Here is a 57,671-nt window from a genome sequence, read left to right on the forward strand (position 1 = left end):
TCGACCGCTAGTTCGTCGCAGCGTTCGTTTTCGGGGTGGCCGCTGTGGCCGGCGACGCGGGTATATTTCACCTGGTGGGTCAGCAGCAATTCGTCGAGGCGGCGCCAGAGCTCTTCGTTCTTGACCGGCTTCCACGCTTTGCCTTCTTTGCGCCGCCAGCCGTTTTGCTTCCACTTCGGCATCCACTCGGTCATCCCTTTGCCGACGTAGACGCTGTCGGTGAAGAGTTCGACGCGGCAAGGACGCGTGAGGGTTCCCAGTCCTTCAATCACCGCTTGCAGTTCCATGCGGTTGTTGGTTGATTCGGACTCGCCGCCGGAGCCTTCCATTTCTTTGCCGCTGGCCAGATGACGCAGGATGAAGGCCCAGCCGCCGGGGCCGGGGTTTCCGCTGCATGCGCCATCGGTGTAAAGAGCGACTTCAGGTTCGAACGGCATGGGGCAATCGCCAAGTGAGAGGGTGAATCGAAACGGCGGACGCTGGTTCGTCCGTAAGCTACGTCAAGCTGCGCTGAGAAGGCGCCGCGGCGTCGGTCGGACTTCCATTCGAGGAACCTGGACCGCCTAAACGCGGAAACTCGCCGCTCGACTTGCTCAGATCGTTAAGCTTACTGCGAAACGTCGATTGCGAAAGGTCGGGACCTTCGTCGGCGATCCACGGAATTCGAATCGTGAAGGTGCTGCCGGAGCCGAGCTGGCTTTCGAGATCGACCGAACCGTCGAGCAATTTGCAGATTTCCATCACGATCGAGAGGCCCAGCCCGGTGCCGGAGAACTCGCGGGTCAGCGAATCGTTGCGCGGCGAAACGGCGCCTTGGCGGAATTTTTCAAAAATTACTTCGCGATCTTCTTCGGCGATCCCGACCCCGGTGTCCTGCACCGAGAGCTTCATCATGTCCTCTTCTCGCGAAACTCGGACGATGATGCGTCCCCCTTCCGGCGTGAACTTGATCGCGTTCGACAGCAGGTTGGTCAAAATCTGCTGCAGCTTCGTTTGATCCTGGAACATCGGCTCGCCCCCATCCTGCACGTCGCATTCGAGGTCGAGATTCTTTTCTTCGATGAGCGAACGAACCATGTCGCAGTTGGCTCGGACGACGGCGGCGACCGAGAACTCGCTCGGGCGAACTTCCATCCGGCCGCTTTCGATCTTCGCCAGGTCGAGAATGTCGTTGATCATGTCGAGGAGCAAACGTCCCGACTTTTGGATGTTCTGGACGTACCGCTTTTGTTTGTCGTTGAGGCTGTCGATGCCGCTCAGCACGTCGGAGAAGCCGAGGATGCTGTTAAGCGGGGTCCGCAGTTCATGGCTCATGTTCGCCAGGAAGTCGCTTTTGACGCGGTTCATTTCGTACAGCTGCACGTTGACGCGGGCCAACTCGTCGACCTTGTTGTCGAGGTCGTCATTGGCGAGATGCAACTGGTTTTGCGCATCGATCAAGTGGCGCAGCATCTTGTTGAACGATGAGGCGAGATCTTCAAACTCGTCGTTGGTGCGGATGTCGGCGCGGACCGACGTATTGCCGTTGGTCACCTCTTCGCTCACTTCGCGCAGATGGTTGAGCGGTTTGACGATCACGTATTTGACGATCAAGTACAACGCCGCCATCGAGAGGGCGACGGTGATAATGCCGGTCGCGACCAGGAAGGCGAAGTTCTTATTGAGAGCCAGCTGCGTGACGTCGTCCGGCTTGGTGATCTTCACCACGGTGAACGGCAAGCGATCTTCGGTCGCCGGTTGGCCGGCCGGAAAGGCCGCCGCGACGTCGTTGTTGTGGCAAAGGGTGCACGAATACTTCCAGTAGATCGGCTGGTAGTAGACGTAAGTCTTGCTGGAATCGTTGTACGACGAACGAGAGACCGGCGAATACTCGACCAGGTTCTTGTCGTCGGTCTGCGGTTTGAACTTCACCCACTCTTCGTCGACCACTTTGGTCTCGAGTTCCGGAGTCGCCAGGAAGCGTTCCAGAATCTCTTTGTCGCGCGTCTCTTGCTCGTACTGCAACTCGGCGAGGACCTGGTATTCCTCTTCGTTGGCCGGTAGCGAGATCCGCTCTTCCTTGTTCAAGGTGCGAGCCAGCTTTTGCGCTTCCGGATCACGGACCAGGATCTCCCAGTCGTAGTTGATGTATTCCAGATTGAGCCCGGTCTCGGCGACGTAAGCGTCATAGCCCGGTTGCGACGTCTTCTCGTTGTTCTGCCAGTGAATCTTCAGCAGCACCGCATCGACCAACAGACGGCCGGTCGCTTCGTTCTTTTCGTGCACCAGCTGTTCGGTCGACTGACCGTACCAGGTGAAGCTCCCCATGATGAGCAGCAGCAAGCAGGTCCCGAACAGGAAGCGGCACTTGCGCTCCAAGTTCGTTTCGCCGAGAACGCGTTTTAGCGAGCGGTAGGACATGCAGTGCGGAAAAAGAGACGAAAACTTAGGGGACTCGTAAGCATTCTAGAGGTTTGACCCGGATGGAGCCAGACAGATTCATTCCCCCGAAAGTACTGGTTTGCCCCGTTTTACATCATATCAACTGGGTCAACGTCGATCGTCCAGATCACATCGTCGGGCGTTCTTGTCTTGGCGGCGACCAGCTTTACGGCCTCACGCAGCTTCTCGCCGTCGTGCGCTTTGATCAATAGATGGAAGCGATATTGCCCCCGCAGCTTCTCGATCGGCGCCGCGGCCGGTCCTTGCAGATAGATTTCCAGCGACAGCTCCTCGGCGACTTTGACGATCTGCTTGGCGAACTCTTCAAGCATCGCTTCCGGCGCCGACGCGACTTCGGCGCGTGCGACGAGCCGGACCATTTTGGCGAACGGGCTGAAGTGGAACTTCTCGCGAAACGGCAGCTCGCGCTCGGCGAACAGCGCGTAATCGTGCCGCGTCGCCGCTTCGATCGCGGGGTGATCGGGGCTGAGGGTTTGCACGAGCACTTGCCCTCCTTTGTGGCCGCGACCGGTACGTCCGGCGACTTGGGTGATCAGCTGGAAGGTTCGCTCCCCTGCCCTGACGTCAGGAAAGTGGAGCGCCGTATCGGCGTTGATCACCCCGACCAGCGTGACGTTCGGGAAGTCGAGCCCTTTGGCGATCATCTGCGTGCCGACCAGGATCTTCGCGTCGCCGCGGCGGAACCGATCGAGCGCCGCTTCGTGCGAGCCTGGCTTCTTCATCGTGTCGCTGTCCATCCGCAGACACTCGACGCCGGGGAACCGCGCGCGGACTTCCGCTTCCAGCTTCTGCGTCCCGTAGCCAAAAAAGTGGATGCCGGAGTAGTCGCACGCTGGACAGCTTTTCGGGGCCGGGCGGCGATAGTCGCAGTAATGGCAAATCGCCATGTTGTCGGCCAGGTGATGCGTCAGCGGAATCTCGCACTCGGGGCAGACCACTTTCTCGCCGCACGCGGGGCACTGAATGTGGGTCGCATAGCCGCGGCGATTGAGCAGCAGAATCATCTGCCCATCTTCTTCGACGTTCCGCTTCATCGCCAGGTAGAGCTGACGACTGATTGCGCCGCGGCCTTGGCTTTTGCGATCGACTCGCAGGTCGATCGTTTTCACGTCAGGAAGCGGATAGTTGTTGACGCGGCGGGGCATCGAGACGAGCGTGATCGCGCCGGTTTGCGTTTGTCGCCAACTTTCGAGCGACGGGGTCGCCGAGCCGAGAATTAGCGGCGCGTGTTCGTGAGCCGCTCGCCACGCGGCGACGTCGCGAGCATGATAGCGGGGTGCGGTATCTTGCTTGAACGACGAGTCATGTTCTTCGTCGAGGATGATCATCCCGAGCCGCGGCGTTGGAGCGAAGATAGCGCTGCGAGCGCCGACCACCACCGGAATGTGCCCGCTGGCGATCCGCTTCCACTGCCAATGCCGCTCGACGTCGTTCATGTGACTATGCAGCAGCGCGATCTGGCTGAAACGAGCGCGAAAGCGGTGCTTCGTCTGCGGCGTCAGGCTGATTTCGGGAACCAGCACGATCGCCTGTTTGCCGGCGGCGACGACTCGCTGAATCGCTTGCAGGTAGACTTCAGTCTTGCCGCTGCCGGTCACGCCATGCAGCAGGACCGATTGGTGACGCTCCTCTTCGACCGAGTGAAGGATCGTGCGGAGCGCTTCGGTTTGATCGGCGTTCAGCTCTTTGGGAGGTTCCGTCTCGGCCGGCTCGTCGTCGAAATGGGCGAAGCTGATGCGGCGGACTTCGACGTGGATCAGTTTCTTTTTGCGCAGCGCCATGATCGGCGCCTGCGTGCAGCCGGCCGCTTCGGCCAGTTCCGGCGGCGTCAGCGGGCGACTTGCGCCGGCGAGAATGGAAAGCGCCGTTTGTTGTTTGCCGGGAAGCTTGAGCGTGGCGAGCTGCATCGCCGTTTCGCGAGGAACCGACAGCAGCGTCACTTCGCGCGTCCCGGCGTTGCCGCGAACCGCGGCCGGCACCACGGCGTCCAGCACTTGTCCCCACGGGCAAAGATAGTAGTCGGCCATCCACTGCGTCAGGCCGAGCATCGTGCGACTGAGAAGCGTGACGTCGTCGACCACTTCGTGTACTGACTTCAGCTTGCCCGGCACAACCTGCTTGGCGGCGACGTCGACGCAGTAGCCCTGCACCAGACGATCGCCGCGGCCAAAGGGAACGCGCATACGACGACCGGCGATCGCTTCGGGAACCAGGTTTTCCGGCACCAGATAGTCGAACGGTTGCTGCGGCCCGGTCGAGAAGACGATCTTCGCGACAACATGCGAGGCGAGATCATCAACTTCCCAGGGCGCCGGCGCGGTATTGAATAAGTCTTGTTGCTTCACGAGCTTATGTCGGCGCTTGGATGGCCTGCGCGGCAGGTGGGAGTTACATTGAATTGTAACGACTTTGGCGAAGCGTCGGCGGCGATCAGGAAAAAGCGAAAGAGTTCCATGCGACTGGGTATCTTCGGCGGCTCGTTTTCTCCGGTCCATTTCGGTCATTTGCTACTTGCCGAATATGCCCGCGAACAACTGTCGCTCAACGAAGTTTGGTTCGTTCCGGCCGCGACTCCCCCCCACAAGCTCGATCAGGCGTTGGCGAGCGACGCTGATCGTGTCGCGATGCTGCAAATGGCGATCGCCGGCAACGAGGCGTTCACCGTCTGTCCGCTCGAACTAGAACGGGGCGGAGTCAGCTATACGGTCGACACGCTGAAGCAGATCAAAGAGCTGCTCCCGGACGCCGAACTGTTTCTGCTGATCGGCGGGGACTCGCTCGCCGAGTTTCCGACTTGGCGCAACCCGGCCGAAATCTGTCAGCTGGCGGCGCCAGCGGTGATGCGACGTCCTGGCTCGCCGGAACCAGACTGGAGCGTTCTGGCGCCCTATTGCTCGGCCGAGCGGTTGGCTTCGTTTGCCGGAAATCTGGTCGATGTGCCGGGGATTGGGCTCAGCAGCACCGAAATTCGCCGTCGCTGCGCTGCTGGCGAGACGATCCGCTATCAGACGCCTCGCGCTGTGGAGATGTATATCGAGACCAAACGGCTGTTCGGTCATCCTGGCGTGCGCTAAACCGGTGATTCCGGCGAGCCCCGGGTGGCACTGCTGGCTTGTCCAGCAGTGGGAAGTTGGTAACCCGGCCCACACTGCTGGACAAGCCAGCAGTGCCACCCAGCTATGCGGCCTTGCGCGAACGGTTGGTCAGCGTTTCTAGCGACTTGGGAAGCGGGATCGTAGCAAGGGCTTCATCGCTCGCGACGGCGTCCAGCACTTGCATCAGCTGCTCGTGCGAATCAAGCGAAAGGTCGACGAAGATCCATTTTTGCCCGGCAATTTCGCACCCGCCGCTGGCGTCGCCACCCAGCCATTCGCGGCGAACTCGGTAACCGAGTTTCTCAGCCGTGGTGATAGCTTGTTCCAGCAGATCGAGCGTGTGCATGCGCAGAATCCATTGCGATATTGGGGAATCTGTATCAGGGGCACGGATTGTAGCGGGATCGATTTGAGTCACGAAGAGCAAAACGTCGATAGCCATTGGTAGCGGTAAATCTCCATTTCGCAGGACTTTAAGCGACGCCGACAGGGAAGCTTCGGCGGTTTTGCGAAGCCCGGCAGGGTGGAAAGTTTCTAGAAGGAAAGGCAGGACGCGCGTGTCATTTCGGACGTCACCGGTCACAGAGTCCCCAAACCAGCCGTCGCTCGAAGAGCAGATCGAAACGCTCAAAAAGCGACTGGCCGAAGCCCAGAAGTTCACCGCTCTCGGCGAACTGATGAGCTCGACCACGCACGAATTCAACAATGTCCTGACCTCGATCATCAACTACGCCCAGATGGGACTTCGCCATCAGGACGAAGCGACCCGCAACCGCTGCTTTGAGAAAATCATGGCCGCCGGGAACCGCGCGGCGAAGATTACCACCGGCGTGCTCGGCATGGCCCGCAACCGCAGCGATCGCCGCGAACCGACCGACCTGGCGCCGCTGGTCCAGGACGCGGTGATGCTGCTCGAACGCGAAATGCAGAAGTATCGAGTTGAACTGGACGTCCAGATCGAGACGACGGCCCCTGCTCTGGCGATCGGCAACCAGATCCAGCAAGTGCTGCTGAACCTGATGATCAATGCGCGTCAGGCGATGCCCAAAGGGGGCCGCCTGGTGATTCGTCTGTCGCAGGACGAAGATGGCGCGGTGAGCCTAATGGTCCGTGATAGCGGCACCGGGATCCCGGCCGATCAGTTACCGAAGATCTTCGATCCTTTCTTCTCGACGAAATCGGGCCCCGATGAAAGCGGCAAGGGGGGAACCGGGCTTGGCCTGGCGACCTGCCGCGACATCATCGAAGCGCACCAGGGGAAGATCCGCGTGCAGAGCACCGTCGGCGTCGGCACCGCGTTTACGATACGGCTACCCGCTGCGAACCCAATTGTCCCGCCGGCGGTCATTAAGCCAGCGGTCGGCGTCGCTCCGACGACCGCGACGCAGTAGTGCGGAGAAATACGAGGCGTCCCCGTTTGGACGTTTTCGTTACGATTCACGCAGAATAGACGAATGTCGTGCAGAACGACTTGCGTTCCTGTCGCTGCTAGTCATAATGACCAACATGATCGTGACCAACAGCTACTTTTGGCAGTTCTTTACCTACTTTACCGGTGGGCCTGGAGGAACTGCGTAGCTGCACAATCGCTAATACGAGTCCCTTGCAGGCCCTGAACTTCCCGAGAAGTTCAGGGCCTTTTTCGTTTACCTACAGCAAACTACAGCGTTTTTTAAAACATCGGAGCACCCAGGCAATGATCGTGGTAATGCGGCGTGGAGCCGAAAAGGCGGAAATCGAACACATGGCCAAACGAGTAGAGAGTCTAGGTCTGAAAGCGCACGTCATCGTCGGCGCCGAGCGGACGGTGATTGCGGCGATCGGCGACAAACGAGAAGAGATGAAAGAGTCGCTCGAGAGCGGCCCCGGCGTCGCCGCGGTGATGCCGATCTTGGCGCCGTACAAGGTCGCCAGCCGTGAAGTGAAGCCGGAACCGACGCAGGTCGTCGTTCGCGACTTGAAAGTGGGCGCCGGTTCTTTGGGAGTGATCGCCGGACCTTGTTCGGTCGAAAGCGAAGAGCAACTGATCACGACCGCCCGAGCGGTGAAGAAAGCTGGCGCCACGGCGCTTCGCGGCGGCGCGTTCAAGCCGCGCACCAGCCCCTACGCGTTCCAGGGGATGAAGGAGGAAGGGCTGAAACTGCTGGCCGCCGCTCGCGAAGAAACCGGCCTGGCGATCGTGACCGAAGTGATGTCGCCGGAAGATGTCGAACTGGTCGCCAAGTACGCCGACGTGCTGCAAATCGGGGCTCGCAACATGCAGAACTACCGCTTGCTGGAAGCGTGCGGACGCGTTGATCGAGCGGTGCTGCTGAAACGTGGACCGGCCGCGACGATCGACGAATTGCTGCTCGCCGCCGAATACGTTCTGAACGAAGGAAACCAGAACGTGATGCTGTGCGAGCGAGGGATTCGCACCTTCGAGTCGCATACCCGCTTCACCTTGCCGCTGGCGACCGTGCCGTACTTGCACCAGAAAACCCACTTGCCGGTCGTGATCGATCCGAGTCACGGCACCGGGCACGCTTACCTGGTTGAAGATATGTGTGCGGCGAGCGTCGCCGTGGGCGCCGACGGCTTGATCATCGAGGTCCACCCGAAGCCGGAAGAAGCGATGAGCGACGGCTACCAATCGCTCAACCTGGAGCAATTCGCCCACACGATGGCCAAGTGCCGCAAAGTGGCCGATGCGCTGGGGATTGAGATGTAAGACCCAATCACTAGTTAAGCGTCACACGAAAACTTTTGGTTCGTTGGTGCCATGCTCTTGCGGCGTCTTCGCCGGATGAGCATGTCTTTGTCCTGTTCGATACGCATTGAAGACATGCTTATCCCGCGAAGACGCGGCAAAAGCATGGCACCAGAAAGTTGTCATGTAACAAATCGCTGCGTACGTTGGAGAGAACTACAGCGTGCGCAGCTTAGCGAGCAGTTGAGCGAGTTCGACCTGTTTGGCCTGCGGCAAGCGGACCAACAGGTTCTTGCTCGGCGCGTCGTAGATCATCGCGAACTGGGGATCGTCGGGAAGCGCGAGATCTTTCTTCAAGCGATTGATGAGCGCTGCGGCTTGGGTTGGACCATCGGCCAAGTCGCTGATCGGATAGAACTCGACGTCGCCATGTTGGGCGATGTCCGACTTCATGGCGATCTGCATGGTGCGATCGTCGATGATGCGGAAGTCCATGTCGAGCGGACTGAGCAGCGTGTGAAGCGCATCACGCAGCGGAACGTCGATGGCGAGCATCGTCGCTTTCGTGTCGGGGTTCCAACCTTCGCGAAGGAGCGATTCCCAGTCGATCAAGATGATCGCGCCGGTCGAGCCTTCGAGTTGTTCGACAATCTCCAGCAGTTCGGCGGGCTCGGCGAAGCTGAGCTGCACCTTCTTGTCGAGCAGCGCCGCCGCTTGTTCGCTGCGCGGTTCTAGCTTGAACAGCTTTTCTTCGTAACGGCTGCGCGGAGCCAGACTGCGAGCGACACGCAGCTTTTCGACTAGTACGAGCGACTGGAAGACGGCCTCGGAATCGGCGGCGAGCTGCAGTTCTTTCTTCCCGGTCCGGCAGGTGTTGGTTCCGCCGGCGCCTTGCCACGAGGTCGGTTCGACGAGGTGGGTCACCGTGTAGGCCAGTTCGGCGACCGCTGGGTCGTCGCTCGCCAGGTCGTCGACCTGGAAGCGAACGGTCGGCGGCTTCATCCCGGCTTGTTGCAACGGGACGATGCGGACCTGATCGCCACGGACGTCGACCGACATGCGGAGCGGTTCGACGGCGCCGCGGAGCAGTCGTTCGGTGTTGGTCCCTTTTTGGTTGACGTTGATCTTCTTGTCGCCAGCGATGTCGGCCGACTGCAGCGCGAGCGGATCGACCGAGATCGGAATCGTGCTCCAGCGGGTCAAGTTGCGCAAGTGATCCATCAACGAGATGTCACGGAACCGGGCGTTGATGTACGGATCATTCAAGCGAGCGCTGACGTCAACGGCGCGCGGGGCCGGCTTCTGGACGACCGCTTCTAGCGCCGGCATCGTCGCCGGATCGGGAAGCGGCGCTTCCGGTTCGGCCGATTCGGCGAGCGATTGCGAAGCCGGGGCTTCAAACATCGATTCGTCGAACAGCGGGAACGCTTCGCCGAGCACGCCGGTGAGCGGATCGTTGGCGAACTTCATCCGCTGATCGTCGGTCGTCTCCGGGGCTTCGCCGGCAGCAACGTTTTCGGCCGCTGGTTTGCTTGACGGCTTGGCGCCTTCGGGCATGTCAAACAGGAACGGATTCTCGCCCGGCTTGGTCTCATCCAACGGGAGTTCGGCCGGCGGCTTTTCGGCGACCTCTTCCGGCATCGGCTTCATCTCGGCGGCCGGCGCTTCCGGTTCGTTGGCGGCGGCGACTTCGGCGGCCGGATTGATCGGGGGAGTCGTCTCGACGATTTTCTCTGCGGGAGCGGCCGGTTCCGCGGCCGGAGTTTCCTCGGCGACTTCCGCTGGCGTCGCGTCCGGCGGCGTCACTTGGGCGACCGGCTGATCGTCGACCAGGATCGCGCGGATTACCATTGCCAACAGCAAACCGCCAACCACCACCCCGCCGCCGATCATCGCGACCAGACGATAGGTGGCGAACTTCGTCGACGTAGCGACGGCCGGAGCATCGCTGGCGATCGGTTCGACCGGTGATGTTGAAGCAGCCGCAGCAGCCGGTTCCGGTGTCGCCGGCGTTTCAGTCGGCGGGACTTCGCCTGAGAGCATCGCGGCGGCGTCGGCAAACAGCTCTTCCGAACTTTCCGCGACGGATGGCGCCGCAGCGGCCGCTGGTTTGGGAGCTGGCGGAGCCGGCATCTTGGCGGCGGTCTTGCTGGCCGAGCGGGTCTTCGTTTCGGATGGGTTCACCGTTTCCGACGAAGACTTCGTCGGCGGCAATTGAACCGTCTTGGCGGTCGCCGCTTCCGACGAGGTGAGATCGGTGGTCGCACTGGGGGCGACGATCTGCACCATGCTGCCGCACTTCGGGCAAGGTAGAATCTGTCCGATCAACTCCGCGTGTTTTACACGGAGAGGCGCCCGGCAGGTCGTACATCGGATCGAGAAAGGTTCCACGTCGCTATGCTTTGGATCAAAGTCCGGCAGAGTTATTTTTTCAGTTGAAAAGGCGCAGGCAACTCGTATTTCTTCTTCGCGGCCTGGGCTCTGGTAGTAATCAATATAACCTTGTCGCCGTCCGGATTCTCCGGATCTGGGGCAATTACGTAAACAAGTTTTTGGTCCGCTTCGTTCGGCGCGGTCACCGTGGTGACCGGATTCGCCTTCATCAGGAGGGCGATCAGGACCTCTTCGGCTGGCTGGTCCATCATGTTGAACTGCCGGATTTGCTGGTTCTGGGTGATCCCATCTAACTGCAAGTCGCCGCCCAGCAATTTGACCGGGGCGCCCAGTTCATCCCCAAAATCCCGCATCGCAAAGTCGAGCGAATTCTGCGGAAACGCCAGGCTGATCTTCTTTTTCAGCTTCCCTTCGACCGACTGGTCATTTGCGCCGCCACCGCCGCCAGCCACGGCTGTCGGGCCCGCGGCGCCGCTGCCGCTGGTCGAGGCCGAAATGGTCAATTCGGCCGCCGCCAACAGGTTCGGTGCGGCGTACGACGGCAACGCGATGTTGATGACCGCCTGTTTGCCGTCAGCACCGGTGCGGGCGAACTTGTGGGCGAACTCCAGCATCGTCGGGAACTTGCCTCCCAGCGATTGCCAATAGGGAGTGGGACCGAGCTGGGCGATGGTGTTGGCGACCAGCTTCGAGCCTCCCAGGATCCTCGCTCGCAGCGATTCGGCCAGGCCAAACGGTTCCGCCGCCAGCGAGCCGATAAAGCGTCCTTCGGTGTAGCAGTTGGTCGCGTCGAGTTGGCAGCTGACGAGACCGGCTTGGATCATGTCTCCCAGGAACCAGCCAACCGGTTCTTTCAAACCAGCGAGCGCTCCCGAACTGAGGGGCGACTGGGGCGACTGCAAGTACCGCGCGTCGAACAGCAGATTCAGCGTTCGCTCATCGTCGGACGAGCGGCGGAGTTGTTCCATTTCGAGCGGCAACGTCGGAGCGGCGCCGCCGGTTGCGGCGATCGCAGCGATGTCGCTGTCGGCGCCCATCGCAAAGCCGCGTCCGCTTTCGGTCGGCAGCGGATAGAACGACCAGGCGCCAAGCTTGAAGTATTGCGAAGGAGCCTGGCCGACCGACTGAGCGCCTCCCCACTTCGACATCAGGTTGGTCGGCCCTTTCAGGCGAACGACGATCGTCGGCTGCGCGGCAGGCGTGGTTGGCCCATAGCCGAAGGTCGCCGTTTCGACTTCGCTCCAGCTGAACCCGCTGGTCGTTTCCCAACCTTTCCAGGCGGCGTTGAATTGCGGACCGAGCGCCTCGAGCGCTTTGCGGCCTGCTTCGCTGCCGGTCAAATCATCGACGCGGAGGGTCAACACGCTCTTCACGCCGCTCGGCAAACCTTCCAGCGTGATCGCTGCGCCTTGTGTGGGGGAGGCCCAGAGCGTTTGCTGATCGTCGGCGATCAGCTGCACCGGCATCTCGCCGCCGGTTTGCGGCGTTGGCGGAGGATTCGTGTTGCCACCGCCGCCGGGAATTGTCGGCGGATTGCTCGGATCGACCGTGACCGGCGTCGGATCGTTATCGGCGACGTCGCCGTTCTCGCCGGGCATGTTTTGCAACACCCAGATCCCGGCGCCACCCATTCCGATCGCCAGAATCGCGAGCACGACCAACTGCGTGATTCGTTTGACTTGCTTCTTTTTGCGGGCTCGCTCGGCCAGGCTCGTCGCGCGGCTTTCCCCTTGAATGGCGCCGGGGACAGCAGCGGCTGCGACCGGGGCCCCAACCGGAGTCGCGACGGGAGCGGCGACCGGTGCTGCGACCGGCGTCGCCACAGGCGTCGCCATCGGCGGAGCGCCGTAGCCGGGCATCATCGGGGGAGCGCCAGGCATCGGCATTCCGGGCGCACCGGGCATCGGCATGCCGGGAGCCCCAGGAAATGGAGCGGCGGTAGGGGGCGAGAAATGTTGCGGCATCCCCTGCGGCGGCGTTGCGCTGGGCGGAGGCGTCACTTGCGGCAGCGACTGCATGTAGGCGCCAAGCGTCGCCGGGGCGGTCACGACCGGAGGATTCAGCTGCGACGGATCGACCAGCGCCCCCAGGGCGTTCGCCACGTCACCGGCCGTTTGATAACGGACCGTCGGGCTCTTCGCCATCATGTAGGCGAGCGTTTGAAACATTTGCGGCGGGATCTGCGGCGCTTGAGCGACCGGCTCCGCGGCATGTCGGCTGAACTTCTGATTCAAGTCGCCGCCGGCGAACGGCGGATTGCCGGTGAGCAGATCGAACAGGATGCAGCCGAGCGAGTAGACGTCGCTCAAGCGAGTCGGCGGCGTGCCGGGCGTTGCAAGCTCCGGCGCCGAGTAATCGGCGCGGCGCAGCGTAGCTTCGTCTGCTTTGCTCCAATCGGCGGCTTGCGGCAAATCGAGCGGGTTGTTCATCACCTTCAAATTGCCGTTGGCTTCCAGCCACAGGGCGTCAGGCGTCAGGTTCCCCTGGATGATGCCCATGCTATGGAGCCGATCGATCGCCAAGGTCGCTTGGCGAACCAGACGCGCACAGTCGGCGGCCGGAACCGGTTGTCCCGGACCGGGACGACTTTCCTGTAGCGGATTGCCGGTCGGCTCTTCGGTCGCCAGGAAGAAGTTGTTGCCGCCGATTTCGAACAATTCAAAGCAGCGCCACAGATGCGGGTGAGGCGTGGCGCAGCGGCTGCGGATCTGTTGTTGCACGACTGCCCAGAGCGGGGCGTCGGCGATCGTCATCTTCGGAACTTTATGGAGCAGAACGGGATGTCCCGATTCGATATGCTCGGCATGATAGGCGCCGGCGAGCGGTCCCGAATCGACCCGATCGATCAGGCGGTACGCGCCGAGTTGGAACGGTCCTGACTTGCCGCCGAGCAAGACGCGGGCCTGGTACGGAGTAATCGCCGACTCGCCGATCAGCCACTTTGCGAGCTTTTTGGAGTCAGCGTCTCCGCCGGCGTGCTGCTTGAAACTTTCGTGGAGTTGCTGGCAGCGCTCCTTGGGAAGCAGGTTGCTTTTCAGCAACAATTTCCAGAAGTCGTGGGTGTTAACGACGGCCATGCGCTCGGAAGTTTTTCGAGGTGGGAAGCTTGGGTTGGAAACAGGGCGTCAGCCGCAGTTAAGTCTCTGTAATTCTTTAGCTTACATTCTTTTGACGTATCTCGGCAAAGAGAATGCAAAAATAGGACGCAACTGCGTTCTTCGCTCCCTCAGGGTTATATACGCAACTGGTTGTAGCAATTATTCACCCCTCCGCCTATTTCGAGGGGGTTAAGTTGCGTTAACTTCCCAGCTTTTTCAAGATCTGGCCCGCCTCTTCGATCTGGGGGCGAGCGACGTCGAGATGGGTCACCGCGCGAACTCCTTGGCCGCTGATCGCCATCATGGCGACGCCGGCCTCCTTGAGTTGAGAGACGAACTGGGCCGCGGTGCCGATTTTCGGATCGACCTGGAAAATCACAATGTTGGTGTCGACCGTCTCCGGCGTCAGCGACAGATGGGCCGATTCGCGAATCGCCGCGGCCAGAACCTGGGCGTGCTCGTGATCGTAGACCAGACGTTCGCGATGGTGCTGAAGTCCATAGAGGGCCCCCGCCGCGATGACGCCGGCTTGTCGCATGCCGCCGCCGAATAGCTTGCGATGGCGACGCGCTTCTCGCATCATGTCGGCCGGACCTGCGAGACACGAACCGACCGGAGCTCCGAGTCCCTTGCTAAAGCAGACGCTGACTGTGTCAAAGTGCTGGCTCCAATCGGCCAGTGAGATGCCGGTCGCCGCGACGGCATTGAAGAGCCTCGCCCCATCCAAGTGAGTGATCAGCCCGGCGTCGTGCGCCCAGCGGCAGATTTTCTCGACGTTTTCGTACGGCTGAATCTTGCCGGCGCCACGATTGTGCGTGTTTTCGAGACAAACCAGGCGCGTTCGGACCATGTGGTCGTTTTCGGGACGGATCAGTCCGTTGTTCAGCTGCTCCGGTTTGAGAACGCCATATTCCCCTTCGATCGTGCGCGTCGCGATGCCGCTCAGCTGGGCGAAGGCCGCTTGCTCATAGTTGTACACATGGCAACCGACTTCGCAGATGAACTCGTCCCCAGGCTTGCAGTGGATCCGGATTGCGATCTGGTTGGTCATGCTGCCGGACGGCATGTAAACGGCCGCTTCTTTTCCCAACAGCTCGGCGGTCATCCGCTCCAGACGGTCGACGGTCGGATCGATGTCGATCACGGCGTCTCCCACTTCGGCGTTGGCCATCGCGGTGCGCATAGTCGGGGTCGGTTGCGTGACGGTATCGCTGCGGAGGTCGATCATGGCGGCGCCTTCTGGGCGGAAGTGAGGCGAAAAAGGGAAGTTCCGTCCTTCAATTATCCGCTTTCTGCGCCAACAGCCAAGCCGACGGGGGATTGGGGGCTATCGGAGTCATTCGCCAAGCGGCCCCAATCGAGTAGGATGAACGGTTTCCCCGCAGCCTTCCGCTAGCCGCAGAGAGTCCTTTGGACGACGCTTACGACTTATTGGCCGCCGCCGCGTTCGGCATCGAGAAGGTCGCTGCGCGCCAGATCGAACAACTGGGCTATGAACCGAAGATCATCGGCTCGGGAAAAATCTTGTTCCGCGGCACAATGGCCGACGTCGCGAAGACCAATCTTTGGCTCCGGACCGCCGATCGCGTCTTGATCCGTTTGGGAGCGTTCAAGGCGGATGACTTTGGACTCTTGTTCGACGGCGTGCGGGCGCTACCGTGGGAAAAGTTCATCCCGGCCGACGGCTGCTTTCCGGTCAACGGACGTTCGCTGAAGTCGCAACTTTCGAGCGTCCCTGCTTGCCAGAAGATCGTGAAGAAGGCGATCGTCGAACGACTCTTGGCCGAGCATGGCGTCAGCGAGCTTCCCGAAACCGGTCCCCGAATCACGGTCGAAGTGGCGCTGCTGGAAGACGAAGCGACGCTCACCATCGACACGACCGGCGCCAGTTTGCACAAGCGCGGCTATCGCAAGTTGGTCGGTCCGGCGCCGCTGAAAGAGACGCTCGCCGCCGCGCTGATCGACCTGAGCTACTGGAAGCCGGGGCGTCCGCTAATCGATCCGTTCTGCGGCAGCGGCACGATTCCGATCGAAGCGGCGCTGATCGCGCGAAACTTCGCCCCCGGTTTGACGCGCGAGTTCGACTTTGAAAGTTGGCCCCTCACCTCGCCCGAGATGATGTCGGACCTGCGAGCCGACGCTCGTAAGGCGAAGCTCAAAAAGCTCGATCGGCCGCTCCTGGGATTTGATACCGACGCTGACGTCTTGAAACTGGCTCGCCAACATGCCAACACCGCCGGCGTGGCGCACGATGTGATTTTCGAGCAACGCGACTTCCGCGATCTGCGCAGCGATGACGAATATGGCTGCGTCATCACCAATCCGCCCTATGGCGAGCGGATCGGCGAACGCCGCGAACTGATCGAGCTTTATAGGTCGTTCCCGCATGTGCTGCGGCATTTGCCGACATGGTCGCACTATGTGCTGACCGCCGAGTCGCAGTTTGAACGCTTGATCGGACAGAGCGCCGATCGCCGCCGGAAGATTTACAACGGCCGGATCGAGTGCCAGCTTTATCAGTTCTTCGGGCCGCGTCCGCCGAAAACTGAACAGGCTCCGGCGGAGGCCGAAGTTGAAACGGTCGACGTCGACGATACGCCGCAGGAAGTGAAGATCGAAGCGGCGCCGATGCCGGCCTTTGGCGGGCTAACGGCGAAAGCGGACGAACAGGCCGAACTGTTCACCAATCGCTTGGTCAAGCTTCAGCGTCACTTGCGCCGCTGGCCGAAGCGCGGGATCTATTGCTATCGCTTGTATGAACGTGACATTCCGGAGATCCCGCTCGTCGTCGATCGCTATCACGATTACTTGCATCTGAGCGAATACGAACGCCCTCACGATCGGACGCCGGCGCAACATGCGGAGTGGCTCGATCGGATGGCCGACGTCGCGGCCGATGCGCTGGAGATCCCGCGCGAGAATGTCTTCGGCAAGACCCGCGTCGTCCAGCGCGGCGATCAACAGCATGAGCGGCAAGATGACCGCCGCGTGACGATCGACGCCGAAGAAGGTGGATTGAAGTTCGAGGTCAATCTTTCGGACTACGTCGATACCGGGTTGTTCCTCGATCACCGCGTCGCGCGCGGCATGGTGCGGGATGAGGCGAAGGGAAAGCATTTTCTCAATCTCTTCTGCTACACCGGCGCCTTTTCGGTTTACGCCGCCGATGGCGGAGCGGCCAGCACTACGTCGGTCGACCTTTCGCCCACCTACCTGGCGTGGGCTGATCGCAACTTGCGGCGAAATGGGTTCCGTGGTCCCGAGCATCGATTGCTGCAGGGGGACGTGATGGAATGGTTGCGGGCTCCGGTCGAAGAGACGTACGACTTGGCGGTGATCGACGTGCCGACCTTCTCCAACAGCAAGCGAACCGAGACGGTCTGGGACGTCCAGCAGGACTATGTCGAGGCGCTCGAGCTGCTGATCGACCGGATGGCGCCGGAGGGGGTGATCTACTTTTCGACCAACTTCCGCCGGTTCAAATTCGACGAATCGCTTTTCGAGGGGGTCTCGATTCGGGAGATCTCGAAACGGACCGTCCCCGAAGATTTCCGGAATAAACGAATCCATCGCTGTTGGCGGATGGTCGTTCGCCCCTAGTTTGGGCGGGGGCTACCCTTTCGTGATCGACCTCCAGCGAACAAAATGGGACTCTTCCCTGTCCTGTGGACCGACTTCCCACCTTTGTAACGCCGCTTGAAAGCCCGATGGCCGAAATCGCTTTGAACATCGCTCGTATCGACGCCCGGCAGGACGACGTCGCCGCACGTCTGGCCGAACTTCGCGAAAAGCTGAGCCCCCGCGGAAACGTGGTGAGCGAAGCAGGCCGCCGCCGAACGATCGAAACGTTTGGCGAGCCCCTCTCGCCGCAGCAAGTGGTCGAGCGAATCTGTCACGAAGTGCAGACCGAAGGCCTGGCCGCCGTCCTCCGTTACAGCGAAAAGCTGGACGGCAAGAAGCTGACGGCCGAAACGATTCGCGTTCCGCAGGCCGAGCTGGAAGCGGCGCATGCCGCCGCGGCGCCCGAGTTTCTGGAAACGATCCGCAAGATCCGTGAGAACATCTGGGAGTTCCAAACGGCGATCCTGCACAAAGACGTGCAAGTTGATCGGCCCGACGGCATCTTCCTCCGCCAGCGTTACTTGCCGCTGCAGCGAGCCGGGCTTTGCGTTCCTGGCGGCGCGGCCGCGTATCCTTCGACCGTGCTGATGACCGCCGTACCGGCTTTGGCGGCTGGCGTCAAAGAACTGGTCGTCGTCGCTCCGCCGACTCCGTTTGGTTCGTACAACGCGGACCTGCTGGCGACCTGTCATGAACTGGGCGTAACCGAAGTCTATCGAATGGGGGGCGCTCAAGCGGTCGCCGCAATGGCTTACGGCGTCGAAGGGATTCCGCAGGTCGACAAGATTGTCGGTCCCGGCAACTTGTTCGTCGCACTGGCGAAGAAGCATGTCTATGGCGAAGTCGATATCGACTCGATCGCTGGGCCGAGCGAAGTGGTGGTGATCGCCGACGAGACGACTCGCGCTGACTACACCGCCGCCGACTTGCTCGCGCAAGCCGAACACGCACCGGGCGCCAGTATCTTGATCACCTGGAGTCCTGAGACGCTGGAAGCGACTTACGCCGAGCTGAATCGTCAGGTCGCATTGCTCGAACGTTGCGATCTGACGGTGCAGAGCCTGGAAGCGTTCGGCTGTTTGATCTTGGCCGAAAGCGAAGAGCAGGCCTGCCAACTGGCCAATGAGATCGCGCCGGAGCATCTGCACATCGCCACCGACAGTGCGGAGTCGCTGCTCGACAAGATTCCCAGCGCCGGGGCGACCTTCCTGGGGAATTACGCTCCGGTGGCGCTCGGCGACTATGCTGCGGGACCTTCGCACGTGTTGCCGACGGGCGGAACGGCTCGCTGGGCGAGCGGACTTTCGGCCAACGATTTTCTCCGCTCCAGCAGCGTGATTCATTACACCGAGGCGGGCATTCGCGCGATTGCCCCGCACGTGCAGCGAATGGCGGACAAAGAAGGGCTGACCGCCCACCGCCGCAGCGTTGATATTCGCGTTTCCTAATTCTCCTACCTTCGAGTCTGCGCTATGTCTTTCGTGCGACCTGAGATCGACGCGATGGCCGGCTATGTGCCGGGCGAACAGCCGCAAGCCGGCAAGTTCATCAAGCTGAACACCAACGAAAATCCGTATCCGCCGTCGGCCGCGGTCAATCGCGCGATCAAAGAACGTCTCGATCAGGGACTCGAACGTTATCCCGATCCGATGGCGACCTCGTTTCGGATGCGTGCCGCCGAAGTGCTCGGCGTTGAGCCTGACTGGATCCTCTGCGGTAACGGCAGCGACGATATTCTGACGATCGTGACTCGCGCTTTCGTCGGTACCGGCCAATGGCTGCGTCTGCCGACCCCCAGCTACGTCTTGTACAAGACGCTGGCCGAGATCCAAGGCGCCGATAGCGAAGAGATCGCATTCAACGACGATTGGTCGTTGCCTGAAGCTTTTTCGACCGGCAGCAATCAGTTGCGGCTCGCCTTCCTGCCGAACCCCAACAGTCCCTCCGGTACGGTCGTTCCCAAAGATCAAATCGCCGCGGCGGCCGATGCGCTCCCCTGCCCTTTGCTGGTTGACGAAGCGTATGTCGATTTCGCCAATGAGAACTGCATCGACCTGGTGAAGCAGAACGACAAGGTTCTGGTGTCCCGCACGCTGAGCAAGTCGTATGCTCTCGCCGGACTCCGGTTTGGTTATGTCGTCGCCCAGCCGCATGTGATCGCTCAGTTGATGAAGGTAAAGGACTCGTACAACTGCGACGCCCTGTCGATCGCCGGCGCTACGGCCGCGATTGACGACCAGGAATGGCTCCGGACGAATCGGGCGAAGGTGATCAAAACGCGGCAGCGGATGACCGATAAAATGCGTGAAATCGGTTTCACCGTACCTGACTCGCAGGCAAATTTCGTCTGGGGGACCTACCCCGGGAAGAATCTGAAGGCGCTGTACGAGTTTCTCAAACAGAATCGAGTGCTTGTCCGATACATGCACTATCCGAATTACGAACCGGGAATTCGCATCTCGGTCGGCGGCGAAGATCAAATTGACGCCTGTCTGATGTTGATCGAAACCGCGTTGGCTCAAGGAATCGCTTAAGATGTCGCGCACCGCGAAAATCAGCCGTCAAACGGCCGAAACGCAAATCGAACTGGAACTGAACCTCGACGGCGAGGGGAAAAGCGAAATCTCGACCGGCGTCGGCTTCTTCGACCACATGCTCGAGTTGTTCACGCGGCATGGTTGCTTCGATCTGAAGGTCAAAGCGAACGGCGACTTGCACGTCGATCAGCACCACACCGTCGAAGACGTCGGCATCTGCTTGGGCCAGGCGATTCGCCAGGCGATCGGCGACAAGAAGGGAATTCGCCGCTACGGGCACTTCACGTTGCCGATGGAAGAGACCCTGTGCACCACGGCGATCGATCTGTCGGGACGCTACTTCCTGGTCTTCAACGCTCAGTTCCATTCCCCGAAGATCGGCGAGTTCGATAGCGAACTGGTCGAAGACTTCTGGCAATCGACGGCGGCGAACGCCCTCTGCAATCTGCACGTCAACGTCTTCTATAGCCGCAACAGCCACCACGTCGCCGAAGCGATCTTCAAATCGGCCGCTCGGGCGCTGCGAATGGCGGTGGAACACGACCCGCGGATGCCGGGCGTTCCGAGCACCAAGGGAACGTTGTCGGAATAGCGCAACGCGGCAATTCAATTGGCATTGGTTGTAGCGTTTGCTTCCTGCAACGCTTGCGGTTTTAGCGAAGTTCAATAAAAAACGGCTGATCATTCGTCCGAATGACCAGCCGTTCTGTTTTTCAATCTCTGACCTAGGCAACTAGTCGTTGATATAGGTCTCGAGGAACCGAGCCAAGCGGTGGAAGTCGCTCATCGGGTTGATGTAGCGGACGACCGTGACCAGGGTCTTCGGATCGACCAGGTTCTCGAACGCCACGTAGTGCAGGTTCAGCTGGCCCGAGACCGAGACCATCACGCCGTTCAGGCCTTCTTCGACCAGGGCGCGGTAGGCGCCGACGCCGAGTTGGCTGCCGAGCATCACGTCGAAGGCGTGCGGCTTCGAGCAGCGGGCTTCGTAGCCGAGCTGGAGGCCGGTCACTTTGCGGCCGCGGCCGGTCTGTTCTTCGTAACGCTTCGAGATCCACTTGGCGAATTGGCGGCCAAGGCTCACGTCGGTGATCGAGATGTGGCCGTGGTCGTCGCGTTTGATCCCTTCCAGGTATTCCGGCGGTAGCAGTTCGGCCAGGCCTTCGGCCAGGATGATCACGCCGAAACGTTTGCCTTCGGCTTCGCGGGCGAGCATCGTTTTGACGATGCGATCAACCACTTTCTCGACGTTCATCACCTTCTTGATGCGGCCGTCGACTTCTTCTTCCCGGGCGACGTAGTCGCCGGTAATGTCTTCGACGCTGATCACCAAGCTCGCTTCGCCGGCGATCGCGGTACCGTACGGCAGCCAGCCGGCGCTGCGGCCCATGCATTCGACCAGGAAGTAGGCCTGCCCCGCTTCCGCATCGTAAAGCAGGTTGCGGATTTCGTTGGCCAGGAAGTCGACTGCGGTGAAGTAACCGAACGTGAAGTCGATCCCCATGTAGTCGTTGTCGATCGTCTTCGGCAAGTGAACGACCGGGATCTTGTGGCTACCTTCCGGCAGCGTCTCTTGGTACATCTTGAACTTGTTGGCGGTCTTCAGCGTATCGTCGCCGCCGATCGAGATCAGCGCGTCGACGCCGAGCGAGCAAAGGGCTTCGTAGACCGTCTTCAGCGGCTTGGAGCGTTCCGGATCGCTCAAGTGATCGGGGTGCGAGACCTGCTTGCCCGGGTTGGCGCGAGCGGTGCCGATCATGATCCCCTGCTGAGCGCGAGACCGCGACAGAGCCTGGTGATCGAGCATGATGTAGTCGCGGCCGAGCTCCATCGGGCGGTCTTCGCCGAACTGCATCAGGTTCGAGTAGCCGTGCTTAATGCCGAGCACTTCGACGTCGTTGCGGAGGAACGAAACCGCCGCGGTCGAAATCACCGCATTGGCGGCCGGCGCCGGACCACCGGCGAACAGGATCGCCACACGGCGGAAGTTGTGTTGCTTTTTCGGGGGACGTGCCAGCGTGTTCGACATGGGTGACTCCTGACGGACCGGTGAAAGCGGACGCGTTTCGGCGTATTTGGTAACTACTGCCGATTTTGCGGCAGGGAGAGTAACGATTTGATTGTATTGAGCGGGGGCTGCGCCACAAGTTTACCCACTTTACGCTGGGGTTTAAAATTTCCCCCTGCTGACGAGTCAGGCGACCGTATGGGAAACCTGACGCCGCAACAGCGATGGTGAGGCGCTGCGTTGCGCGTTGAAGAACGAGCGCAAACGCAAAATTTTTATTCGCATGTCGTAGCGGCGGCCCGCTACGACTGCAAAAAGGTCCGTTCGACGAACGTGGTGTCGATCTTCCCTTCGGCGAAGGCCGAGTGGTTTAGCAACATCTTGTGGAACGGCGCCGTGGTGCGGATGCCGTCGGTCCGGATCTCGTCGAGCGCTCGCAGCATGCAGCGAATCGCGTCTTCGCGCGTCTTGCGATGGACGATCAGCTTTCCGATCATCGAATCGTAATGAGGCGGAACGGTGTAGCCGGCGGAGACGTGCGAATCGAAACGAACGCCGGGGCCGCCGGGAGCGATGAATCGCTCGATTTTGCCGGGGCACGGCATGAAGTTGCGATCGGGATCTTCGGCGTTGATGCGACATTCAATCGCGGCGCCTTGGATCTTGATGTCTTCCTGGGTGAACGGCAGCTTTTCGCCGGCCGCGACCCGAATCTGCGTCTGGATCAGGTCGATGCCGGTCACCATTTCGGTTACCGGGTGTTCGACCTGGATGCGCGCGTTGACTTCGATGAAGTAGAAGTTTTCGTCCTTGTCGACGATGAACTCGACCGTACCGGCGTTGTGGTAGTTGGCGCCTTGGATCATGCGAACCGCCGCGGCGCAGATCGCTTCGCGGGTTTCGGGCGATAGGTTCGGCGCCGGGCTTTCTTCGATCAGCTTCTGGTGGCGACGCTGCGTTGAGCATTCGCGCTCGTACAAGTGAACGACGTTGCCATGCTGGTCGGCGATCACCTGGACTTCGACGTGACGCGGGTGCTCGACATACTTTTCGAGATAGACGCCGCCATTGCCGAAGGCGGCTTGGGCTTCGGTCTGGGCTTGCTGCAGCGCGGTCTTCAGGACCAGGTCGTTTGCGGCGACGCGCATCCCTTTACCGCCGCCGCCGGCAGTCGCTTTGATCAGAACCGGGAAGCCGATCTGGTGGGCGATTTTCATCGCCTCTTCGTGATCTTCGATCAGCCCGTCCGAACCGGGCACGACCGGCACGCTGGCTTCGCGAGCCATCTTGCGAGCTTCGTTCTTATCGCCGAGACGCTGCATCGCGTCAGGCGAAGGACCGATGAAGTCGATGTTGCAACTGCGGCAGATCTCGTTGAACTGGGCGTTCTCCGCCAAAAAGCCGTAGCCGGGATGGATCGCTTCGACGTTGCCGACTTCGGCGGCGCTGATGACGCGATCGATCTTCAGGTAGCTTTGGGCGCTTTTGGCCGGGCCGACGCAATATGCTTCGTCGGCCAGTTCGAGATACGACGCGCCGCGATCGGCTTCGCTGTAGATAGCGACCGTTTCGACGCCAAGTTCTTTACACGCGCGAATAATACGCAGGGCGATTTCGCCGCGATTCGCGATCAGAATGCGGTTATACATGGGGTGGTCCGGATGCGGGACGGAGACGCGCGACTTAGCCGCGCGGGTCAACCTTGAACAACGGCTGGCCGTATTCGACCGGGTCTTCATTCTTGGCCAGGACGGCGACGATCTTGCCGGTCATTTCGGCTTTGATTTCGTTGAAGACCTTCATCGCTTCGATGATGCAGACGACCGACTCTTCGCCGATGTGATCGCCGACTTTGGCGAAATTCTCGGAGTCCGGTTTCGGCTTGGCGTAGAACGTGCCGACCATCGGGCTGTTGATCGTCACCAGGTGCGAGTCTTCGGCGGCGGCCGACGGAGCGGCGGCGCTGCTGGCGACCGGGGCCGGAGCCGCAGCGACCGGCATCGGGGCCGGGGCGTAAGCGACGGCCGAGCCGCGCTTCATCTGAATCTGCTTTTCCCCTTCCCGGAGGTCGATTTCCGAAAGCTCGTGCTCTTTCATCAGTTCGATGAGTTGTCGCAATCGATCGAGATCAAAGACGCCGCCGGTAGCGGGCTCGGACTTGGCCATGGATGGAAGGTCTCCGGAACGCGGCTTACGTGCCGCTTGGTCTTATGGGAAAGGAAGCGTTAACGATCAGTCGATAACGCTCTCGTCGAAATCTTTCGGTACGCTGGTTAAAACTTCGTGGCCGGTTTTTGTGACCAGCACATCGTCCTCAATGCGGACGCCGCCAAACCCAGGAATATAGATGCCCGGCTCCACGGTGACCACCATGCCTACCTGCAGGGGGCGGGTTTGAGAACTGTTAAATCGGGGCGACTCATGGACGTTGAGGCCGATTCCATGGCCCAGGCCATGACCGAATCGCTTGCCAAAACCGGCCTCGGCGATCACATCGCGGGCCGTTTTATCAACGTCGCACAGCAACGCGCCAGGCTTGATCGCATCGATCGCGCGGAGCTGGGCCTGCAAGACAATGTCGTAAATCCGCTTGATTTTGGGCGAAATTTTACCGGTCGCTAAAACACGCGTCAAGTCGCTCACGTACCCCCCTACGACCGCTCCCCAGTCGATCAAAACGAAGCTGTCTTCGCCGATCTTCTTGTCGGTGGGAACGCCATGAGGAAGGGCCGCTCGCTCTCCCACGCCGACGATCGGCGGAAAGCTGAGCCCGGAGCCGCCAAAGCGACGGACTTGATATTCGAGGTCGGCGGCGACTTGCCGCTCGGTCTGTTCCTTGTGCATCGCGGCGCGAACCGCGGCGAACGCCTTCTCGGCACAGTGGATCGCCTGACGGATCGTCGCGATCTCCTCGGCGTCTTTGATCTCGCGGAGCTCTTCTACTAGTCCCGTGGTGGGAATTAGCGAAACGCCGGTCAGCTTTTCGGCGAGCGTGTCGCGCTCGGCGACAGTGACCGAAGCGGCTTCAAACGCGAGCTGGTTGACCCCCACCGATTTGACCAGTTTTTGCACGGTCGCCAGGATCGACTTGCCGGGAGCGCGGCTGGCGAGCTCCAGCCCGGGGCATTGTTCTTCGACCTGTTGCGAATAGCGGGGATCGCTGAGGAGCACTTCCGTATCGGCCGAGACCAGCAGATAGCTGTCATGGCCGGTGAACCCCGTCAGGTAGGTGACGTTCGAGACGTTGGTCACCAGGATCGCAGACGCGCCGCTCTTCTTCACCAAGCGGCGAAGCTTGTTGCGTCGGGCTGCGAAGCGATCGTGATCGGCTGGCGGCATCGGCGGTTCGGCGAACGGGGGAAGTTAGTGTAAACTCGGGAAGCGTTAGTTGCTCAAAGTCTGATTTTTCGGGTTTTTCGTTTCTCCGCAAGAATGGCGAACCCTCCACAGGGTGACTATTCTTCCCTTTTTTTCACAAACGTGATTGTCAATCATGCCGAAGAAGAGCCCCTGGATTGTCGATGTGACGCTCGAGAACTTCGAGGCCGAGGTGCTGGAGCGCTCGCGTGAGGTCCCGGTCATTGTCGATTTTTGGGCCGTTTGGTGTCAGCCTTGCCAATTGTTGATGCCGATTCTCGAAAAGCTGGCCATCGAAATGGATGGCAAGTTCCGCTTGGCCAAAGCCAATACCGAGGAAGTTCCGCAGCTGGCGGCCAGTTTCAACGTCCAAGGGGTTCCGGCCGTATTTGCAGTGCGCGATGGGGCGATAATCGACTTCTTTGATGGGATGCGACCGGAAGATTTTGTCCGCGACTGGATCAAGCGGCAGTTTCCGAGCGAAGCCGAAAAGCTGCTGTACGAGGTTCGCAACACGCTGGGGATTGATCCGGCCGAGGTCGAAGCGAAGCTGCTGCAGGCGATCGAACTCGACCCGAAACTCGACGTCGCCAAGACGATGCTCGCCGAGCACCTCTACGAACAGCATCGGGATGATGACGCTGCGAAGTGGATTGCGTCGCTGGAAGAACGAGGCTTTCTCGAACCGGAAGCGGCCAAGGTGAAAGCGGCGATAGAGCTACGCAAACTGGGCGCCGCCGCAGGCGGTGTGGACGATTGCCGCGCGGAACTCGCCGCGGCGCCCGATGATCCGGAGAAGCTGATGAAGCTGGCCGAAGCGCTCGCGGCGGCGGGGCAGTTTCAAGAGTCGCTCGACACGGCCCTGGCGGTGGTCCGGAAGGATCGCGCCGGCCAAGGAGAAACGGCGCGACAACTGATGGTCGATATCTTTCGCCAGTTGGCGGACGACGAAGAGTTGGTTAACGACTATCGAAGGAAACTGGCGGCGGCGTTGTATTAAGCCAATCTACGCTCAGGTCCGGAAAGTCGGTGCAAACGTCGTCCACCCCTGCGACATCGAATAGGCCTTCGTGCAGCGCTGCGATCGAAGGGCAGTTCGGCGGCAGATCATCGCGACGGACGACGCCGCTGACGACGCGTAGACTGGCGGCATGCGCCAGCTTGGTGAAGTCGCCGCTGTGAGGCGCGCCGTTCTTATCCCAAGTGACGACGCGAGGGAGGTTCGGGAAAACGCCGTCGACGAACTTGGCCAGACTCTTCAGTCCCTCCGGCGTCGCTAGTGCGTCGTAGTCGGATCCATCGGCGCCAATCTTGCTGCCGGAGAAGATCATCATCAGGCGCCCTTTCCAGCCAAATTCTTCGCGGAAACGACGGAGCGTCGTTTGCTCAAAGCATTGAACCCAAATGGCGGAATCTTTCTCTGCTCCGTAACCATGGCGTGAAAGGACCTCGAAGACCGCTTTGGCGACGTCGTGTCCTTCCTTGGTATGAAAGGTCGGCTGCTTGATTTCGGTGAAGAGCCCGACGTTGCGGCCGGTGCTGGCGTTCAACCCTTGGATGAAACGAATCTCCTCTTCCAAGGTGTGCAGCTGATAGGTGTAGCCGTCGAGCGGGAAACGCTCGGCGTAAACCGGCTTGCCGGTTTTGGGGTTATAACGCTGCGTCGCGCTCAGCTGTTTGATCTCGGCCAGCGTGAAATCAATCGCGTAATAGCTGCCGTCCGCTCGTTTGCGATCGGGGAATCGGGTGGCGACGTCGGTGATCCCTTCCAGGTGGATGTCGTGCAGCACAAGCGGAACGTCGTCTTTGGTCAGAACGACGTCTTGTTCCAGAAAGTCGGCGCCTTGGGCGTAGGCCATCGCCTTTGAGGGCAAGCTATGTTCCGGCAGATAGCCGCTGGCGCCTCGATGGGCGAAGACCTGGTGGTCGTCAGCGAGAAGCGACGCTGGGGCCAGCAACAAGGCGATACAGAGGCAGGCGTATTTCATGATTTACGTCGGGCGGGAATTGGGATTGGAGTGGCGGCCGCATTCCCTTGCTTGCGCTGCAGGCTAGTGTTTGGTGAGATTATTCGAGAATCGCTTCCAGTAGCGGACCGAAGTCTTCGAGGTCGTCGAAGAGCAAGTCGGGATCGCTTTTCGCCAGGACTTCACGATCGAAAACGCCAGTGGCGACGGCGACCGCTTTGGCGCCGATGTGGCGAGCGCAGCGGACGTCGTTCGCGGTGTCGCCGATCACCCAGATCTGATCGCCGGCGACGGGATGTCCCAGGTGAGCCTCGCAGGCGTCCTTCGCCGCTTGGGCGACGTCGTTGCGGTCGGGATGGAGATCGCCGTAACCCCCAAACGCGAAGTGGTGCATCAGGTCGTAGTGGGTTAGCTTCAGGTAGGCGCCTTGGGCGACGTTGCCGGTCAGCAGTCCCAACGCGACGTCTTCCCGCTCGGCCAATTGATTCAGCAACGCTTCGATCCCAGGAAGAACGCGTCCCTGACGGAGCGGCAGATTACGAGCCAGGCCGGTCATGTAGCTGGTGAGAAACAATTGCCACGCTTCTTCGGTCAGCTCTTTGTTGTGAGCGTCGAACAGTTCTTTGGCGATGCCGCGGTCGGTCTTCCCGCTAACGCGAACGGCGGTCGTCTGCACATCGATGCCGGCGGTCGACTGAAACGAGTCGATCATCGCATCTTTGCCGGCGCCGTCGGTAAGGACCAAAGTGCCATCGATATCAAACAGGCAGATCTTCATACGTATCGCTTTAGGGTTGCAGTCGAGGACGTCTGCGAGGAATTCGAGTCGAAGCCTAGCGAGCCTCGGCCAGGGTGACGTCGACGTTGAGTTCTTTAGGATCGGGAGTTCCAACGCCGCGGATGACGGTTACCTGGATCACGTCGCCCACCTTGTGCTGAAACAGCTGACCGGTGATATCGGTATGATTCGTCACCGGGTGGCCGTCAATCGCGACGATCACGTCGCCGAATTTCTCGACCCCTTGCTGAGAGATGATGGTCGGTTGCAAGCCGGCCTGGGCGGCGGGGCTCCCTTCAAACACATCGCCGATCAAGGCGCCTTTCAGCTGAAGCTGACTGACCGCGGCTGCGGGAAGGACGGCGACGCCCATGTAAGGACGCGAAACTCGGCCGGTTCGCAGAATCTCGGTCGTGACGGCGTTGACCGTATCGACCGGGATCGCCAGGCCGATTCCAGAATACGCGCCTGACGGGCTGTAGATCGCCGTATTCAAGCCGATCAGCAGTCCACTGCTGTCGAGAAGCGGGCCACCGGAATTACCAGGGTTGATCGCGGCGTCGGTTTGAATCAGGTCGTTGATCGGCTGCCCCGATTCGCTACGGATCGAACGTCCAAGCCCACTGATGACGCCGGTGGTAAGCGTCTGGTCGAAACCGAAAGGATTACCGATAGCGAACACCTTCTGCCCGACTTTCAGATCTTTCGACTGGCCAACGCGGAGCGGGACCAAAGGGGCGCTTTTGGGATCGACCAGTTGCAGGACCGCGAGGTCGTTGTCGGGCGAACCGCCCAGAATGCGAGCCTCGTGCGACGATTGATCGGCGAAAGTGACGATCGCTCGTCCCCCGTTTCCCTGATCGACGTCCCGAATCACATGGTAGTTAGTGACGATATGCCCATTTTTGTCCCAAACGATGCCGCTGCCGGCCCCGGCCGGGATTTCGACCGGGTTGGCGTTCATCGAGCGGCGAGCGAACGCCGTGGTCGTGATGTAAACGACCGAGGGAGACGCCGATTCAAATAGCTCAATGGTAGACTTTTCGTCCGCGGCCAAATCCCCCCTGGCGGTCACCTCGCGAGGAACGGCGTTGGGGTCAATAACCGGTGGCTGATCGGACAGCATAAAGCTGCTGACGACCCAGGAAACCCCTAACGCAATGGCGAAGCAAAAGACGAACAGCCGCAAAAATGCGATCGCACTCGGTTGCGCCCGCTGCTCTGGCGGCATTCCAGCGCTCATGGGGCCTTTCGTAGCGTTGGAGGGCGAGGGGGGAAGGTGGCCGTCGCTCAATGAAAGAAGCTGGGGAACTAGGATTTGAACCTAGACTAACAGAGTCAGAATCTGTCGTGCTACCGTTACACTATTCCCCAATCGGTTTGTAAAGAGTATGGCGTAAGTTGCTTGTCGTCAAGGGATTCAGCCGCTGGCGATTTGCCGCGTCGGCTGATAAACTATTTCAGAACTAGTGGGGGGAAAACAGCGAGTGGTTCGCGCAGCCATTTCCGCCCCTATCGCTATTCCACTGACGCAGCCACGCCGATGAGCAGTTATCTAGTAGCGGTCAACGGATCCGACGCCGGGAAAAAGATTTACCTGGCTGGCGATAAGTACGTCATGGGGCGGCATCCGGAATGCGATATCGTGGTCGACGCCGGCGCCGTCAGCCGCCATCACGCCCAGATCACCCGCAAGAATCAGGACCTTATGATTGAGGACCTGGGAAGCCGGAACGGGACGTTCGTCAACGATACGGCGATTCATTCGCTGCAAAAGTTGAAAGATGGCGACCTGATCCGCGTTTGCGACGTCACCTTCACCTTTCATCTCGATCAGCCGTTCGCCCCACCTTCGTCCCGAAACCTCACCCAGCGTGAAGGGGGAGGCGGAGTTTACGGCACGATCATGGTCGACGACGACTCGGCGCCCTCGACGATCATGTCGCAGCTCGAAGTCTCGTCGCAAGCTGGCGGAGTCTCGCTGCAGGCCAGCGCCGAGGTGAAATTGGCCGCCCTGCTCGAAATTACGAAAAACCTCGGCGGCGTCATCGCGCCGGAGGACGTTTTCCCGCAGGTGCTAGCCAGTTTGTTCAAAATCTTTTTGCAGGCCGATCGCGGATTTATCATCCTGCAGGACGAAAAAGGACGACTCGCGCCCCGCTGGACCAAAACTCGCCGCCCCGGCGACGAAAACATCCGGATCAGCCGCACGGTCATCAACCATGTGATCGAGAAAAAGCAGGCGATTCTCTCGGCCGACGCAGCGGCGGACTCGCGGTTCGAGATGAGCCAGAGCATCACCGATTTCCAGATCCGCTCGATCATGTGCGCCCCGCTGATCGACAGCGACGGCAAGGCGTTCGGCGCGTTGCAGATCGACACGCTGGATCAGCGAAAACGCTTCCAGCAGGAAGATCTGGAAGTGCTGATGAGCGTCGCGACTCAAGCGGCGATCTCGATCGACAACGCTCAATTGCATCAAAAGGCGATGAAGCAGCAAGAGATCGAACGCGATCTGAAGCTGGCCAGCCAGGTGCAGATCGGCTTTTTGCCGAAAGGGAAACCGGCCGCCCAAGGTTACGACTTCTTCGACTACTACCGCGCGGCGAATTCGGTCGGCGGCGACTATTACGACTACATTCCGCTTCCAGACAATCGTTTGGCGATTTTGCTGGGAGACGTGGTCGGACACGGCATCGCTGCGTCGCTGCTGATGGCCAAATTGTCGGCCGACGCGCGGTACACGCTCGCATCGATCGAAGATCCGGCCGAAGCGTTCTGCACGCTGAATAACACGTTTAGTGAGAGCATTCCGGACGACCAGTTCGTGACGCTGGTGCTGAACATTCTGAACTTTGAGAAGCACGAGCTGACGGTGCTAAACGCCGGCCACATGGCCCCGATGTTGCGGCGCAACAACGGCCAGGTAGAAGACATCGGCGAAGCCGAAATCAGCTTGCCGCTTGGCGTTTTCCCTGATCTGGAATACGAGAAAGTGACCGTCCCGATCGCGGTTGGCGAACGGATCGTCCTGTTCACCGACGGCATCAACGAAGCGATGGACGCCGATGGCGAGCAATTCGGCATTCCCCGCGTTCGCGAGCGTACCCAACAGCAATTCCCGACCGTCGCCCAACTCGGCCAAGCGGTCATCCAAGACGTCCGCGAATTCATGGGCTCGCAATTCGACGACATGTGCCTGGTTTGCTACGAGCGGCTGGAATAGCCGAAAACCGCAACACTAGCCCGCAGCGCAAGCGAGAGAATGCGGCCTCTACATCGTTTGACAAAAAGAAAACCCGAATGTCCAAACACTGGGCATTCGGGTTTTGTGTTTCGAATTCTAGTCGGCCGCATTCCCTCGCTTGCGCTGCGGGCTAGTGAGTGAGCCTTACTGGCACAAGCACGACGTGCTGGCGAAGCTGATCGGCGCTGACGGCTGGATGATCCAGATGTTGCGGAAGACGACCGGGTCGTTGTGGTCCTGCAGCTTGATCGGGCCCGGTTCGGGGCCTTCCTGTTTGCCGGCGCCGGTTTTGTTCGGGATGTGGACGTCGCGTTGGACGGCGACTCCGTTTTGATAGACGGTCAGGCGAGCGTCGGCCACCTTCTTCCCTTCCGCGTCAAAGCGAGCCGCGGTGAAGTAGATGTCGTAAGTTTGCCACTGCAGCGGCGGGAAGCACATGTTCAGTTCCGGCGGCTTGGTGCGGTAGAGCGACGCGGCGTCATTGAACTCCGGCGTCTTGCCGAACGAATCGAGGATCTGCACTTCGTAACGCTCTTGAATGTAGACGCCGCTGTTGCCGCGAGCCTGCGAAGTTTTTTCCGGCATGAACGGCGTGCGGAATTCCAAGTGCAACTGGAAGTCTTCGACCGGGAAGGTGGTGATGGCGCCGGCTTTCAGCAGCCCTTCCGGGGTCAGCTTGCCATCTTTGAAGTACTCGGTCGACGTGCCGTCAAACAGCACGAGCGAGTCGTGCGGAGGTCGGTGCCCCAGCGTCAGGCTCTTGCGACGAACCTTCCGCAAGTTGCCGAGGTTCTGCCCTGCCCCGTTGGTGACGACGGCGTGATTCGGATCGACCGCGATCACGTAGGCGTCATGCTGAAGCAGGATCACGCCATCCTTCAACTCTCCCGTCAGTTCCAACTTGGCGCCGTTGTCCCAGCCGTTGCCTGGCAGGCCGCCCTGATACTGCAGCGCCGAGAACTTTCCTTTGCCGAGCGCCACCACTTGCAAGCCGGTCATTTCCAGACAGCCGTTAGGAAGCTGGAGCGGACCGTAGAACTCGCCCTGGTAGTGGAAGTCGATGTCGCTGACGTTGTCGGGGTCGACGTAGACGCCTGGTCGGTCGGCGGCAAAGCTAACGGACGAAATCGCCAGGAGCAGGAAAACGGCAGTAATATTGCGAAGCATGGGGCGGGCTTAGCGATCGAGAGGAGCAGGAAGGTTAGGCAAGAAATCCTAGAATAGTCTGCTTCGTACTGTGAGCGTTTGCAAGACGATAGAGCCTGCTTGCGACAAATCGACCGAATTGCCGGCGAATCGGGGGGATCGGCGCAAAAAAAGAGACCGCGGCCGGGCGGCTACGGTCTCTTCGATTTTCGCAAACCGTGAGAAAGCGGCGAGGGTTACTCGGCCGGCTTTTCTTCGGCAGCCGGAGCTTCTTCCATCGGCTTCTCTTCCGCGGCCGGGGCAGCTTCTTCCATCGGCTTTTCTTCGGCCGGCGGAGCTTCGGTCGATTCGGCCGGCATCGTCACTTCCGGCGCTTCGGCTGGCTTTTCAACCGGCTTTTCGACCGTGCCGCCACAACCAACCAGGAAAGCGGCGCCGCAGAACATCGCGGCCGACATCCACATCTTCATAGCAAATTTCCCCCAAGTAATGAGAAACCAAAAACAGAGCGTGCGCTATTCACCAGGGAATTGGTGTCCCTTTACGCTCATTTCCACAGAGTAAAGCCCAGTGCGGGCCGTCACAAACAAAGTCTTTCCTTCAGGTCCGCCGAACGTTGCGTTCGCCGGATGTTCCGGAAATTCAATGATTCCAAGGATCTCACCTTTCGGGCTGATCACCTGCACGCCGAGTTTGGTCGTGACGTACAGGTTCCCATGCTCGTCGATGGTTAGACCGTCGCCCCCTTGATTGTCTTCGCCTTCCGGTTGGCGAAATTGGCAGAGGGCCCGTTTTTTTCCGAGTTTTCCTGGTCCAAGCACGTCGTAGGCGTACAGCTTGGTTTCCATCGAAGGAACGACGTAGAGGGTCTTTTCGTCGATCGAAAGGATCACGCCGTTGGGCGCAACGATATCGTCGATCAAGCGAGTGACGACGCCGTCAGCCGAGAGGTAATAAACCGCTTCCACCTTTTGCGGCCAGGGATCGGGCGCTCGGAAGCGAGGATCGGTAAAGTAGACGCCCCCTTGGATATCGCAGACCAAGTCGTTGGGCGCGTTGAATCGTTTTTCTTCGTACTTGCCGGCGAGGACCTGGTAATCGTCGCCGCTCAGCGAAACGCTCGCCAACTGACCGTCCATCTGACAGATGAGCAATCGTGCGCTGCGCACCATCGTACCGTTGGTGTGCCCTGCCGGTTCCAAGAAGACAGCGATCTTGCCATCTGGAGCCTGGCGATAGATGCGGTCGTTGGGAATGTCGCTGAAGTAAAGGTTCCCCGCGCTATCGGACGAGGGGCCTTCTGTGAACGCGAAATTCTTCTGCAGAGTTTTGACTTCGCCGACGGGACCGATGCCAGGGATCGGCTCGGCGGCGTACAACGCGGCTGCCGACAGACAGAGAGCGGAAGCGGCGAGAACGGTCTTGATCATGGCGGGGCCTATCGTCACGGGGGCGGGTCTTTCTGTTAGTGGAACCCGTCCAGAGAGTTAAGTCAAATAGTGCTGACGAATTTCTCGTAAACTTCGTAGCGTTGACTTCGGACGATCCCGACGATCGAACAAACCGGCATTCGGATAGGCGTGAGGGGTGGCGTCGGAGAACTGATTCCAGAAAATCGCCTGGGTTTGGGGGTGGGACAGGATCAGCGGGACCAGCGACTCGACGAATTCTCGCTGGCGCCGGCGGCTGATCGGAAAAGTCGGGGTTTTGTTGTCCGAAATCTGCCGCTGGGCCCGTTTGTCGAACCGCCGGGAACTGGGGAAGGTCAGCGTGACGAAGAGCGGCAGTCCCAACATCCCCCAGTGATCCAACAGGCGAATCACCTCGAACGGATCCCGGGGGAAAACGGCGCCGTCGCAATCGTTAAAATTCAACTCGACGCCGACGCCGGTGACGCCCAGGTTCGCTCGGACGATTTCTTCGGCAAAGTGAATTGGCGACAAGTCGCGATGGGAGTGGCTCAGGTAATCTCCCCAAGGATGATCGAAGCTGACCAGTACCGGCGTCTGAGGATCGTTGCGACGCATCGTTTCGATCGAGCCGACCAGCAGGCGAAGTTGCTGCTCTTCGGTCAGGTGGAAGTCGCGCGTCGTGTTGATGCCGGACGAGCAATACCAGAGATCGATCATGCCGTTCAGATTGCGAGTCGTCGTTTCGACGTACTGCATCAGAAAGCCGAGAACGCTGGTAAAGTCGTCATCCCACAGATAGAGCCAATCGGGGACGTGCAATTCGTCGAGGTTTGCGACCGGTCCGCCGACGACGCGCAGACCTTGGCTGCGACTCCAGCGAATCCGTTCTTTCACCTTGTCGAAGTCGAATCGCCCTTCGTTCGGCTCGCAGTCTTTCCAGACCGGGGTTACGACGGCGGTATTGAACGTGGGACGCAACAGCGCCGAGGCGTCGGCCGACGGATGCGTGTTGCGGATATTGATCCCGTACAGAAACGTTCGGTGCGGCGCATGCTCTTGGATAAAGTCGATCGCCGCATCACGATAGACGGCGGTCAGGTGGGCGAAAGCTTTTGCCGTATGGATAATGCAGTCTCGTGCGGCCTGTTGCGAAGCGGTCCCGTGATGGTCGCGAGTTGCGGCGATCGTAAACGCATCGATCGCATTGCCGAGCGCCTCGTAAAACGCTTCGGTCTGTTCGATATCGGCGGCGTCGCAGACGGCGACCAGCGACTTCAAACGGCAGAGAACTCCGCGCGCAACTTCTAGCGCCAAGTGATACGGTTCGGTTCGGGGGCGAAGCGAACAGGTCACCAACATGTACGACCGCGATTCGTCGACGTTCCAGGGGATCCGCATCTTAACGGAGTCATCCCCTTCGAACTCAATCGACAGGATTTTGCCGTCATGTTTGACCTTCGAGCGGCGCGGAACTTGGTCGTAATCAACGACATATGCGGCGTCGTAGCGACGGGAAAGTTGATCGATCGGCGGCGCATAAAATCGCAGTGTTCCCACGGGGGGCGAACCTCTAGCAGAAGCGGTAACAGGAATAGCCGCAGGGCCCAAGTGCGTAAGCTCTCTAGTCTAATCGGTTTACGCAATTCTTGCACCTCTGCTTTTTTGGTGCGTACTAGGCAACTCTTTCGTCCGTCTGTTAAGATTGCCCGGCTTATAGGATTTTTGACTCAACGACAAGTGGTTTGCCATGACTATTGACTTGCCAGTTCGGCACGGAAAAGTACGTGACATTTACGATTTGGGAGACAAGTTGCTCCTGGTCGCTTCCGATCGCACCAGTGCGTTTGACTACGTTCTCCCGTCGGCTCTGCCCGACAAAGGGCGGGTTCTGACGCAGATCAGCCGCTTCTGGTTTGAGAAGCTCGGCGTTGCGAATCATATGATCTCGACCGACGTGGCCGATTTCGATCTCCCCGCTGGGACCGATCTGGCCTCGCTCGAAGGTCGCGCCATGCTGGTCCGCAAGACCGAAGTTGTGCCGATCGAATGCGTCGTCCGCGGCTATCTCGCCGGTTCGGGCTGGAAGGAATACGGCAAGAGCGGCACCGTTTGCGGCATCCCGTTGCCGGCCGGTCTTGATCAGAGCGCTCAGCTGGAAACGCCGATTTTCACGCCGGCCACCAAGGAAGAGTCTGGCCACGACATCAACATCTCGTACGAGCGGATGTGCGAAATCGTCGGTGAAGAGTTGGCGTCGACGCTGCGTGACAAGAGCATCGACATCTACACTCGCGGCGCCGCCTATGCCCGCGAAAAAGGGATCATCATTGCCGACACCAAGTTCGAGTGGGGCATCATCGACGGCGAATTGCTGCTGATCGACGAAGTTCTCACCCCGGACAGCTCGCGGTTCTGGCCGGTCGATCAATACCAGGTCGGAGTCAGCCCGCCGTCGTTCGACAAGCAGATCATCCGCGACTACTTGGAAACGACCGACTGGGACAAGAACAGCGCTCCGCCCGAGTTGCCGGCCGAAATCGTCAGCCGAACCCGTGCGAAGTACATCGAAGCGTACGAAGAGCTGACCGAAAAATCGTTCCCCTGGAAGTAACCTGCGGGAAGCGAAACGAAACGGAAAAGGCGCCGCAGCGAGTTATCGCGCAGCGCCTTTTTTTGTGAGTCTTGGTTGGATCGCAGATCCTACTCCGGCTTTTCTTCCTCGGACTTCGGTTCCTCCGGTTTGGGCTGATCGCCCTTTTCCGCATCCGGTTCTTCGGCCTTGGGTTCTTCAGCCTTCGGCTCTTCCGTTTTCGCCGGCGGGATCAGGCGTTCCGCCAGTAGGGTATTGCCGCGGCGCTGCGGCGACGCGATGTCGTCAATGTAGGTGAGCCAATCGACGGCAGTCTTGAACGCCGCAGATTTTTCTTCGGCAGTCACCTTCGCTCCGTCGGCATTGCCGACGTTCGCCCGGGCAAGTCCGTAGCGAGCTTGCGACGCGAACGGAACCTGCGGAAACTCCTTGAGCGTGCGGACCTCGAAGTAATCGATCGCTGACGGATACTGACGACTGTCGAGGGCGATCTGTCCCAGTTGGTAGCTGGCGATCATTTTGATCGTTTTTGCGTTGGCGACCATCGCTTCGACGAAGAATCGTTGTTGCTCTTGATCTCGGGGAAGACGAAGCCCCTGCTCTTCCAGAACCATAACCTGTTCGCGGAAGTTGAGCTTCTGCATTTGCAGGTCGAAGCTGCGAGCGAAGAGGTACATCTTGCGAGCGCCCGGACGCTGGATTTCGTTATCAAAGCGGCCCATCAGATGGAGCAAACGACCGATCGCCAGGGGCGAGCTTTGGTCATACATCTGGCGTTCCATGTAAAACTGCTGGGCCAGCGAAGGTTGCGCGGCGCCGGCGGTCGGCTGATCGCGAAGTCGCAAGCGAAGTCCATCTTCGGCCAAGATCGGCACATCCCACAGTCGGACTTTGGCGAGGCCGGCGCTCTTGAGCGTTTCGGCCTGCTTGGATGGTTCGACCGCCAGGCGCAAACGAAGTTTGCCGGTCAGTTGCGATTCGAGGAGAGACGAAGATTGCAGCAGCGCCGTGCTGCAGGCGTCAATCAGGCCGGTTGCGTTCTGGAAGCTCTTCGCGTCGTACGGATAGGCGTACTTCGACGACGACATTCCCTTGACGACGCCATCGCCTTGGCTCGCTTCGGCGAGCGTGGCGATTCCTTCGCCGGTCGTCAGCGGAAGGCCGTACGCCGCGTCGAAGAGGAAAATCTGGCCGCCGATTTCGACGCCAACCACATCGGCGGCCGGTTTGCCGTCGGCGCCGGTCAGTTCCAGCGCGAAGGCGTTCAGGCCTTGCTGCCGCGCCATGTTGCTGAAGATGCGAGCACGTTCAACCGAATCGCCGTAGCCAATCTGCAGCGATTCCCACGGTTCGCGGGCGGTACCAGGGGCGAATTGGCTCGCTTCGCTCCGAAGCTGAATGTTGCGGACGGTCCAGTCGAACAGCAGATACGCGGTTCGCAAATCGTCGCGTTGACTGCTGGTCGTTAGATTCGGCTGCGACTTGATCCAAGCAGCCAGGTCGGTCGGCAGGTCGGCGTTTTCGCGAATGTAGCTGGAGAGCGAAAAGGCCCAGACGCACCCTTCGATGTAGTCGAAATCGCTGCCGCGGAAGGTGCCGGGATACTTCGGATCGCGGAAGTAGGAGGTCGCCAGGTTATCCATTCGCGACATTTTGCGAACCTCTTCCGGCAACGTTTCGACCAGTGGATCGGTTTTCCAGTTGGGATCAAGCTTCCGATTGTGGAGCCAGCGATTGAGCGTTTGCAGCACTTCGCGCTGAACGACTTCGGCGTTGAACTGATCGAGGTCTTCCAACAGCACCAGCGCCTGTTGCAGCATGTCGGCCTGCGCGTCGCTCGACGCTTGTTTCGCGGCAGCCGTCATCGCAGCGGCGGGTTTATCGCTTGGCTTTGATTTCGGTTTCGAGCCGCCGCAACCCAAGACGAGCGAAGTGAGCGTCAGCAGCGCGAGAAGAGAGGAAAATCGCATGGTTGTCGGATCGTAGTCTATTGGTTTTGAGAGACAGCTTCGCGAACCGCGAGAACCTGCCGGAGGAGTTTTTCCGCCTCATCGAGCGGAACCATGTTCGGGCCGTCGCTGGGGGATTTGTCAGGATCAGGATGAGTTTCAAAAAAGAGGCCGTCGATGCCGACCGCTGCGGCGGCTCGGGCCATGGGAGGAACCATCGCTCGATTGCCGCCGGTCGCTGCGCCCAGACCGCCAGGTTCCTGAACGCTGTGGGTCGCGTCGTAAATCACCGGAACGCCGAGGGCCGACATTTCGAGGAGAGCCCGCATGTCGTTGACCAACCGGCCGTAACCGAAGAAGGTTCCCCGCTCGGTCAGCATGACGTTCGGGTTACCCGCTTCTTTCAGCTTGGAGACGACGTGCCGCATGTCCCAGGGGGCCATGAACTGCCCTTTTTTTACGTTAACCGCTTTGCCGGTGTTCGCCGCGGCCAGCAGTAGATCGGTCTGGCGAGCGAGAAACGCGGGGATCTGCAACAGATCGCAGACCTCAGCGACTTTCGCCGCTTGATGCGTCTCGTGGATGTCGGTGGTCGTCGGGACGTCAAAACGGCGGCGAACTTCGTCGAGAACGCGCAGTCCCTCGTCGATGCCGAGGCCGCGGAAGGCGCTGCCGCTGGTCCGATTCGCCTTGTCGAATGATCCCTTGAAGACCAACTGGATCGGCAGACGCGAGGCGAACTCGCTCAAACGCTCTGCGATCGACAGGGTAAGGTCGAGGTTCTCGATCACGCAAGGTCCGGCGACCACCAGCAAAGGTTGACCGTCGCCGCACGTAAGATTGTTGATTTTGGCCGTTCCGCCCACGCTCGCTCCTTCGGGGTTTGTTTCAGTTTGATTCTACTTGGAACGCTTGACCAGGGCCGCGCGAGAACTTCATAAAACCGCGCCATCCTCCGCTAATTGGCGGTGATTTTCGGCAAATTCTCGTGGAACCAGGCAGCGAAAACGAGCCGGCGCGACCTCGATCTCGACCGGCAGCGGGCCGCCGGGATCGCCGTCGGTTTGAAAGCGAACGTCAACCGAGTCGCTGGTGATCTGGATTCGTCGACAGCGGCGATAGGTTACATCGCGGCGAGCGTCCAATCCGCCGCGAATGATGGAGTAAAGATAACCGATTCCGGGCGCCAGGCCTCCCTGCGGCAAGATGCAAAGATCGAGCAGTCCGTCCCAGGGAACCGCTTGCGGGGCGAAGCTCATGCCCCATGCGTAGCGCGGCACGTTGACGACAAAGGCCCATTTGCCGGCGAGTTGCTCAATCTCGCCTGATTCGTTCTCCAATTCCAACTGCAAGTTGGGAAATGGATAGCTCCAGGTCGTCTGCAAAATCGGGCCGAAATAGGCCGATTGCGTCATGTGACCCTTGCGATGCGCGGCAACTTGGTGGACCACTTCGGCGTCATACCCGATCCCCGCCATCAGCAGAAAAATACGGCCATTGGCGGTCGCGGCGTCCATCGGACAGATCATCGCACGCGACAGAAACTCGACGAACGCCTCGGTCGAATTGTTGATCCCGAGGTATTTTCCGTAAACGTTTTCAGTGCCGGTTGGAAAGATCGCCAGCGGAACTTCCGCCCCGATTCGTGCGACCGCCGCTGCGGCTGTTCCATCTCCCCCAGCCGAAATCACCAATTGCACTGACGGATCGACCATCGTTTCCAGGTCGGTCAGCTTCGTGGCGGAGATCACTTCATGTCCGAGCCGGCGAAGACGGGCTTCCAGTCGATCGATCTTGTCGTGTCGATGGAGCGGGCCGGCAATCGGATTGTAGAAGAGGACGATCTTCCCCGGCTCGCTGGCTGGAAATGGCTGGAAGTTCACGGAGCTTACTGCGGGAGAGAGGCTGGAAACAAAGATGCTCCATCGTATCGATTGGCCAGGATAGAGACAGGCGAATTTCGTGGAGGTTTGCTGTTTCAGATTGAGACTTCCGGCCCGGCCATTTTGGGTGGCTGATCGCGGATTCTCATTTTTAAACAGTTATTCATCTGTGTAACTTGTTTAGTAGAAAAGTGTTGCAGATTTCGTTGCCTCAACATGGTTATGCAGGAAGTGCTAAAATCCACCGTTTTGGGTGGAGTGTTTGATTCGCATGTAGCAACATCCAACGATCTATTTCGCGTCTCAGATTGAGAATGTTGATTTTGCGTTTCTGGAAAAATTTTAAGTGCTGTATTTCATTGTGGTTGCGCAATTTTATGGGGCTCCTTTGTTGGGTTTGGTCCGGCGGTTGCTTCTAGGGTCGATCGCCATCTCCTCGGAGGAGGTGGCAAGCTGGCCCGTGGGGCCGCTGTCGTTCTGCACTGGGTGGTTTGCCTTGCCCCTGACGATCCAGTGTGCTGACACGTGTTGGCGCGGCAGTTGGCCCCAGTTTTTATTTCTTGGCCAAATTGCCGGGGCTCTTCTCGGCGAAAAAGAAGTTTTTCTGCCCCGCGAACCTTTCTTGGCACGAAAAATTCTTCTAATAGGCATCCCCCCTTCACGAATCGTGCCGGTTGTGGCACTATAAGTCGTTTCCGGCATTGCCCGCGTAGCTCAATTGGCAGAGCACAGCATTCGTAATGCTGAGGTTGTGGGTTCGACTCCCACCGCTGGCTCTTTTGTGATCACACGCTCCGCTAGACACTCGCCTAGAAAATGACGAGGGCGCCGAGAGCATGGCGAGGGCTTCCCCCTCGAAGCGACGCTTCTACGCCGTTCGCCATGTAATTGCCCGCGATCTTGCGGGGATCTTCGGCTGCCACGTCGCTCGTCTGGGATGACGATGCGTCTGACCGCCACTTGATTTGGGAGAATCGACGGATGGTTCAAGGTTTGGATTTTGATTTGAAGCATGTCGTTTTGTCGAACACGACATTCGGCCCCGAAGAAATTCGTCAGATCATCCGCCTCCTTTCCAAAGACTACGCCAGCTTCGCCGTTCTGCGCGACAGCGTCGCCGAACTGGAAGCGAGTCAGCCCGAGCGTTCGCCGGCGACCAATGTTCGCCTTGGCGTTTGCATGTACGTCTTGGGACGCAACAATCGCGCGATCGAAGTTCTGTCGAACGCTGACGGCGGCGCCCTCGCCCACTTCTACTTGGGCAAAGCCAACTACGCCCTGAATCGCTTCGACAAGGCGATCGAAGGTTATCAAGCCGCTCAAACCGCCGGCTACAATCGCGATGAATGCCAGTTGGCGATCGTCGAAGCCCTTCGCGCTGCGGGCCGCAGCGACACGGCGATGAAGCAGCTGGACGACCTGTTCGGCCCAGTCGAGCAAACCGCCGATTACCTGTATCAGCGTGGCGCCACGGTCGCCGCTCTCGGCGGTAATCCCGCCGAAGTGGTCGCCCTGTACGAACGTGCCGTCGAATCGGACTCGACCCACGCCGGCGCGTTGTTCGGTTTGGCGCTCGAAAACGATCGCCGCGGCAACGATGAGGAAGCGCTCGGCTACTATCAGAAGGCGGCCTCTTGCTTCCCGACGCATGTCGGTACGCTGCTCAACTTGGGCATCCTGCTCGAAGATCGCGGCGAGTTCGACAAGGCTGCTCACTGCTACTCGCGAATTCTGGACGCTTATCCGAATGAGCCCCGCGCTCGCATGTTCCTCAAAGACGCCCAGGCGTCGAGCGACATGTTCTACGACGAAGAAGCCCAGAAGAAGCGCGATCGCATCGCTCAGGTTCTCAGCATTCCGGTCACCGACTTCGAATTGTCGGTCCGCAGCCGCAACTGCTTGCAGAAGATGGGGATTCAGACGCTTGGCGATCTGACCCGCTGCACCGAGCAGGAGCTCCTTTCGAGCAAGAACTTCGGCGAAACCTCGTTGATCGAGATTCGCGAGATGTTGCACTCGAAGGGCTTGGAGCTGGGACAGTTCTCGTCCGACAAGGGAACGCCCGAACCGACCATCGAAGTCGCTGGTCTGTCGCCGGACGAACAGGCGTTGCTCGATCGTCCGATCTCGGAACTCAACCTGTCGGTTCGTGCTCGCAAGTGCATGGTCCGCTTGGGCATTTCGACCATCGGCGAATTGGTCCGTCGCACCGGCGACGAACTGCTGGAGTGCAAGAACTTCGGCGTGACCAGTCTCAACGAAGTCCGCGAAAAGTTGACCGCCAACAACTTGAAGCTTCGCGGCGACTAGTGGCTCTTGGTACGCATCCTTCGCAAATCCTTCGTAGCCCGAAGCGCATGTGAAGGAGACGCCGTCTCCATGAAATGACGAATGTCGAAACCAGAATGACGAAATAAAGAGGGTTCGTCATTCGAGCTTCGTCATTCGTCATTTTGCTATCCGCATTTCCCTCGCTTGCGCTTCGGGCTATTCATGAAGCGCGTCGAAGAGAAGTAACAGCCGGTGACATCGACGATTGAGCGACCGTTTCGCTACGAAAAGCTACAGCAGAGCGGCAAGGCCCGACGCGGCGTGTTTCATACGCCGCATGGCCCTGTGCAGACGCCTGCTTTTATGCCGGTCGGAACGCAAGGGACCGTCAAGGGGCTTGAGATCGGTCTGGTTCGCGAAACCGGCGCCGAGATGATCCTGGGGAACACCTATCATCTCTCGCTCCGCCCTGGCGAGCAGATTGTCCGTGAACTCGGCGGTCTGCACGAATTCTCGGGCTGGAAAGGCCCGATTCTGACCGACAGCGGCGGTTTCCAGATTTTCAGCCTGGCCCAGATGGCGAAGATCACGGAAGAAGGCGCCGTTTTCCGCTCGCATATCGACGGCTCGAAGATCTCGCTCTCGCCGGAACGCTCGATTGAGATCCAGGAGGCCCTGGGAAGTGACGTGGCGATGGTTCTTGACCATGTCGTCTCGCTGCCCAACGAGGCCAAGGTGATCCGCGAGGCGTGTGATCGCTCGATTCGCTGGGCGGCCCGTTGTCAGCAAGCGGCGACCAGGGCCGATCAGGCGCAATTTGCGATCGTTCAGGGAGGATTGGACGAAAATCTTCGGGTTTATTGTGCTGAGGAATTGGGGGAGTTGGAGTTTCCTGGCTATGCGATCGGCGGGCTCAGCGTTGGCGAGCCTCCGCCGGAGATGTATCGCATTCTGGACGCGACCTGCCCTGTTCTGCCGGCGGACCGTCCCCGTTATCTAATGGGGGTGGGGCGCCCGGAAGACTTGCTGGAAGGGATTCGTCGCGGGGTCGATCTGTTCGACTGCGTGATGCCGACTCGGAATGGCCGCAATGCGCTGGCGTTTACCGACGAAGGTACTTTGCGGCTACGTAACGCGAAGTATCAGACCGATAGGCGTCCGATCTCGCCGACCTCGCCTGAGCGGGTTCGTCAACATAGCCGGGGCTATATCCGGCATTTGTTCATGGCGAAAGAGATGCTCGGACCCATTTTGCTGACGCTCCAGAACCTGGCGTATTACCAGCAACTGATGGCCGGAGCTCGGCAGGCGATTGAGGAAGATCGCTTCGAGGCTTTTTATGAGCAGAAGATGAACGGTTGGCGAAACGGCGATGAATGAGTCGTTACGCCCCCGCCTGGCGGCATTGCTGCTATTGCCGTCATTTTTGTGAAGTCTTATTATGTTGAGTTTCACGTCCTTAATCGGGCCTTGCCTTGAGGCTGTCGAACTTTCTACGGAAAGCGCGACGCCGCCCCTTCCCGCAGCTGGGGAGTGGGGAAACCACGGGAAAGTGACGACGCTGTGGATTTGACGACTACTTACTTCGCTCTGTTCGCCCAGGCCCAACAAGGCCAAGGGGGGATCGTCGATACGTTGTTGTGGTTGATTCCGCCGGCGCTATTGTTGATCGGTTTCTTTCTCTTGATGCGTCCTGAACAGAAGAAACGCAAAGAGATGGAGGACCTGATCTCCAACTTGAAAAAGAACGATCGCGTCGAAACGATCGGCGGCATCGTGGCGACCGTGGTGAGCGTGAAAAAAGACCAAGGCGAAGTGGTTGTCCGAATTGACGAAAAGACCAACGCCGAGATGCGATTGAAGATGCGCGCCATCGCGCGTGTGCTGGACAAAGAAAATAACGGCAAAAGCGATCAGCGAAACGAAGAAAAAGCTTCGGCTGAATCATAAAACACGACAGCGGCGGCAATTCGGCCCCCGTGCGATACTGGAGTTATCGATGATGCGTAAATACGTGGCAATGACGCTCGCGTTAGTCTTGACGGCTGCGGCCATGGCCTGGGGCCCGGCAGTCAATTCGGATAGCTGGCTGGGGAGTCTCTCGTTGATCGCCGGAACGGCGGCGCAGGAAGAAGCTTTGACTGCTCCTGGCGCGCCTGCGGTGGAGGTCAAAGTGAGCGAAGCTCCCGCCGCTGTGAGCAGTTCTGACGGCTCGCCCCTTTTGAATCTAGTGATCGCACTGGCGATCCTGGGCGTGCCGATCGCCGCGGGCATCTTGTTGGCCAACGGACTACGCATGCCGGCCTATGGTTGGCGATTGGCGTTGATCTTCGTCACGCTGACCGTCGCGACGACCGCCGTGATTCGGGGCTGGCCGCCGAAGTTCGGCATCGACCTCCAGGGGGGCGTGATCCTGATCTACGAAATCGACGAAGACGAAACGAAGATCTATCTCGCCGAACAGAAGACGAATGATCAGGCTCAGGACGGCGCGAAGAAGCCCGCCGCTTCGGCAGATCAGGAAGGCTCGCTCGCCTACAACATGAACGAGTTGATCGCGAACCTGAAGAATCGCGTCAACCCGTCAGGCGTCCGCGAAGTTGTGATTCGCGCCTACGGCAGCAAGCAAGTCGAAGTCATCATTCCGAACGCCGAGTCGGCCGACCTGGCGGTGATCAAAGATAAGATCACGACCGCCGGTATGCTGGAGTTCATGATCGTGGCGAACGTCAACGACCATGAATCGCTCTTGAATCGGGCTCGTGAACCGAAGCAACGCGGCGAACGTTACGTCGTCAACTCGACCGGTCGCGCCGAAGGAAAGTGGGTCGGCATTCGCAAGGACGAAGATGGCGCCTACCAGTGGAACGGCTTCGGCGCGTTCAACGCCGCCCTCGACGGAAGTCCGGTGCAGACCTCGGAAGGCTTTCTGGTTCGCGGGGGACAGGGAACTGGACAGCCGCTGCAAGTTTTGATGAAGATGGAACCGAAGCCGCTGACCGGCGGTTACCTGACGGCCGCTCGTCGCACCTACGACACCAACAGCGGCGGCCTGGCGGTTGAGTTCAACATGAACAGCGCCGGCGCCTCATTGATGACGAAGCTGACCCGCGACAACCTGCCGGATGGCAATCGCGAACGTCAGCTCGGCATCGTGATGGATGATTACATCGTTTCGGCCCCGGCCGTTCGCGGCGTGATCGGCGATCGCGGCATTATTACCGGCCGCTTCACCGAAGCCGATATCGAAAAGCTGACCGGCGTTCTGCAAGCTGGTAAATTGCCGGTCGTGCTCCGCAAAGAGCCGATCAGCGAACAGACGATCAGCGCGACCCTGGGCGACGACACTATTCGCAAGGGGAAATGGGCGATTGGCATCAGCTTGACGCTGGTTCTCGCCTTCATGGCTATCTACTACCACGTCGCCGGTTTGGTGGCGTGCGTCGCAGTGCTCATGAACCTGGTGCTGATTCTGGCGGCGATGATTTTGTTCAACGCCGACTTGACGCTGCCGGGCATCGCTGGTTTGGTGCTGACCGTCGGTATGTCGGTCGACGCCAACGTGCTGATCTACGAACGTATCCGCGAAGAACTGAACCACGGAGCTTCGCTTCGCATGGCGCTGGTCAACGGTTTCAGCAAAGCGACGACCACGATCGTCGACGCGAACTTGACGACGTTGATTACGGCCTTGGTTCTCTATCGCATCGGTACCGATCAGGTTCGCGGCTTCGCCGTGACGTTGGTTCTCGGTATCGCGATGAGTATGTTTACGGCGATCTTCTGCTCGCGAGTCTTCTTTGACATCGCGGAACGCAAGAAGTGGTTGACGACGTTGACGATGATGCCGACCGCCAGCGGAGCGAAGTTCGACTTCCTCGGCAAGCGTCGGATGGCGATCGGCATTTCGCTGATCTTGATCGTCGTCGGCATCTTTGCGGTCGGCGCCCGCGGCAAGTCGATCTTCGATATCGATTTCAACGGCGGTTCGTCGGTTCAGGTTTACCTGAAAGAAGCGATGCCGATCGCGAAGGTCCGTGCAATGGTCAGCGAAAAGCTGCCGGACGTCTCGATCAGCGCCGTGACGCTGGAAGGAAAAGAAAACCAGATCTACAAGATCGACACCTCGCTGACCGGACTCGGCAAACTTGGTTCGCTCAAGATTACCGATCGCGCCGGCAAGTCGGCGACGGTCGATCTGAGCAACGCCGATTCGTTGCGTGAAATCGCGACAGCGATCAGCGACGCCGGCACGCAGGTGTCGGCTGAGTTGACCGAAGATCGCGGCGGCATTTTGATTCGCGACACGTCCAACGCGACCAGCGGTACGATGTCGATCGAAAGCGCCGGCGAACTGGATACGGCGGCACGGCTGAATCTGGAGTTCGCCATCGATGGACCTCGGTACTCGACCGGCGACATTCCGGAAGGGGTCGAAGTGGTTCAGGTCGAACTGGAAAAGATCTTCCGCACCGAAAGCGGCGAAAGCCTGCTGGTGATGCATAACGTCTCGGTCAGCGAAGTTGGCGCTATCGGCGCCGAATCGACGGAACCGGCCAAGACGGCGCCTCCGGAAACGACCAGCGACGCGGCTCCCGAAAAGCCGGCTGTCGACGCTCAGTCGAGCAATCGCATCCGTCGCAGCGATTTGCCGGCGGATGGAATGCTGGCCCTGGCTCAAGACGGCGAAGGCGAAAAGCCTGCTCCGGCGGAAGAAGCTCCGGCCGAACCCGCCAAGGAAGAGCCGAAGACGGAAACCCCGGCCGAACCGGCTAAGGAAGAACCGAAAGCGGAAACTCCGGCGGAGCCTGCCAAGGAAGAGCCGAAGACCGACGCTCCGGCGCCGATGACCGAAGCTCCCGCCGCCGAAATGCCGACGGAAGAACAGGATCCGCTGGAAGAGCCGCTGATCGACGGCGGCGCCGTGGTCGCTCCGCTTCAGTTCCAGTCGACCTTGAAATTTGACGAAAAGATCACCGCCCAAACGCTGCAGAGCCTCGTTCTGCAGGCGTCGGACGAACTCGGCATGGAACGTCCGCAGATTCACCTGCTTCGCGACGGTCTGGCGATTCCGCTGGACAGCAGCGTCAGCGGGACCGAGTGGACGGTTCAGTTGTCGGGCAGCAAGGAAAACGCGACCAAGATCTTCGACAAGATCCGTAGTGAGCTGACGAGCACCCCGGTTTGGCCTTCGTCGAGCAATATCGGTTCGCAGGTCGCCGGCGACATGCAGCAAATGGCGGTCTTCGCCCTGGTGCTGAGCCTGGTCGGCGTGGTCGCTTACATCTGGTTCCGCTTCCAAAACCTGGCGTTTGGTCTGGCGGCGGTTGTGGCGTTGGTCCACGACGTGTTGATCACCTTGGGCGCTTTGGCGCTGACCACCTGGTTGCAGTACGTCTTCGGCTTTATGCAGATCGACGAAATGAAGATCAGCTTGCCGGTCGTCGCTGCGTTCCTGACGCTGATCGGTTACTCGCTCAACGATACGATCGTGGTCTTCGACCGTATCCGCGAAGTTCGCGGTAAGAGTCACGACTTGACCATCGACATGGTGAACGCGTCGATCAACCAGACGTTGGGTCGTACGATCCTGACTTCGTTGACGACCTTCATTGTGGTCGTGATCCTCTTCTTCCTTGGAGGCGAGGGGGTTCACAGCTTCTCGTTCGCCTTGGTGGTCGGCATCTTCGTCGGTACCTACAGCTCGATCTTCATCGCTTCGCCGGTGCTGGTCTGGTTGATGGATCGCGAAAAGAAGCGTGGCGCCGCGGCCTAGTTCGCGTAAGCGTTAAAGTTTGACAAACGAAAGGGAGATGCAGCCGCATCTCCCTTTTTTCGTGCGACCTCCGCTTCTCACCGCGTCGTAACAAAGCTTGGCGAAACGCGTCGCCGAGTTGTCTGCAGAGTCTTCGTGTTGCGAGATAGTCGTACAACTAGAAGAGTCTGCCGCGGCAAAGTTGACGCAAACGCTAGGCGAAGAACGCCGCTTCTGAGAATTTCGGTTTCCGTCAGAGAAAACGCCTTAGCGGTGCTAGCAATTGGTCGATAATCCATTGCTAGACGGAAACATTCAGGACTTGTAGCGACGGATTGCGCTCATGGCTTCATGTAGGCCCCATTCATGGGAGTCATCATGCCAGGCAATTCGAAACTACTCACGATGGCTGCGATCGGCGTTATTGGCGTCGGCGCTGCGATGCCGTACTGGTCGCGAAGCGAACTTTCTTCCCCCCTCCCCGCTTCCTCGACGCGCGTTGACGCGTTTATCGGCGATCAGCAACAGCGTCCCGCTGAGCCTGAATTTGTGATGCCGGAAGTCCGGAAAGCGGTCTCGCTTTCGTCGACTTCCGGTGGTCTGGACGTTGTTGCGTCAGAAACTCCGGTCTTGGCCGACGAGTACCCGGTGGCGATCGCCGCCGATGCGACGCCGAAGCAGTTGGTCGACCTGAGCCCGCGCGGCTATCAACGGGTCTCCGTCGCTCGTCGTGAGCCTCCGGCCGGTTCGGTGGAATCGTTCGCCATTCCGGTCGAAATGCCGGCCGGCGACGTTTATCGAGCTCCTGAGCCGCGTCATGTCGAGCGGCCCGCCGTCGAAGCTCCTGCCATCTCGCCAGAGACGCAGCAGCCTCCTGCTTCGCGTTGGCAGCCGCAGACGACCTCGATCGTCGCTAATAAGCCGATTCTGCCGAGCGGCGAACTGCGTCAGCCAGAGCCGCAGCAGTCGTTCGTCCCGCAGCCGCAGTCGTCGCAGCCTCATTACAGCGTTCCGGCCCAGCCGCGTCGTCGGCATCGCCTGGTCGACGGCGATACGCTGCCGAAGCTGGCCGAGCGATATCTGGGGCGAGCCGATCTCTCGTGGGCGATTTACGAGGCGAACCGGGGCGTGCTAAGCGATCCCGACTTGTTGCCGCTAAAGGTCGAGATCACGATTCCCGGCAGCGACGAACTGAATGCGGTCCAGCAGCAGCAAGGGAGCGTTTCGGCCTCGTCGTCGACGATGCAGCCGCTCGTGCCGCTCGGGACTCAGCCGCATCTGCGGATGACGCCGATCAATCACCGGTAAAGAAAAAGGCCCGCACTTGGCGGGCCTTTTTTGTTGGCTGTGAGTATCGAGTCGCTTATTTGCCGAGCGGGCTTGAGCGATCGGTCCAAGGGAATTCGTCAGCTCGAGCGGCGACGCGATTATCAACCAGGTATTTGATGTCGCGAAGCACGTTGTAGGCCGGATTCATCAGGAGAGCCGTTCCTTTGGCGTCCCCAGGCTTGGTCGCCAGGAACAGGTCGCGACCGTCGGCCGAGGCGTTCAAGCGGCCGCGGGAGAGTTGTTTTTCGATTTGCTTCGCATCGCTGTAGTTGCGCGACTCTTCCGAGGCGACCAGCATGATCGAAACCCTGGTTTGCAGCGCCGAGTGGTTGAGCGCTTGCGACGCGCTAAAGCCTTTAAAGGTCGTTTCGGGCGAGACCAAAACCAGGGCTTTCACGTCCTGACCTTGTTTCAGCCCGGCCAGAATCGGCCAGCTCCAGTCTTTGGCGGCCCAATTGGCGGCCAGAATGCTGCTGAAGTTGTCGGCGGCGACGATCGTCAAGAGGTCGATGTTCAGCTTGCCTTCATTGTTCTGGTCCATCAGGAAGCGTTTCACCGCTTCCATGTCTTCGTCCATGAAGAGCTGCATCTGCTGACGTTTGATATCGTCGGTGTCGATCGTCTTGCTGACGCGATCGTTCAGTTGAATCGTCCATTGGCTGGCGCCATGCGTGCGGAGATCAGGAACGATCACGGCATAGCCTTCCTGCTTTTGCAAGACCGCGGCCAAGCCGGCGACGTCTTCCTTCTTCCCCTTCCAGCCATGCAGCATGATGACCGGAATCGCTTTTTTCTCGTTCGGACTGGGGAAGTAAATCGCCTTCAACGCGACGCCGTCTTTGGTCATCAGCGAGACGTTTTCCGGCGGCGGAATCTTTCCTTTAGCGGCAGGCGGAGCTTGCGCTTGTGTGAAAAGGGCGAAACTAAGAACGAGCGCCAAAGCGGCGAAAGGTTGGATACGCGACATATTCTTGGCGATTGATAGGGCGGGTGGTTGATTTTAAGTAGAGGAGAGGTCGATACTTACCTCAATCCTAAAGTCCCAACTCCCTGGGGTCAATCTTTGCGGCCAATTACTTGTTCGTGACGAAAGTTTCGTCCATCGCCAGGTAATCGTGGGCGTCATGCTTGTAGAAGTCGTGGGCGATCCAAACGGAGATCGACTGCATAAACTTCCGGCGGAACTTGTCTTCGGTCAAACTAGCGGTCGAAAACGTGCCGTTGGCAGGGAATTCAAGCGTCTGGTCGGTCGATTCGTAGACTGGCTTCCCTTTGTCGTTCATGTCGTAGACCGTGACCGAAAAATCGGCCTTACCCTTGTACATGGACGGGTGTTCCTGGATTTCGAGGTGGGCCAGGTCGATCGCCAGCACGATGTCCGCGTTGACCCCCTTCCCGACCTTACGAGCGTCCAGCCGGTCCCAATTGGCGGTGTCTTGCCAGTCGTCGATCTTCTGCTGCGAGATGATCTTGATGTCGGGAACGTTGGCGGCGAGCAGCTTTTCGACCATCACCGCCAGGTTGTGCGACGTGTCGGTTTCCGAGCGGAACGAAGGGCTGGCGATGCAGACCACCACCACCTTCTTCTCTTTCATGCCGGAGTAGCGAGCCGGAACTTCGTTGGGCGGATAAAGGAGCGTCGCCACCAGGTTGATGCAGCCGGTCGTCGGGACCAGCGTCAACAGGATCAACAAGGCGATTGAACGGCGGAAGTTGTTGGTTCGATCCATCGAAGTTCTTCCCGCAGGATTCTAAAGTCGAGCGTCATCCTGACGCGTGATTGGTGGTGACTGTCGTTTCATGACATCACGCGGAATAGCCACTCGGCGACCATCACCGCAGCGATGCTGCAAACGACGACCAAGGCTACGATCTCGTTGGGATATCCCAGCGGAGGTCGACCTCGAAACGCCGTAACTAATAGCCAAGGAGCGCTGGCCATCGCCGTGAGCCCTAACAGAAAGCCGGCGGCGTTCGAGCGAATCGAACCGACGACGTTTCCTTTCGTCAGGTAAGCCCACGAGGTCGTCATTCCGCACGCTGGGCAGCGAACGCCGAACCAAACTCGCGAGGAACATGGGGGCAAGCCAAGTTGCTGATGCGTTCCCAGGCCCTGGTTGTTTGGCGTTAGCATCGCGGCCGTACCCAACAGTCCGGCGACAATCAGCCCGACCAGTCCCAGCAGCGATCTGCGGAACCAGCCAAGCGAACCGGATGAGGGGGGCGGAGCGCTCATAAAGCTATCAGGCGGCGGAGGTTACAGAAGTCTTGATGCGACGACAAGAGCAAAACGTCAGCCAGACGCATCTTTTGAGTATTCGGCCTGAAGGGCTTTCGCTTCCTCTTCGCGAATCTGAATTCGCCGGATAGAGACGGCCCGGCCTGTTTCTGGATCGACATCGACGATGCTGCCGCTCAGGCGAACGTCATCCCGAGCGACGTCAAACTGGGTAGGACGGAAGGTTACGGTCGTTTCGGTGACCCGTTCAATGTTCCGGCCAATGATGCTTTCGTGCGGTCCCGTCATCCCGATGTCGCACTGGAACGCGGTTCCCCCTTTGAAGATCTGCTCATCGGCGGTCGGCACATGGGTATGGGTTCCCAGCACGTAGGAGACTCGCCCGTCGAGATAGCGCCCCATCACTTGCTTGTCGCTGGTCGCTTCGGCATGGAAGTCGACGCAGCGAATTTTGATGCTAGCGGGGATTGTCGCCAGCACGCGATCGATCGCTTCCCAGGGGCAATCGACCGGACGCATAAAGACGCGCCCCATGATGCTGATGACGGCGACTCGAATCCCTCCGGACGCTTCGACGATGGCGAACTCTTTGCCAGGCGCCGACTTGGGGTAGTTGGCCGGTTTGACGATGTTGTTTTGCGACTGCAGCGTCTGGAACAGCTCTTTGCGACGGTAGATGTGATCTCCCATCGTGATGCAGTCGACGCCGCAATCGATCAACTCGCGATAGGCGGCTGGGTTCAAGCCCGAGCCGCCGCAGGCGTTTTCGGCATTGGCGACAATCAGGCTCAGCCCTTCGCGCCGCCGCAGTCCATGAAGCGCCATCCGCACGATGTCGCGTCCTGGTTTGCCGACGATGTCGCCAATGTGCAAAATCCGCACTGCTTCTCCTTCGCTGCTTTAGCGTGCGAACTCGGTAAAACGAGATTCGCGCACCACGGTCACTTTGATTTCGCCGGGATAGGTCAGCTGGGCCTCGAAAGCCTTGGCGATGTCGCGGGAGATCTTCGCCGCTTTCTCGTCATCGGTGTCACGGCTGCTGGCGATCACGCGTAGTTCGCGACCCGCTTGAATCGCGAACGCCTGTTCGACGCCGTTGAAGCCGCGAGCGATCGCTTCCAGCTCTTCCATCCGCTTGATGTAGCGTTCGAGCGTTTCGCGACGAGCTCCCGGACGAGACGCACTGGCCGCATCGGCCGTCGCGACCAACATGGTGTAGGGATATTCAGTGATGATTTCGTCGTGATGTCCGAACGCGGCGTGAACCACTTCCGGCGACTCGCCATGCCGTTTGAGCAGGTCGGCGCCGATCTTCGGGTGTCCCCCTTCCAGTTCATGGTCGGCCGCTTTGCCGATGTCGTGCAACAACCCGGCGCGACGAGCGATCCGCGCGTCGAGCCCGATCATTTCGGCCAGCATACCGGCGATGAAGCCGACTTCGATCGAATGCCGCAGCACGTTCTGGCTATAGCTGGTCCGGAAGTGAAGCCGGCCGAGCATGTGAATCAACCGGGGATGGAGACCGAGCACGTCCGCTTCGCTCGCCGCTTCCTCTCCCTTTTTGTTGATGACGTTTTCGATTTCGGCTTGCGTCTCTTTGACCACTTCCTCGATCCGCGTCGGATGGATGCGGCCGTCGGCGATCAGCTTGTTGAGCGAGATCCGGGCGATTTCGCGGCGAACCGGATCGAAACCGCTCACGATCACCACGCCGGGCGTGTCGTCGATGATGACGTCGACGCCGGTCTCTTTTTCAAAGGAGCGAATGTTGCGACCTTCGCGGCCGATGATGCGTCCCTTGATGTCGTCGGTCGGAATGTCGATCGCGCTGGTGGTCGACTCAGCCGTGTGAGCGGCGGCGAATCGCTGAATCGCGGTCAGCAGCATGTCCTGCGCTTGTTGCTTGCAGGTTTCTTCCACGCGGCGCTGATGCTTCAAGATCAGGGCGCCGGTTTCCCCTTGCAGTTCCTGGTCGAGCAAACGCAGGAGTTCAGCTTTCGCTTCGTCGCGATTGAGGCCGCTCATCTTGTGCAGGCGTTCCTGCTGTTCGCGGGTAATCGCCTTCAGCTCGTCCGACTTGCGGCTGGCGTCTTCGATTTTCTCGGTCAGGCGGCGTTCTTTGGATTCGACCATGTGCTCTTGCTTGCGCAAGTGGGTCGCTTGCTGTTCGAGCGACTCTTCGCGGCGGTCGAGCGATTTTTCGCGGTCGCGGATTTCATCGCGGCTGCGGTTCAGTTCGGCTTCGGCCTTGGTCTTGAAATCGATCGCCTCTTCCTTGGCTTCGATTTTGGCTTCTTTGAGCAGGTTGTCGGCGTCTTGTTTGGCACGTTCCAGGATTTGCTGCGCTTCGGTTTCGGCATCCTTTTTCCGCAACCGGTCAATAATCTTGACGAGCACAATCGCGATCGCAAAGCCGACGACGGCGAAGATCGCGTAGGTTAATGCGTCAGGCACGTACGATATCTCCCTCAATGGAAATGGGAGCGACTCCGGCGCTCGCTTAGGCGCATAATGCGCCGCTACGGCGTCGTCCACCACGCGCTTGCAGAGGGAAATTGAGAATCGAGCGACGAAGCTTCCGCTAAGTTAGCGGTCGGCTCGCTGGCGATCGGGATGGCGACCAGATGCCGACCGTGGCGGGCTGCCTCGCTCGATATGGCACGAGCCGCATCGAGCTAGAAATTCGGTCGGCAATGTTTCGGCGTCAAGTTCTAGCCAACCCAGCAGCGGCAAAGCCACCACCAGCTTGGGACGCGAATGCGGATAGAACGAACGACCGCTTCTTTTCGGCGCGCGAGCCGGTCCAAGCACGTAGCACTTGCTCGGGCAAACTCGCATCATCAGACGCAAAAAGAGAAGAAGCAGTGGTTGCATCGGTTCGTCTCGCTATTCGCAGGGACTAGATTTCCGGAACCAGGATCCAAGTGCTCGAAGGCAATTTCCGCCTGTCGCGGGGCGGACTATCGACATGCGGGGCAAGCCGAAAAAGTCGCTGGGTGCGATGGGTAATTGTCATCGTAAACGGCGCGTCGCAACTTAACGCTGCGAAACCGTTTAAGGTATGTTAACAGACTAATGACGCCCTGGGAAGATTTGCCTTCCCCCCTTTCTTCCCCCACTGTCGGAAAACCGTAGGTAATGCGCCCGTTTGAATCCGCTCTCTGCGATAGTTGGTCGCCGGCAGACTGGGCCGACTGTACCGTTTTGGTCGCCGTTAGCGGCGGCGCCGATAGCGTTGCGCTGCTTCGCGCCCTTATGGCGATCCGAAAACAGGGAAAAGGGCGGCTGATTGTCGCCCATATCGACCACAACTTACGCGTCGAGTCCGCCGAGGACGCCGAATTTGTCCAGGAATTGGCCGATCGACTGGCGATTCCTGCCCTCTTCGGCAAGGTGGAGTTTGAATTCACCCTCACCGAGAGTGGAGACGGCATCGAAGCGGCCGCTCGCGAGGCGCGGTACAAATTCTTAAAGCAGTTCGCCATGGAGCAAGGAGCCCGATATATCGTCACGGCCCATACGGCCGACGATCAGGTCGAAACCGTCCTGCAGCGGATCTTACGCGGGACGAGCGTCGCCGGACTAACGGGGATTCCGCGGGCGCGAGAATTAGCCCCTGGGATCAGCCTTTTACGTCCGATGCTGGGAATTCGCCGCGCCGAGGTGGAAGCGTACCTGGCCGAAATCGGGCAAGACTTCCGGCACGACGCGACGAACGACGAGTCCGACTTCTTTCGGAACAAACTTCGCAACGAATTGCTCCCCCTGCTTCGCAGTGAGTATCTGCCGCAAGTTGATCAGTCGCTTTTGCGTCTGGCGGCCGGCGCGACCGAGTGCCGCGAATATGTAGCGGCCGAGGCGGAGCGCCTTCTCGACGCTTGTCTTTTGACGCAGTCGAGTAAGCAAGTGACGCTCAACGCGAAGCGACTGGCGACCGCCGATCCCTTTCTGGCGATCGAAGCGTGCGTCTTGCTCTGGCGGCGCCAAGATTGGTCGCGGCAGGAAATGGGACGGGACAAATGGCGGGCGCTGCTGACGCTGATCGCGGCCGACGCTCCCGCGCCGATTGAACTTCCTGGCGGGATTCGGGCCGAAAAAAAGGGGGAGCAGCTGACGCTGACTCCCCCTTCGTAGTTTCGGTTGGTGGTGACGCCAACTTAGGCGTCGGCTGGTCCTTCGAGACCGCCGGTGAACTTCTCGTCCTCGGCGCCATGTCCGACCAGCACCTCCGCCTTGTAACCACCTTGGCTGGCGAAGTAGACGATCAGCAGCAAATAGCACGCGAGCATGATGCACGGGAAGACCGCCACCGCGAACAGAGCGTCTTTCTTCGCCGTTTCGCTGGCGGAGGTGACGATCTCTTGTTCCGCTTCCGGCAGTTTCTTCACGGCGTCGACGTTGACCGCGTTGTAGGTGCCGAAGACCCAATTCTTTTCTTCTTCGACCTGCTTCAAGATCGCCGGGTGGTCCTGCAGAGCCGCAACCTGAGCCGAGTCTTGGAAGTAGCCGAGGAACACGGCGCCAACCACGCCGACCCCCAACATGCCGACGCCGCCGGTGGCGTTCAGCGTCAAGGCGCCGCCGCGAGGCGATTGTTCGGCTACCACGCCGAGCATGGTCGGCCAGAAGAAGGTCTTACCGAGACCGTAAATGGTCGCAGCAATGAAGATCAACGCGATGCTTTCGACCTTCGACAGGAAGACCAGACCGACGATCGCGATCACCGAGCTGGCGGCCAACAGACCGAGCGGCGAAAGCTTGTGGACGATCGGGCCAGCGAAGAATCGCAAGATCATCATGATCAACGAGGTGTAAACGATGATCCAACCGGCCGCCAGTTTGTTCTGGGTCATGACCGGTTCCATCAGCGAGGTGATCCAGCTGTCGGTACCAAGTTCGGTGGTCGCCAGCGGAACCATGATGAGCAGCATGAACAAGAAGAGCGGGCGGCCGATGGCGAACTTGGTGATCGCCCCCATGCCGATCGTTCCGAGTGCGATGCAGCCCCAGACGGCGTAAATCATCCAACCGCTGGCGTCGACGCCTCCCTTGCCGAGAAGTTCGGTCGCTACGCGGCCCAGTTCGTTGAACATGAGGAAGCCGACGATAAACGCGCCCCCCATGCCGAATTCGGCCAGCATTTCGCCGTAGGAAACGCCCGCAGCGACCCGTTCGTTCACCGGGAAGCGGCACGGCAACATCATCAAACCGTAAATGACGGTCGGAATCAGAATGAGCGCGACCTTGTACTGCCAGGCCATCGATTCGCCGCCGGAGAAGATGTTCGACAGAAAACCGCCGGGACCCATGCCGATCGTAATGATGCCGCCGAGGACGAGACCGCCGGGCCAGCCGGCATGCAACGCGTTGAGCCACTTCGTCTTTTCGTTCGGGAAGAGGGTCGCGACGACCGGGTTCACGACCGCTTCGACGGTACCGTTACCGAGGGCGACGATGAACGTACCGAAATAGAGACTCCAGTACGGGTCGAAGTACATCGGCAGAACGATCGTCATGATCACCGACAACGCGTGGCAAGCGAACGCGAAATACATCGCGGTCTTGTAACCGATGCGGTCGATCACGAGGCTGAACAAAATAATGCTGATCGCGAACGGCCAGAGACCGACGCCGAAGATTTCCCCCTTCTGGGTTTCGGTCAGATTGAAGACCGTGCCCCACTCATCAATGATGATCGCGCGGATGATGAACCCGAACGCGGTGGTGATGAGGGAGATAAAACAGGCCCAGAAGAGAAACTTCTTTTCTCCTTCGCTTGGCGCCGACTTTTCATTCATATCGGGGAGGCTCCTCTTCGCTTCAGTGCATAATGGGGAGGACGTGGGAAAGGAAACCAGCGGTTC

General features: G+C 59.6%; 43 protein-coding genes and 2 tRNA genes (1 of these 45 cut by a window edge). 17 read left to right on the plus strand and 28 right to left on the minus strand.

Going from position 1 to position 57,671, the window contains the following annotated elements:
• From rnhA to priA, 3 genes are all read right to left on the minus strand, one after another.
• A protein-coding gene (rnhA, locus tag LOC68_RS25990) for a ribonuclease HI (RefSeq protein ID WP_230224576.1) crosses the window boundary here: on the minus strand, window positions 1–437 show its 5' portion. It extends 22 nt beyond the left edge of the window; 437 of the gene's 459 nt are visible here — the first part of the coding sequence; it begins with the start codon at window positions 435–437; its stop codon lies off the left edge, out of view.
• Window positions 438–495: 58 nt separating this feature from the next.
• Window positions 496–2,400, minus strand: a complete 1,905-nt coding sequence (locus tag LOC68_RS25995; protein WP_230224578.1) for a sensor histidine kinase — start codon at window positions 2,398–2,400, stop codon at window positions 496–498.
• Between the two features lie 110 nt (window positions 2,401–2,510).
• Entirely contained in the window at window positions 2,511–4,787 is a 2,277-nt protein-coding gene (priA, locus tag LOC68_RS26000; RefSeq protein WP_230224580.1) for a replication restart helicase PriA, read from the minus strand.
• Between the two features lie 108 nt (window positions 4,788–4,895).
• Between priA and nadD the strand changes: the two genes are divergently transcribed.
• Complete coding sequence (gene nadD / locus LOC68_RS26005; RefSeq protein ID WP_230224582.1) at window positions 4,896–5,516, plus strand: nicotinate-nucleotide adenylyltransferase; 621 nt, start codon at window positions 4,896–4,898, stop codon at window positions 5,514–5,516.
• Between the two features lie 103 nt (window positions 5,517–5,619).
• Here nadD and LOC68_RS26010 read toward each other — a convergent pair whose 3' ends face one another.
• Complete coding sequence (locus LOC68_RS26010) at window positions 5,620–5,883, minus strand: hypothetical protein (RefSeq protein ID WP_230224583.1); 264 nt, start codon at window positions 5,881–5,883, stop codon at window positions 5,620–5,622.
• Between the two features lie 211 nt (window positions 5,884–6,094).
• On the opposite strand from LOC68_RS26010, the gene LOC68_RS26015 reads away from it, so the two are divergent.
• Entirely contained in the window at window positions 6,095–6,928 is an 834-nt protein-coding gene (locus LOC68_RS26015) for a sensor histidine kinase (protein WP_230224585.1), read from the plus strand.
• Between the two features lie 317 nt (window positions 6,929–7,245).
• Window positions 7,246–8,247 carry a 3-deoxy-7-phosphoheptulonate synthase gene (aroF, locus tag LOC68_RS26020; RefSeq protein ID WP_255679239.1) on the plus strand — a complete coding sequence of 334 codons (1,002 nt, stop codon included), beginning with the start codon at window positions 7,246–7,248 and terminating at the stop codon, window positions 8,245–8,247.
• A gap of 195 nt (window positions 8,248–8,442) precedes the next feature.
• On the opposite strand, the gene LOC68_RS26025 is transcribed toward aroF, so the two are convergent.
• The 3 genes from LOC68_RS26025 to LOC68_RS26035 form a co-directional block, all read right to left on the minus strand.
• Window positions 8,443–10,515 (minus strand): hypothetical protein, encoded by a 2,073-nt coding sequence (locus tag LOC68_RS26025; RefSeq protein WP_230224590.1) that lies wholly within the window; start codon window positions 10,513–10,515, stop codon window positions 8,443–8,445.
• Window positions 10,516–10,649: 134 nt separating this feature from the next.
• The gene (locus LOC68_RS26030) at window positions 10,650–13,697 is read right to left on the minus strand and encodes a serine/threonine protein kinase (protein WP_230224605.1); all 3,048 of its coding nucleotides are present in this window, start codon (window positions 13,695–13,697) and stop codon (window positions 10,650–10,652) included.
• A gap of 220 nt (window positions 13,698–13,917) precedes the next feature.
• Entirely contained in the window at window positions 13,918–14,946 is a 1,029-nt protein-coding gene (locus LOC68_RS26035) for a threonine aldolase family protein (protein WP_230224612.1), read from the minus strand.
• Window positions 14,947–15,128: 182 nt separating this feature from the next.
• Here LOC68_RS26035 and rlmKL point away from each other — a divergent pair, with 182 nt between their 5' ends.
• The 4 genes from rlmKL to hisB all read left to right on the plus strand — a co-directional run bounded on the left by rlmKL (window position 15,129) and on the right by hisB (window position 20,468).
• Window positions 15,129–17,318, plus strand: a complete 2,190-nt coding sequence (gene rlmKL / locus LOC68_RS26040) for a bifunctional 23S rRNA (guanine(2069)-N(7))-methyltransferase RlmK/23S rRNA (guanine(2445)-N(2))-methyltransferase RlmL (RefSeq protein ID WP_230224621.1) — start codon at window positions 15,129–15,131, stop codon at window positions 17,316–17,318.
• A 107-nt stretch (window positions 17,319–17,425) separates the two neighbouring features.
• Window positions 17,426–18,787, plus strand: coding sequence for a histidinol dehydrogenase (gene hisD / locus LOC68_RS26045; RefSeq protein WP_230224623.1), 1,362 nt, complete (start codon window positions 17,426–17,428; stop codon window positions 18,785–18,787).
• A 24-nt stretch (window positions 18,788–18,811) separates the two neighbouring features.
• A complete protein-coding gene (gene hisC, locus LOC68_RS26050; RefSeq protein WP_230224625.1) occupies window positions 18,812–19,873 on the plus strand; it encodes a histidinol-phosphate transaminase in 1,062 nt (353 codons plus the stop codon).
• A 1-nt stretch (window position 19,874) separates the two neighbouring features.
• A complete protein-coding gene (hisB, locus tag LOC68_RS26055) occupies window positions 19,875–20,468 on the plus strand; it encodes an imidazoleglycerol-phosphate dehydratase HisB (protein WP_230224627.1) in 594 nt (197 codons plus the stop codon).
• Between the two features lie 141 nt (window positions 20,469–20,609).
• Here hisB and LOC68_RS26060 read toward each other — a convergent pair whose 3' ends face one another.
• The 4 genes from LOC68_RS26060 to LOC68_RS26075 all read right to left on the minus strand — a co-directional run bounded on the left by LOC68_RS26060 (window position 20,610) and on the right by LOC68_RS26075 (window position 25,223).
• Entirely contained in the window at window positions 20,610–21,905 is a 1,296-nt protein-coding gene (locus LOC68_RS26060) for a 6-phosphofructokinase (RefSeq protein WP_230224629.1), read from the minus strand.
• Window positions 21,906–22,186: 281 nt separating this feature from the next.
• Complete coding sequence (accC, locus tag LOC68_RS26065; RefSeq protein ID WP_230224642.1) at window positions 22,187–23,533, minus strand: acetyl-CoA carboxylase biotin carboxylase subunit; 1,347 nt, start codon at window positions 23,531–23,533, stop codon at window positions 22,187–22,189.
• Between the two features lie 34 nt (window positions 23,534–23,567).
• Entirely contained in the window at window positions 23,568–24,050 is a 483-nt protein-coding gene (gene accB / locus LOC68_RS26070) for an acetyl-CoA carboxylase biotin carboxyl carrier protein (protein WP_230224644.1), read from the minus strand.
• A gap of 66 nt (window positions 24,051–24,116) precedes the next feature.
• Window positions 24,117–25,223, minus strand: a complete 1,107-nt coding sequence (locus tag LOC68_RS26075) for a M24 family metallopeptidase (protein ID WP_230224646.1) — start codon at window positions 25,221–25,223, stop codon at window positions 24,117–24,119.
• A gap of 154 nt (window positions 25,224–25,377) precedes the next feature.
• Here LOC68_RS26075 and LOC68_RS26080 point away from each other — a divergent pair, with 154 nt between their 5' ends.
• The gene (locus LOC68_RS26080) at window positions 25,378–26,241 is read left to right on the plus strand and encodes a tetratricopeptide repeat protein (protein WP_230224648.1); all 864 of its coding nucleotides are present in this window, start codon (window positions 25,378–25,380) and stop codon (window positions 26,239–26,241) included.
• Here LOC68_RS26080 and glpQ read toward each other — a convergent pair.
• The 4 genes from glpQ to LOC68_RS26100 all read right to left on the minus strand — a co-directional run bounded on the left by glpQ (window position 26,201) and on the right by LOC68_RS26100 (window position 29,360).
• Window positions 26,201–27,229, minus strand: coding sequence for a glycerophosphodiester phosphodiesterase (gene glpQ, locus LOC68_RS26085; RefSeq protein ID WP_230224650.1), 1,029 nt, complete (start codon window positions 27,227–27,229; stop codon window positions 26,201–26,203). The genes LOC68_RS26080 and glpQ overlap by 41 nt on opposite strands.
• Before the next feature lie 79 nt (window positions 27,230–27,308).
• Window positions 27,309–27,986, minus strand: a complete 678-nt coding sequence (locus tag LOC68_RS26090) for an HAD family hydrolase (RefSeq protein ID WP_230224652.1) — start codon at window positions 27,984–27,986, stop codon at window positions 27,309–27,311.
• Between the two features lie 55 nt (window positions 27,987–28,041).
• Complete coding sequence (locus LOC68_RS26095; RefSeq protein WP_230224654.1) at window positions 28,042–29,229, minus strand: S1C family serine protease; 1,188 nt, start codon at window positions 29,227–29,229, stop codon at window positions 28,042–28,044.
• 60 nt (window positions 29,230–29,289) lie between these two features.
• Window positions 29,290–29,360: transfer RNA gene (locus LOC68_RS26100), tRNA-Gln, on the minus strand.
• Window positions 29,361–29,529: 169 nt separating this feature from the next.
• Between LOC68_RS26100 and LOC68_RS26105 the strand changes: the two genes are divergently transcribed.
• The gene (locus tag LOC68_RS26105; protein WP_230224655.1) at window positions 29,530–31,212 is read left to right on the plus strand and encodes a SpoIIE family protein phosphatase; all 1,683 of its coding nucleotides are present in this window, start codon (window positions 29,530–29,532) and stop codon (window positions 31,210–31,212) included.
• Window positions 31,213–31,377: 165 nt separating this feature from the next.
• On the opposite strand, the gene LOC68_RS26110 is transcribed toward LOC68_RS26105, so the two are convergent.
• From LOC68_RS26110 to LOC68_RS26125, 4 genes are all read right to left on the minus strand, one after another.
• On the minus strand, window positions 31,378–32,400 hold the full coding sequence (locus tag LOC68_RS26110) for a 3-keto-disaccharide hydrolase (RefSeq protein WP_230224657.1): 1,023 nt from the start codon (window positions 32,398–32,400) through the stop codon (window positions 31,378–31,380).
• Between the two features lie 215 nt (window positions 32,401–32,615).
• A complete protein-coding gene (locus LOC68_RS26115; RefSeq protein WP_230224659.1) occupies window positions 32,616–32,849 on the minus strand; it encodes a hypothetical protein in 234 nt (77 codons plus the stop codon).
• A 45-nt stretch (window positions 32,850–32,894) separates the two neighbouring features.
• A complete protein-coding gene (locus tag LOC68_RS26120; RefSeq protein ID WP_230224661.1) occupies window positions 32,895–33,809 on the minus strand; it encodes an SMP-30/gluconolactonase/LRE family protein in 915 nt (304 codons plus the stop codon).
• Between the two features lie 57 nt (window positions 33,810–33,866).
• Entirely contained in the window at window positions 33,867–35,348 is a 1,482-nt protein-coding gene (locus LOC68_RS26125; RefSeq protein WP_230224663.1) for a hypothetical protein, read from the minus strand.
• Between the two features lie 190 nt (window positions 35,349–35,538).
• Here LOC68_RS26125 and LOC68_RS26130 point away from each other — a divergent pair, with 190 nt between their 5' ends.
• Window positions 35,539–36,402 carry a phosphoribosylaminoimidazolesuccinocarboxamide synthase gene (locus LOC68_RS26130; protein WP_230224665.1) on the plus strand — a complete coding sequence of 288 codons (864 nt, stop codon included), beginning with the start codon at window positions 35,539–35,541 and terminating at the stop codon, window positions 36,400–36,402.
• An 89-nt stretch (window positions 36,403–36,491) separates the two neighbouring features.
• Here the strand turns inward: LOC68_RS26130 and LOC68_RS26135 are convergent, their stop codons facing one another.
• The 3 genes from LOC68_RS26135 to LOC68_RS26145 all read right to left on the minus strand — a co-directional run bounded on the left by LOC68_RS26135 (window position 36,492) and on the right by LOC68_RS26145 (window position 40,213).
• Window positions 36,492–38,351: a tetratricopeptide repeat protein gene (locus tag LOC68_RS26135; protein ID WP_230224673.1), complete on the minus strand. Its 1,860-nt coding sequence runs from the start codon at window positions 38,349–38,351 to the stop codon at window positions 36,492–36,494.
• 17 nt (window positions 38,352–38,368) lie between these two features.
• Window positions 38,369–39,196 (minus strand): 3-deoxy-8-phosphooctulonate synthase, encoded by an 828-nt coding sequence (gene kdsA / locus LOC68_RS26140; protein ID WP_230224675.1) that lies wholly within the window; start codon window positions 39,194–39,196, stop codon window positions 38,369–38,371.
• Window positions 39,197–39,265: 69 nt separating this feature from the next.
• Window positions 39,266–40,213: a diacylglycerol/lipid kinase family protein gene (locus LOC68_RS26145; protein WP_230224678.1), complete on the minus strand. Its 948-nt coding sequence runs from the start codon at window positions 40,211–40,213 to the stop codon at window positions 39,266–39,268.
• 703 nt (window positions 40,214–40,916) lie between these two features.
• Here LOC68_RS26145 and LOC68_RS26150 point away from each other — a divergent pair.
• The 6 genes from LOC68_RS26150 (at window position 40,917) to LOC68_RS26175 (ending at window position 49,547) form a co-directional block, all read left to right on the plus strand.
• Window positions 40,917–40,989, plus strand: a tRNA-Thr gene (locus LOC68_RS26150).
• A 205-nt stretch (window positions 40,990–41,194) separates the two neighbouring features.
• Window positions 41,195–42,523 (plus strand): DNA-directed RNA polymerase subunit alpha C-terminal domain-containing protein, encoded by a 1,329-nt coding sequence (locus LOC68_RS26155; protein WP_230224680.1) that lies wholly within the window; start codon window positions 41,195–41,197, stop codon window positions 42,521–42,523.
• A gap of 213 nt (window positions 42,524–42,736) precedes the next feature.
• Entirely contained in the window at window positions 42,737–43,864 is a 1,128-nt protein-coding gene (tgt, locus tag LOC68_RS26160; RefSeq protein WP_230224682.1) for a tRNA guanosine(34) transglycosylase Tgt, read from the plus strand.
• Between the two features lie 183 nt (window positions 43,865–44,047).
• Window positions 44,048–44,434 carry a preprotein translocase subunit YajC gene (gene yajC / locus LOC68_RS26165; protein WP_230224684.1) on the plus strand — a complete coding sequence of 129 codons (387 nt, stop codon included), beginning with the start codon at window positions 44,048–44,050 and terminating at the stop codon, window positions 44,432–44,434.
• A 49-nt stretch (window positions 44,435–44,483) separates the two neighbouring features.
• Window positions 44,484–48,260 carry a protein translocase subunit SecD gene (gene secD, locus LOC68_RS26170; RefSeq protein WP_230224686.1) on the plus strand — a complete coding sequence of 1,259 codons (3,777 nt, stop codon included), beginning with the start codon at window positions 44,484–44,486 and terminating at the stop codon, window positions 48,258–48,260.
• Window positions 48,261–48,617: 357 nt separating this feature from the next.
• Window positions 48,618–49,547 carry a LysM peptidoglycan-binding domain-containing protein gene (locus tag LOC68_RS26175; protein ID WP_230224688.1) on the plus strand — a complete coding sequence of 310 codons (930 nt, stop codon included), beginning with the start codon at window positions 48,618–48,620 and terminating at the stop codon, window positions 49,545–49,547.
• Between the two features lie 55 nt (window positions 49,548–49,602).
• Here LOC68_RS26175 and LOC68_RS26180 read toward each other — a convergent pair whose 3' ends face one another.
• The 5 genes from LOC68_RS26180 to rny all read right to left on the minus strand — a co-directional run bounded on the left by LOC68_RS26180 (window position 49,603) and on the right by rny (window position 54,261).
• A complete protein-coding gene (locus LOC68_RS26180; protein ID WP_230224690.1) occupies window positions 49,603–50,535 on the minus strand; it encodes an alpha/beta hydrolase in 933 nt (310 codons plus the stop codon).
• A 106-nt stretch (window positions 50,536–50,641) separates the two neighbouring features.
• Entirely contained in the window at window positions 50,642–51,298 is a 657-nt protein-coding gene (locus tag LOC68_RS26185; protein WP_230224693.1) for a hypothetical protein, read from the minus strand.
• Window positions 51,299–51,366: 68 nt separating this feature from the next.
• Entirely contained in the window at window positions 51,367–51,804 is a 438-nt protein-coding gene (locus LOC68_RS26190; protein ID WP_230224695.1) for a DUF2752 domain-containing protein, read from the minus strand.
• Between the two features lie 57 nt (window positions 51,805–51,861).
• On the minus strand, window positions 51,862–52,689 hold the full coding sequence (locus tag LOC68_RS26195) for a TIGR00282 family metallophosphoesterase (protein ID WP_230224696.1): 828 nt from the start codon (window positions 52,687–52,689) through the stop codon (window positions 51,862–51,864).
• 18 nt (window positions 52,690–52,707) lie between these two features.
• Window positions 52,708–54,261: a ribonuclease Y gene (rny, locus tag LOC68_RS26200; protein WP_390623411.1), complete on the minus strand. Its 1,554-nt coding sequence runs from the start codon at window positions 54,259–54,261 to the stop codon at window positions 52,708–52,710.
• A 684-nt stretch (window positions 54,262–54,945) separates the two neighbouring features.
• On the opposite strand from rny, the gene tilS reads away from it, so the two are divergent.
• Complete coding sequence (tilS, locus tag LOC68_RS26205) at window positions 54,946–55,941, plus strand: tRNA lysidine(34) synthetase TilS (protein ID WP_230224697.1); 996 nt, start codon at window positions 54,946–54,948, stop codon at window positions 55,939–55,941.
• 23 nt (window positions 55,942–55,964) lie between these two features.
• Here tilS and LOC68_RS26210 read toward each other — a convergent pair whose 3' ends face one another.
• The gene (locus LOC68_RS26210) at window positions 55,965–57,605 is read right to left on the minus strand and encodes an MFS transporter (protein WP_230224698.1); all 1,641 of its coding nucleotides are present in this window, start codon (window positions 57,603–57,605) and stop codon (window positions 55,965–55,967) included.
• Window positions 57,606–57,671 lie beyond the last annotated feature (66 nt).

The organism is Blastopirellula sediminis (assembly GCF_020966755.1).
Taxonomy (GTDB): domain Bacteria; phylum Planctomycetota; class Planctomycetia; order Pirellulales; family Pirellulaceae; genus Blastopirellula; species Blastopirellula sediminis.

What these genes read in the sequence shown, in the direction of transcription:
- LOC68_RS25995 (WP_230224578.1), bottom strand. Translation starts at nt 2,400, where the DNA reads ATGTCCTACCGCTCGCTAAAACGCGTTCTCGGCGAAACGAACTTGGAG.
- nadD (WP_230224582.1), top strand. Translation starts at nt 4,896, where the DNA reads ATGCGACTGGGTATCTTCGGCGGCTCGTTTTCTCCGGTCCATTTCGGT.
- LOC68_RS26010 (WP_230224583.1), bottom strand. Translation starts at nt 5,883, where the DNA reads ATGCACACGCTCGATCTGCTGGAACAAGCTATCACCACGGCTGAGAAA.
- aroF (WP_255679239.1), top strand. Translation starts at nt 7,246, where the DNA reads ATGCGGCGTGGAGCCGAAAAGGCGGAAATCGAACACATGGCCAAACGA.
- LOC68_RS26025 (WP_230224590.1), bottom strand. Translation starts at nt 10,515, where the DNA reads ATGGTGCAGATCGTCGCCCCCAGTGCGACCACCGATCTCACCTCGTCG.
- LOC68_RS26030 (WP_230224605.1), bottom strand. Translation starts at nt 13,697, where the DNA reads ATGGCCGTCGTTAACACCCACGACTTCTGGAAATTGTTGCTGAAAAGC.
- LOC68_RS26035 (WP_230224612.1), bottom strand. Translation starts at nt 14,946, where the DNA reads ATGATCGACCTCCGCAGCGATACCGTCACGCAACCGACCCCGACTATG.
- hisD (WP_230224623.1), top strand. Translation starts at nt 17,426, where the DNA reads ATGGCCGAAATCGCTTTGAACATCGCTCGTATCGACGCCCGGCAGGAC.
- hisC (WP_230224625.1), top strand. Translation starts at nt 18,812, where the DNA reads ATGTCTTTCGTGCGACCTGAGATCGACGCGATGGCCGGCTATGTGCCG.
- hisB (WP_230224627.1), top strand. Translation starts at nt 19,875, where the DNA reads ATGTCGCGCACCGCGAAAATCAGCCGTCAAACGGCCGAAACGCAAATC.
- LOC68_RS26060 (WP_230224629.1), bottom strand. Translation starts at nt 21,905, where the DNA reads ATGTCGAACACGCTGGCACGTCCCCCGAAAAAGCAACACAACTTCCGC.
- accC (WP_230224642.1), bottom strand. Translation starts at nt 23,533, where the DNA reads ATGTATAACCGCATTCTGATCGCGAATCGCGGCGAAATCGCCCTGCGT.
- accB (WP_230224644.1), bottom strand. Translation starts at nt 24,050, where the DNA reads ATGGCCAAGTCCGAGCCCGCTACCGGCGGCGTCTTTGATCTCGATCGA.
- LOC68_RS26075 (WP_230224646.1), bottom strand. Translation starts at nt 25,223, where the DNA reads ATGCCGCCAGCCGATCACGATCGCTTCGCAGCCCGACGCAACAAGCTT.
- LOC68_RS26080 (WP_230224648.1), top strand. Translation starts at nt 25,378, where the DNA reads ATGCCGAAGAAGAGCCCCTGGATTGTCGATGTGACGCTCGAGAACTTC.
- glpQ (WP_230224650.1), bottom strand. Translation starts at nt 27,229, where the DNA reads ATGAAATACGCCTGCCTCTGTATCGCCTTGTTGCTGGCCCCAGCGTCG.
- LOC68_RS26090 (WP_230224652.1), bottom strand. Translation starts at nt 27,986, where the DNA reads ATGAAGATCTGCCTGTTTGATATCGATGGCACTTTGGTCCTTACCGAC.
- LOC68_RS26095 (WP_230224654.1), bottom strand. Translation starts at nt 29,229, where the DNA reads ATGAGCGCTGGAATGCCGCCAGAGCAGCGGGCGCAACCGAGTGCGATC.
- LOC68_RS26105 (WP_230224655.1), top strand. Translation starts at nt 29,530, where the DNA reads ATGAGCAGTTATCTAGTAGCGGTCAACGGATCCGACGCCGGGAAAAAG.
- LOC68_RS26110 (WP_230224657.1), bottom strand. Translation starts at nt 32,400, where the DNA reads ATGCTTCGCAATATTACTGCCGTTTTCCTGCTCCTGGCGATTTCGTCC.
- LOC68_RS26115 (WP_230224659.1), bottom strand. Translation starts at nt 32,849, where the DNA reads ATGAAGATGTGGATGTCGGCCGCGATGTTCTGCGGCGCCGCTTTCCTG.
- LOC68_RS26120 (WP_230224661.1), bottom strand. Translation starts at nt 33,809, where the DNA reads ATGATCAAGACCGTTCTCGCCGCTTCCGCTCTCTGTCTGTCGGCAGCC.
- LOC68_RS26130 (WP_230224665.1), top strand. Translation starts at nt 35,539, where the DNA reads ATGACTATTGACTTGCCAGTTCGGCACGGAAAAGTACGTGACATTTAC.
- LOC68_RS26135 (WP_230224673.1), bottom strand. Translation starts at nt 38,351, where the DNA reads ATGCGATTTTCCTCTCTTCTCGCGCTGCTGACGCTCACTTCGCTCGTC.
- LOC68_RS26155 (WP_230224680.1), top strand. Translation starts at nt 41,195, where the DNA reads ATGGTTCAAGGTTTGGATTTTGATTTGAAGCATGTCGTTTTGTCGAAC.
- secD (WP_230224686.1), top strand. Translation starts at nt 44,484, where the DNA reads ATGATGCGTAAATACGTGGCAATGACGCTCGCGTTAGTCTTGACGGCT.
- LOC68_RS26175 (WP_230224688.1), top strand. Translation starts at nt 48,618, where the DNA reads ATGCCAGGCAATTCGAAACTACTCACGATGGCTGCGATCGGCGTTATT.
- LOC68_RS26180 (WP_230224690.1), bottom strand. Translation starts at nt 50,535, where the DNA reads ATGTCGCGTATCCAACCTTTCGCCGCTTTGGCGCTCGTTCTTAGTTTC.
- LOC68_RS26185 (WP_230224693.1), bottom strand. Translation starts at nt 51,298, where the DNA reads ATGGATCGAACCAACAACTTCCGCCGTTCAATCGCCTTGTTGATCCTG.
- LOC68_RS26190 (WP_230224695.1), bottom strand. Translation starts at nt 51,804, where the DNA reads ATGAGCGCTCCGCCCCCCTCATCCGGTTCGCTTGGCTGGTTCCGCAGA.
- tilS (WP_230224697.1), top strand. Translation starts at nt 54,946, where the DNA reads ATGCGCCCGTTTGAATCCGCTCTCTGCGATAGTTGGTCGCCGGCAGAC.
- LOC68_RS26210 (WP_230224698.1), bottom strand. Translation starts at nt 57,605, where the DNA reads ATGAATGAAAAGTCGGCGCCAAGCGAAGGAGAAAAGAAGTTTCTCTTC.